General features: G+C 38.3%; 39 protein-coding genes and 1 riboswitch. Of the genes, 12 read left to right on the top strand and 27 right to left on the bottom strand.

The window, feature by feature from the left end; genetic code table 11:
- Window positions 1-164: 164 nt before the first annotated feature.
- Entirely contained in the window at window positions 165-773 is a 609-nt protein-coding gene (locus tag V7127_RS15450; RefSeq protein ID WP_335487428.1) for an SAM-dependent methyltransferase, read from the bottom strand.
- Between the two features lie 575 nt (window positions 774-1348).
- Between V7127_RS15450 and V7127_RS15445 the strand changes: the two genes are divergently transcribed.
- Window positions 1349-1930 (top strand): DUF7010 family protein, encoded by a 582-nt coding sequence (locus tag V7127_RS15445; RefSeq protein ID WP_335487426.1) that lies wholly within the window; start codon window positions 1349-1351, stop codon window positions 1928-1930.
- Window positions 1931-1998: 68 nt separating this feature from the next.
- Here V7127_RS15445 and V7127_RS15440 read toward each other — a convergent pair whose 3' ends face one another.
- From V7127_RS15440 to V7127_RS15410, 8 genes are all read right to left on the bottom strand, one after another.
- A complete protein-coding gene (locus V7127_RS15440) occupies window positions 1999-3342 on the bottom strand; it encodes a M20/M25/M40 family metallo-hydrolase (RefSeq protein ID WP_335487423.1) in 1344 nt (447 codons plus the stop codon).
- Window positions 3343-3597: 255 nt separating this feature from the next.
- Entirely contained in the window at window positions 3598-6657 is a 3060-nt protein-coding gene (locus tag V7127_RS15435) for an efflux RND transporter permease subunit (RefSeq protein WP_335487420.1), read from the bottom strand.
- Window positions 6658-7004: 347 nt separating this feature from the next.
- Complete coding sequence (locus V7127_RS15430) at window positions 7005-7316, bottom strand: hypothetical protein (RefSeq protein ID WP_335487416.1); 312 nt, start codon at window positions 7314-7316, stop codon at window positions 7005-7007.
- Window positions 7317-7443: 127 nt separating this feature from the next.
- Entirely contained in the window at window positions 7444-7557 is a 114-nt protein-coding gene (gene cydS, locus V7127_RS25920; RefSeq protein WP_438824013.1) for a cytochrome bd oxidase small subunit CydS, read from the bottom strand.
- A gap of 2 nt (window positions 7558-7559) precedes the next feature.
- Entirely contained in the window at window positions 7560-8588 is a 1029-nt protein-coding gene (locus tag V7127_RS15425) for a cytochrome d ubiquinol oxidase subunit II (RefSeq protein ID WP_335487413.1), read from the bottom strand.
- On the bottom strand, window positions 8585-9931 hold the full coding sequence (locus V7127_RS15420) for a cytochrome ubiquinol oxidase subunit I (RefSeq protein WP_335487410.1): 1347 nt from the start codon (window positions 9929-9931) through the stop codon (window positions 8585-8587). The genes V7127_RS15425 and V7127_RS15420 overlap by 4 nt, the downstream gene beginning before the upstream one ends.
- A 317-nt stretch (window positions 9932-10248) precedes the next feature.
- Window positions 10249-10683, bottom strand: coding sequence for a hypothetical protein (locus V7127_RS15415; RefSeq protein WP_335487407.1), 435 nt, complete (start codon window positions 10681-10683; stop codon window positions 10249-10251).
- 61 nt (window positions 10684-10744) lie between these two features.
- Window positions 10745-11722 (bottom strand): proline dehydrogenase family protein, encoded by a 978-nt coding sequence (locus V7127_RS15410; RefSeq protein ID WP_335347029.1) that lies wholly within the window; start codon window positions 11720-11722, stop codon window positions 10745-10747.
- Between the two features lie 429 nt (window positions 11723-12151).
- Between V7127_RS15410 and V7127_RS15405 the strand changes: the two genes are divergently transcribed.
- The 3 genes from V7127_RS15405 (at window position 12152) to V7127_RS15395 (ending at window position 15773) form a co-directional block, all read left to right on the top strand.
- A complete protein-coding gene (locus V7127_RS15405) occupies window positions 12152-13315 on the top strand; it encodes a pyridoxal phosphate-dependent aminotransferase (protein WP_335487405.1) in 1164 nt (387 codons plus the stop codon).
- A 182-nt stretch (window positions 13316-13497) separates the two neighbouring features.
- Entirely contained in the window at window positions 13498-13902 is a 405-nt protein-coding gene (locus tag V7127_RS15400) for an ATP-binding protein (RefSeq protein ID WP_335487402.1), read from the top strand.
- On the top strand, window positions 13899-15773 hold the full coding sequence (locus tag V7127_RS15395) for an ATP-binding protein (protein ID WP_335487399.1): 1875 nt from the start codon (window positions 13899-13901) through the stop codon (window positions 15771-15773). The genes V7127_RS15400 and V7127_RS15395 overlap by 4 nt, the downstream gene beginning before the upstream one ends.
- Window positions 15774-15818: 45 nt before the next feature.
- Here V7127_RS15395 and V7127_RS15390 read toward each other — a convergent pair whose 3' ends face one another.
- Entirely contained in the window at window positions 15819-17348 is a 1530-nt protein-coding gene (locus tag V7127_RS15390; protein ID WP_335487396.1) for a DHA2 family efflux MFS transporter permease subunit, read from the bottom strand.
- Between the two features lie 183 nt (window positions 17349-17531).
- Here V7127_RS15390 and V7127_RS15385 point away from each other — a divergent pair, with 183 nt between their 5' ends.
- The gene (locus V7127_RS15385) at window positions 17532-18431 is read left to right on the top strand and encodes a TetR/AcrR family transcriptional regulator (RefSeq protein ID WP_335487393.1); all 900 of its coding nucleotides are present in this window, start codon (window positions 17532-17534) and stop codon (window positions 18429-18431) included.
- Window positions 18432-18527: 96 nt separating this feature from the next.
- Here V7127_RS15385 and ribD read toward each other — a convergent pair whose 3' ends face one another.
- From ribD to V7127_RS15370, 3 genes are all read right to left on the bottom strand, one after another.
- Window positions 18528-19616, bottom strand: a complete 1089-nt coding sequence (gene ribD, locus V7127_RS15380) for a bifunctional diaminohydroxyphosphoribosylaminopyrimidine deaminase/5-amino-6-(5-phosphoribosylamino)uracil reductase RibD (RefSeq protein ID WP_335487390.1) — start codon at window positions 19614-19616, stop codon at window positions 18528-18530.
- A 130-nt stretch (window positions 19617-19746) separates the two neighbouring features.
- Window positions 19747-20514 (bottom strand): GTP cyclohydrolase II, encoded by a 768-nt coding sequence (locus tag V7127_RS15375; RefSeq protein WP_335487550.1) that lies wholly within the window; start codon window positions 20512-20514, stop codon window positions 19747-19749.
- Between the two features lie 41 nt (window positions 20515-20555).
- A complete protein-coding gene (locus tag V7127_RS15370) occupies window positions 20556-21656 on the bottom strand; it encodes an FAD-dependent monooxygenase (protein WP_335487387.1) in 1101 nt (366 codons plus the stop codon).
- A gap of 204 nt (window positions 21657-21860) precedes the next feature.
- Here V7127_RS15370 and V7127_RS15365 point away from each other — a divergent pair, with 204 nt between their 5' ends.
- Window positions 21861-22184: a winged helix-turn-helix transcriptional regulator gene (locus V7127_RS15365; protein ID WP_335347045.1), complete on the top strand. Its 324-nt coding sequence runs from the start codon at window positions 21861-21863 to the stop codon at window positions 22182-22184.
- Window positions 22185-22360: 176 nt separating this feature from the next.
- Here V7127_RS15365 and V7127_RS15360 read toward each other — a convergent pair whose 3' ends face one another.
- The 5 genes from V7127_RS15360 to V7127_RS15340 form a co-directional block, all read right to left on the bottom strand.
- Window positions 22361-23095 (bottom strand): amino acid ABC transporter ATP-binding protein, encoded by a 735-nt coding sequence (locus V7127_RS15360; protein ID WP_335487383.1) that lies wholly within the window; start codon window positions 23093-23095, stop codon window positions 22361-22363.
- A 144-nt stretch (window positions 23096-23239) separates the two neighbouring features.
- Window positions 23240-23965: an amino acid ABC transporter permease gene (locus V7127_RS15355; protein ID WP_335487380.1), complete on the bottom strand. Its 726-nt coding sequence runs from the start codon at window positions 23963-23965 to the stop codon at window positions 23240-23242.
- Between the two features lie 62 nt (window positions 23966-24027).
- Complete coding sequence (locus V7127_RS15350; RefSeq protein ID WP_335487377.1) at window positions 24028-24885, bottom strand: transporter substrate-binding domain-containing protein; 858 nt, start codon at window positions 24883-24885, stop codon at window positions 24028-24030.
- Window positions 24886-25063: 178 nt separating this feature from the next.
- Window positions 25064-25245, bottom strand: a riboswitch (Lysine riboswitch).
- Window positions 25246-25347: 102 nt separating this feature from the next.
- Window positions 25348-26163 carry a GNAT family N-acetyltransferase gene (locus V7127_RS15345; RefSeq protein ID WP_335487374.1) on the bottom strand — a complete coding sequence of 272 codons (816 nt, stop codon included), beginning with the start codon at window positions 26161-26163 and terminating at the stop codon, window positions 25348-25350.
- A 47-nt stretch (window positions 26164-26210) separates the two neighbouring features.
- A complete protein-coding gene (locus V7127_RS15340) occupies window positions 26211-27596 on the bottom strand; it encodes a leucyl aminopeptidase family protein (RefSeq protein ID WP_335487371.1) in 1386 nt (461 codons plus the stop codon).
- A gap of 265 nt (window positions 27597-27861) precedes the next feature.
- Here V7127_RS15340 and V7127_RS15335 point away from each other — a divergent pair, with 265 nt between their 5' ends.
- Window positions 27862-28731, top strand: coding sequence for an EAL domain-containing protein (locus V7127_RS15335; protein WP_335487368.1), 870 nt, complete (start codon window positions 27862-27864; stop codon window positions 28729-28731).
- Between the two features lie 72 nt (window positions 28732-28803).
- Here the strand turns inward: V7127_RS15335 and V7127_RS15330 are convergent, their stop codons facing one another.
- Window positions 28804-29781, bottom strand: a complete 978-nt coding sequence (locus V7127_RS15330; RefSeq protein ID WP_335487365.1) for a GGDEF domain-containing protein — start codon at window positions 29779-29781, stop codon at window positions 28804-28806.
- Window positions 29782-29989: 208 nt separating this feature from the next.
- On the opposite strand from V7127_RS15330, the gene V7127_RS15325 reads away from it, so the two are divergent.
- Together V7127_RS15325 and V7127_RS15320 are read left to right on the top strand one after the other, a co-directional pair.
- Complete coding sequence (locus V7127_RS15325; RefSeq protein ID WP_335487363.1) at window positions 29990-30508, top strand: sigma-70 family RNA polymerase sigma factor; 519 nt, start codon at window positions 29990-29992, stop codon at window positions 30506-30508.
- On the top strand, window positions 30501-31808 hold the full coding sequence (locus tag V7127_RS15320) for a DUF4179 domain-containing protein (protein WP_335487360.1): 1308 nt from the start codon (window positions 30501-30503) through the stop codon (window positions 31806-31808). The genes V7127_RS15325 and V7127_RS15320 overlap by 8 nt, the downstream gene beginning before the upstream one ends.
- 121 nt (window positions 31809-31929) lie before the next feature.
- Here the strand turns inward: V7127_RS15320 and V7127_RS15315 are convergent, their stop codons facing one another.
- The 4 genes from V7127_RS15315 to V7127_RS15300 form a co-directional block, all read right to left on the bottom strand.
- On the bottom strand, window positions 31930-32841 hold the full coding sequence (locus V7127_RS15315) for an endonuclease I family protein (protein WP_335487547.1): 912 nt from the start codon (window positions 32839-32841) through the stop codon (window positions 31930-31932).
- Between the two features lie 378 nt (window positions 32842-33219).
- Window positions 33220-34197 (bottom strand): beta-carotene 15,15'-monooxygenase, encoded by a 978-nt coding sequence (locus V7127_RS15310; RefSeq protein ID WP_335487358.1) that lies wholly within the window; start codon window positions 34195-34197, stop codon window positions 33220-33222.
- 197 nt (window positions 34198-34394) lie between these two features.
- Complete coding sequence (locus V7127_RS15305) at window positions 34395-35285, bottom strand: alpha/beta fold hydrolase (RefSeq protein WP_335487355.1); 891 nt, start codon at window positions 35283-35285, stop codon at window positions 34395-34397.
- Between the two features lie 37 nt (window positions 35286-35322).
- The gene (locus V7127_RS15300; RefSeq protein WP_335487352.1) at window positions 35323-36225 is read right to left on the bottom strand and encodes an alpha/beta fold hydrolase; all 903 of its coding nucleotides are present in this window, start codon (window positions 36223-36225) and stop codon (window positions 35323-35325) included.
- A gap of 590 nt (window positions 36226-36815) precedes the next feature.
- Between V7127_RS15300 and V7127_RS15295 the strand changes: the two genes are divergently transcribed.
- Together V7127_RS15295 and V7127_RS15290 are read left to right on the top strand one after the other, a co-directional pair.
- Window positions 36816-37055: a spore germination protein gene (locus V7127_RS15295; RefSeq protein WP_335487350.1), complete on the top strand. Its 240-nt coding sequence runs from the start codon at window positions 36816-36818 to the stop codon at window positions 37053-37055.
- Between the two features lie 134 nt (window positions 37056-37189).
- Entirely contained in the window at window positions 37190-37873 is a 684-nt protein-coding gene (locus tag V7127_RS15290) for a class I SAM-dependent methyltransferase (RefSeq protein WP_335487347.1), read from the top strand.
- A 66-nt stretch (window positions 37874-37939) separates the two neighbouring features.
- Here the strand turns inward: V7127_RS15290 and V7127_RS15285 are convergent, their stop codons facing one another.
- From V7127_RS15285 to V7127_RS15270, 4 genes are all read right to left on the bottom strand, one after another.
- The gene (locus V7127_RS15285) at window positions 37940-38260 is read right to left on the bottom strand and encodes a hypothetical protein (protein ID WP_335487344.1); all 321 of its coding nucleotides are present in this window, start codon (window positions 38258-38260) and stop codon (window positions 37940-37942) included.
- A 276-nt stretch (window positions 38261-38536) separates the two neighbouring features.
- Window positions 38537-40030 (bottom strand): sodium:solute symporter family protein, encoded by a 1494-nt coding sequence (locus tag V7127_RS15280; RefSeq protein ID WP_335487544.1) that lies wholly within the window; start codon window positions 40028-40030, stop codon window positions 38537-38539.
- Window positions 40030-40233: a DUF3311 domain-containing protein gene (locus V7127_RS15275; RefSeq protein WP_335487341.1), complete on the bottom strand. Its 204-nt coding sequence runs from the start codon at window positions 40231-40233 to the stop codon at window positions 40030-40032. Before V7127_RS15275 ends, V7127_RS15280 begins: the two co-directional genes overlap by 1 nt.
- Before the next feature lie 259 nt (window positions 40234-40492).
- The gene (locus tag V7127_RS15270; protein WP_335487338.1) at window positions 40493-42721 is read right to left on the bottom strand and encodes an AAA domain-containing protein; all 2229 of its coding nucleotides are present in this window, start codon (window positions 42719-42721) and stop codon (window positions 40493-40495) included.
- A gap of 224 nt (window positions 42722-42945) precedes the next feature.
- Between V7127_RS15270 and V7127_RS15265 the strand changes: the two genes are divergently transcribed.
- Window positions 42946-43110, top strand: a complete 165-nt coding sequence (locus tag V7127_RS15265; protein WP_335487334.1) for a hypothetical protein — start codon at window positions 42946-42948, stop codon at window positions 43108-43110.
- Window positions 43111-43366 lie beyond the last annotated feature (256 nt).

The raw sequence follows: 43366 nt of genomic DNA, 5'->3' as shown, positions 1-43366 counted from the left end.
ATGAATGATCTATGGCGCTTGTTTTCGTTGCTCTATCGAAAACGCTCACCATGAATGATCTATGGCGCTCGTTTTCGCGTTGCTCTACCTAAAACACTCACCATGAATGATCCATGGCTCTTGTTTTCGCGTTGCACTACCTAAAACACTCACCATGAACAAGCCTAGTCCATTGAATATCGATAAATCAAAAATCTTTCATTTGGATTATGTTTAGATTCCGGTAATAAGACCTCTCTCTTTAAATCGAAGGCAGTTTGATTTTCCAAAAAATAAGTATAATCCTCTGATGGATAATATAATATTAGCTCGATGTCACGTTTATATTTTTCCACAGACAACAAGATATTGTTGATAACCTTCATAAAGATTTGTATTGAAAACGGATTGAAAAAATAAAACCGATTGTCCGCAGGATCAATTTCGTATTCTTCAGCTAAACAGCAACGAAAGTGAATATCATCTTTTCTATTTTTAAATTTCTTTCCATACCTCTGAAGATTTTCAAGCGCTTCTGCATAATATCCTTCATTCATCTCCACCCCAACCGCTGTAGAATGGAATAAATAATTTGTAAAAAAGTTTAATCTACCTTTTCCACACCCAAAATCAACTAGCCTGTCACTGCTTTTCAGTTCATATTGGTTAAATAATAGGTCAAGTGCACTGTATGGAGTTGATTCATATCGATGGTAGTGAAAGGATTGATTGAAGCCCTTTTGATCCCCACTTGTCCTAATATTTAATAATCCGTCAAAATAACGTTCGTTCATAAATTAATCTCCATTCTAACAACATTACCTACTCACAGTAATTTACTTTTTATCCTTTTTTAGCTATAATTAAATAGTTATAAACTCCTACTTACAACTGCACTCTATAAAACTTCTAAGTAATTACCTTGGATTTCTATTTATAAACAATTACTTCATATACTCTCATTGCAACAGGAAAAGTATCCATCCAATGGCACTTACTACAAAAATCGCACCCTCTACATGCATGAATCAATTTCACCCTAATGATGACTAGTCAAAATGATCTATAAAACAATTTTCATTAAACGGAGTATACAATCATTCCTGCTATTTTATTTATCATATGATTCATTATAAAGTGAAACTTCAATCAGTGGGGGTTTTCCGACACACAGGACGTGCTAGCGTCGACAAAGACATTAGGACGTGGCGATCTTAGTCGGCCTTCATCCCCCACTGATTGTTAGTTGAACCAATCGGGCCTTTACGGGCTGTTGATCCCCCACTTAGAAATTTTTATTTTACGCAACTTCTTGAAGTGGGGGTCTTACAGCCCGTTAATCTGCGATAAAACAAAAGGGGATAGTGATATGGATTTTAAAAACATGACTGTAGGTGAACTAAAGGCAGATTTGATTAAAGATGCCAAAAAAGGATACCCTTTCTTACTCGCGGGAGCCTTCTATTGGTTAGTTATGGGAGGATTGGGCTTTTTCATAGAAAGCCAACAGCAGCTCGCTCTTTTCTACCTAATTGGTACATGTAGTATTTTCCCATTGGCTATTGCTATCGGCAAAATACGTAAGATCAATCTTTTAAGTAAAAATCCATTAGGGGCTTTAGGAGGAATTATAGGAGGCATTCAAGCATTTTACATACCAGTTTGGGTAATCATTTACATTGAACAATATGAATTAATCCCAATGGCTATAGGTATTTTAGGAGCCTCACACTTTCTGCCATATTTATGGATTTATCAAAGTAAAACGTACGGTATTTTTACCATTACAATGGCTGCAGTCTCTTTTATTTTCGGTTATGTCTTTATTAATCATGCATTTATGCTACTGCCATTTTTACTATGTATACTATATCTTCTATCCGTCATTGCCCTGTCGTTTGAGACAAAGGCATTTATCTCAATCGATGAAAGGAAGGGGATTGGAAAATAACGGTATATCTATATAAAACAAAAAGTGAAGCTGCATCTAATGGATATCAGCTTCACTTTTTCTATAAACTATTTTCCAATCAAACTATATACAGAAGCTCCAACTAAATCCCCAGCCTCCTTCAAACGCTCAACACTAATATATTCGATTTTATCTTGTGGTGTGTGGTAATAAGGCTCTAGGTTTGCAGTACCAGGCTCACGGCGAATGAAGTTAACAGCTGGAATCCCTGCATCGTGGAAGGATACGTGATCGGAAGCTCCGCGCTGATAGAGAACTAATTCAGACGGTGTTCCAATTCTTCCAGCTGTCGCCAGCGCTGTTTCCGTTACGATGTTTGCCTTGCCATCAACGGTATTCATATAGATGGCTGTTGCATTTTCCCAAGAGGTTCCGACCATATCCATGTTGAAGTTCGCAACGCTCCGCTCAACCTCATTCTGACTTAGCTGACTTACATAATAGGCGGATCCGACAAGGCCAATTTCCTCCGCGCCAACAAAAACAAACCTCAATTCTTTTTCAATCGGATAGCTTTTTAACACTCTTGCCAGCTCTAAAGCAGTAGCTGTACCAGACGCATTGTCACTGGCACCCGGTGCAAATGGAACACTATCAAAATGGGCAGACACGTGTACAATGTCGTGGTTTTTTCCTTTTTGAGGGGTTCTTGTCGCAATGATATTTTGTGATTTTGCATTGGCAATCCGCTTCACTTTTAATGTCACCGTTTTGTTTTGGGCAGCGATATCTTGAATTAATGCTTCGCCGCTTGCTTTTGAGATCCCTCCAACAGGAATTGTCGTATCTCCACCGATGGAAGGATTCAATGGTCCAGGGGAATCCACATTATTATAAATCAGCACTCCGATAGCTCCAGCAGCTATAGCGTTATCGATTTTTTCTTTAAATGTGATGTCGCCTCTTGAGATTAGAGCTATCTTTCCCACTGCCTCCTGTGTAAAATCGGTTAATTTCCCTAGCCCAGCATCGTAAAGACTTGCAGTGATCCCTGCTTCAGGAGTATCCGCTGAACCGGCAGGGATACTAACCATGACTTCATTTTGATCGCTAGTCTGTAAATGCCCTGTCATTTTATCAGGAATACTGAATTCTTGTGTCGTTACTTCATATCCGTAAGAAACCAAACGATCCTTAATAAACTTGGCGGCTCGCTGTTCACCTTCTGTACCCGTTACACGCGGGCCAATCGTTTCGGATAAATAATAGACATCTTCATACATACGCTCTGCACTAACTCTAGCAATGACCTTTTGATCAAATGCTTTTTCACTTGGATGAACAACGTGATTAGGTGCAGCCTCTGCTGTATTGGCGGAATTCATAGGAGCAAGATACAAACTTGAAGTGACTAAAAGAGTAGAAAGCAAAATAGAAGAGCCTTTTTTCAAAACAAATACCTCCTTGTGATATGATTTCACAAAAGGAATTCGCTTTTATTTCCTGCAAACCTTTTCAAAAACGAAAAACGAAACTTTCAACCTAGCAATATTTCAATTTATTAGGTCCTTAATAATGAATTATTTTAATAGGCATAAGTCTTAAGACCATGATTAATTTGAAGGGCTTCTTTGACTATTTTTCAACAAAAATAACCCAAAGCATATGCTCTGGGCTATTTCTTAAGCGATCTTCCTCTTTCATTCCTACTTCACTGTTTCTGGTACAGCTTGAACCTCGATCATCTCTTTGCGCCGCTGTTTCCTAGCCGCTCCAATACTCAGTGCCTTTACTGAAAATAAACGGTAAACGGCCGGTATAAGAAGTAATGTAATAAAAGTCGCGAACATTAAGCCGAAGATAATAACTGTGGCCATTGGCGCCTGATAATTACCCGATGTGCCTGAGGCAAGCGCTAATGGAAGCATTGCGCCAGCTGTTGTTAAGGTTGTCATGAATATTGGACGAATACGGTTTTTACCTGCTTCAAGAAGTGCGTCTTCAACAGAGAAGCCCTCTCTGCGAAGCTGTTTTGTACGATCAATTAACAGAATAGCGTTGTTTAAGACGATGCCAATTAACATGATGACACCCATTCCTGACATTAGATTTAGCTCCATCTGAGTGATAAATAAACCTAGAATGGCGCCTACAATCGTCATCGGAATCACTGACATGACAATGAGTGGGTGGCCTAAATGATTGAACTGAACCGCCATAACTAGATAGACCAGGAAAAGAGCAATTCCTATTACAAAGACCATTTCCATCATTAATTCCTGCTGTTGTTCCAGGTCCCCTGCAACTGATACTGATAAACCTGCTGGGGCCTTGAAATCTTCGATTAATTTCTGGATATCTCTATTGACCGCTCCAAGGTCCTTTCCTTCAATATCGGCAGAAATGGCGATAAACCGTTCCCCGTCTGAGTGGGAAATCTCATTTGGCGTATCCACGCTTTTCAATTCAATGAAAGCAGATAATTTTCTCTCCCCTTCTATGGTTGGTACCTTCATATCCAGCAAATCCTTTTTCGTTGCGGTCTTTTGATCCCATTTTACAAATAAAGGCATCTTCTCTTCGTTTATCGACATTTCACCAATAGGCATTTGTAAAAACGACTGCTCAATGAATTGTTTAATTTGAAGTTGGGAAAGTCCAGCCTTTTCAATTTCATCCGTTTTTAAAACAATGACTTCCTCTTGGGACATCCGCTCCATTGACGTTCTTACGCCAACAATGCCATCAATCCTTTGCAGCTCTTCCTTAAAGTCACCGGCTGTTTCTTGCAGCTGCCCAATGTCTTCTCCTTTTATTTTCACTTGAACAGGTGATCCACCGCCACTGGATAAGGCACTTTGAATACTTTCAATTGGATACGAATCCTGCATCTCCCGCAGTGTCTTCAAGATTTCTTCATTTACTTCCTTTTGTTCCTTTTTAATCTCATCGCCTTTTGTCATATTGATGATACTGTACAGCATTCCGCCATTATCAAGTACATAACTCGTATCTACATCCTCGATGGCACTCAGTTTTTCATTCATCGTTTGAACGATTTCGGCTTTTTCCTGATTTGTAATACCTGGTTCTAGATCAACCATTAGCTCCGAATATCGGTTAAACATATCAGGCATAATCGTCATTGGGATCTTTGTTACTAGTAATAATGACCCTGCAAACATTAGGAAAAAGAGAGTAATGACACCGAGACTGCGGCGCTTTTTCTTGATGGTCCAGGAAACAGCATGGCTATACCCCCGCATAAACATTCCTTCTTTAGCTGCTCCCTTTGTCTTTTTAAGCTTCATAAACTTATCGGATAATGAAGGAATTAATGTAAAGGCCACAATCATGGAGCTGATTAGTGTAATGGCAACAACTACTGAAAGCATGATCATAAATTGACCCATTTCGCCGCCGATCATTCCAATTGGAAGGAATACGACAATAGTCGTTAGAACCGATGCAATTACGGCCGAAGCGACTTCCTTTGTTCCCTCTAAAACCGCATCAAACTTGTTCAAACCTAGTTCTTTCTTTCGATAAATGGATTCTAGGATAACGATGGATGAATCAACCATCATCCCAATTCCCAATCCAAGTCCAATTAAGGTCAAAATATTAAAGCTATAGCCAAACATCCACATCGCTGCAAAGGTTAATAATACGGATGTTGGAATGGAAATACCGATAATGATAGTAGCCCTCAGATTTCTAAGGAAAATGAGAAGAATGACTGCAGAGATTAGCCCGCCAATAAGGATATTGTCTGTTACCCCATCAATCGATTCCTGTACATAGTCTGCCTGTGCAACCATTTCATTTAATTGAAAGCCTGTAACTAAACCTTCATCCCGAATTTTTTTAATTTCCGCCCGAACTGCTTTTGCCATCTCAATTTGCGTTACATCTGCTGCCCTGCCAACCTGGATAAAAATAAGATCCTTCGTTCCATCTTTCCATACAAATGATGAACTTTCCTTAGGCTGCAGGGAAATAGCTGCTACCTTGTTAAGCTCAATAAATCCTGATTGAGTAGGAACTTTTAATCCCTTTACATCAGCAATATTTTCTAATTTCGTATTCCATCGCAAAGAAGGTGAGTCCTTTTCATTATTAAGTACGCCCAAAGTAGCTTCATTATTGGACATCTGGATGGCACCAATTACCTGGCCTGCCTCTAACCCATGCATCAGCATTTCTGCACGATCAAATTCAATTGTCACTTCATGCTCCAACATTCCAGAAAGCATTACGTCACGTACCTCTGGAAGCTCTTCTAATCTAGGCTCCAATACGTTCTTTGCAAATCCTGTCATATCCCCCATGCTGCCGCCAGAAATATCCATGAAGAATTCATAGCTCTGACTTGCGCCGTACTGACCAGCATCCATTTCCTTAATTCCTGGATTTTCGGCCTTTGCAGCGTTAACAATTGACTCTACTTCCTTAAATACCTCTTCCCCTCGTCCCCGCTCAAAGGTCATCTGCAGGGAGCTCCTGCCTATCATAGTAGTCGATTGAATATCTTCGACACCGTCAATTCCTTTTATTTTATGCTCTAATGGGGTTGTGATTGTCCGTTCAACTTCAATTGCTGCCATTTCTCCCGCACCAACTTCAACATAGGCACCGTCCATACGGATGGCTGGCATTAATTCCTTATCTAATTCGAATAACGAGTAGCTTCCAATGGCTAAAACCATCACTGACAGTAAAGCAATTAACATTTTCCTTTGTACAATAAATTTCAATAATTTCAAGCCTGTTCTCCTCACTCTCTCCTTTACCTTATGGAGTTAAAATGGATTTGGAGATTTTAACACAATTAGGTAAAAGTTAACATTTTATTCTTTTACCATCTTACCTACATTTCCACCCTTTCATAACGAGCCTTAGACAGATATTTATCTAAGTCTACAGTCTTAGAGGGAGTAAACATTTAGTCTAATAATAAAAAAGAGAGCCTCTAAAAAGTCGAGTGCTCCCAGCAGAATGCTTGTCCTATTGAAAAATTTTCGTTAATTGTAGAAAATACACTTTTGGATATTGATCATTTAGATGGTTATATTCTTGAGGAACTTCAAATTCATGTAGGTAAATTATGAGGCTATCGATGCAGTTGTGCCTTCATCTTGACGATGTCTCTTTCGTTTTTAACAGCCTTTTCCCAGATTAGATCTTGGTCGGCTTGAATGACCATTAGCTTTTCCATTATTTCACTTCTCATCTGCTTTTGGTCCTCTTTAACCACACTTACTTCTTTTTTCAGATTATTCAATTCTTCTTCTACCTTATCCAAACTTTCTTCTACCTTACTCAATCGAGCTTCTACCATATCCAATCGACTGTTTGTACCGCCTACCATAGTGATTAACGTAGTAAGCATTTCCTCGATTTTATCAAGCCGGCTTTCATCCATTACATTCACCTCCATTTCAACATAGCTATATTATGTCATATTTTGATTTTTAATAGAAGCGATTTCAAAATGTAAAAAAAGGCCAAAGCACTCTTTCAAATAGGAACTTTGACCTTCTATATTCAGCTTATTTCCGCTCACTTCTATGAACCGCTCCGTCTTTAGGCCCTAGCCAAAAAGCTGCCACTATCGCCAAAGCTACAACAATAAATGGTGCATAAAAAATAAAAAAGTTCTCCATATTCACGAATCCTCCTTCATGACTCTTCCTCTAACATAATTTTTATCAAATAAAAACAGTCTTAATAGAAGCCATAAGGATGGAACGAGTAAACAAAGGCCAGCAATAAATGCAACTATTAGCGAAATCGCCATTGCTTCATTTGTAAAACTGTCATAAATAGTTAAGTGTGGATACAGAAGATATGGATAATGAGATATTCCGTATGCAAAAAAAGCCAAGGTAAATTGTCCTGCTAATAATCCGAAGGCAAGGCCATATTTCTTCCGCTTCCAAATTAGCCACACCGTTCCGATAAATAGGATAAATGACAGTCCAAGCAGCCACCAAACATCTAGCATTCGTGCATAATGCTCAGCATTATGGGCCCGCAGTTCTACAATAATTCCAGCTGCTGTAATCATTAATGGGGCTGCCCAGATTAATGCATACTTTCTTAATAACTCAGTTGCATTCTGATCCTGCGCTTTATTCGCATACCATGTTAAAAATACAGCAGATATATAAAGAACAGCTGCTAAACTAAGCACAACAATGCTCCATGTAAGGGGGCTAGTAAACAGCGCCCAGTAATCGAGCACAGGATGATCATTGACCATTGTAACGAAGCCGCCTTCTGAAATAGTTAGCACAATGGAAAGGGATGCTGGAATAAACAAGCCTGATAAGCCGTACATAAAGGTATATCCCCTATGGCCCCTTGACCCATATGTCTCAAAAGCATAATAGGATCCTCGAATCGCAATCAAAATAATGGAAATACTCGCTGGAACAAGTAGAATCGTGCCGTAGTAAAAAGCAGTTTTTGGAAAAAATCCAACCATACCAACAAAAAAGAAGACTAGAAACACATTTGTGACTTCCCAAACTGGCGATAAATATCGTTGAATGATATTTGTTAAAATATGCTTGCGCCCTGTATACAAGCTATATGCGTTAAATACACCAGCACCAAAGTCAATAGAAGCAACGAGCACATACCCAAACAGAAATAGCCAAAGAACAGAAATTCCAATTACCTCAAGTGTCACGAATGCTCACCGCCCATTTCTGTATGCCGATCTTCCAGCTCTTTTTCCACTGGATTTCTTCTAAACATTCTCGTTAACACAACAATGCTTCCAATCCCTAGAATCAGATATAAACCAGCGAATAACACAAGCATAAGGTCAATTTGACCACTAGTTGTCGCGGCGTCCTCTGTTCTCAAAATTCCTCGCAGGACCCATGGCTGTCTGCCTACCTCAGCAAACCACCATCCCGCTTCTATTGCAATAACAGAAAGCGGCCCTCCTGCCACAATAAAGCCTCGGATCCATGTCTTTCTTACAAAAGGCCAGTCCTTCCATGTTCCAATAACATATACAGCCGATAGTACCGTCAGCCATACTCCTATAGATACCATAATGTCAAATAAATAGTGAATATAAAGGGGAGGAATTTCGTCCTCTGGAAATTGATCTAATCCGATCACTTCCGCAGATAAACTACTATGTGCCAGAATACTTAATGCAAAGGGAATTTTAATGGCATACTTAACCTCTCCATCTTCTAGAACTCCGAATAAATATAGCGGCGCATTTTCTTCCGTTTCAAAATGCCATTCAGCTGCCGCTAATTTCTCCGGCTGGTACTCAGCTAAATATTTGCCTGAGAAATCACCAATAACTGCGGATGCAATGGAGAATATGAGGCTTAGCTTCATCGTTAAATAAAGCGCCTTTTTGTGATAGATATGGCTTGATCCTTTCAGTAGCCTGAATGCAGCTATCGCAGCTAGAACAAAAGCTGAAGTCATGTAAGCAGTTGCCAAAACGTGAGCAACCTTTGTTGGCATTGCAGGATTAAACATCGCAATAAGCGGGTTAATATTGATCAGTTGACCACCAACGATGTCAAACCCTTGCGGAGCATTCATAAACGCATTCACAATCGTGATAAAAACAGCTGAAAAGGACGCTCCGACAGCAACCGGTATTAATAACAGCAAATGCTTCTTCTGATTCTCAAATCGATCCCAAGTATACAAATAGATCCCTAAAAAGATGGCCTCAAAGAAAAACGCAAATGTTTCCATAAATAGTGGCAGAGCAATCACATTTCCTGCTAACACCATAAAGTTTGGCCATAAAAGCGAAAGCTGCAAGCCAATCGCAGTTCCAGTTACAACTCCAACAGCAACAGTAATGACAAACCCTCTAGCCCACCTTCTTGCCAGTAAAATATAATGTTCATCATTTTTCTTAATACCAATCCACTGGGCAATCATAATCATGAGCGGAATCCCTACACCGATTGTGGCGTAAATAATATGAAACGATAATGTCAGCTCTGTAAGTACCCGGCTAAAAAATACAGCCTCCTCTTTTCCCATTTCCTAATCGCCTCCTTAACTGCCAAATACTCTTCCTAATAGTGATAGCAGCATAATCCCAGCAGCTGAAAAAACTACCCACATCAATATTTTTTCTTGCTTTTTATACATGATCACCACTCCTTACCCTTCTCTTGCATGCAGACCCCTCTGCAAACTCGACAATTTTCCAATGCATTCATAATATAAATGTGAAACACGATAACATTTATGGAATAATTGCTCCTACCATAAGATTCCCCTTCATAGCCATGTATAAAACAATTGAATGAAAAATAAATAAGCCCCCACTGTTTGTGGAGGCTTCCATGTTACTGTTATTTCCTTTTTCGCCAGTAGTATGCACCTAATTGAGCAAAAACTCCTAACCCAATTCCCATAAACACCCACATAAATAAAGAGATAAGTCCCGCTAAATCTCCCCATCCAGAAGAGTCACTAAAGAAAAGGCGATACATTTCAATAAATCCAATGATGAGACCAGCCAGAAAGAAGATAAGTGCTATTTTGAAACCAAAGCGCACTAATAATAATGCGACCAGTCCAACCGCCAACGAAAACCCTAAATAAGCAGCCAGGTTTTTAACATTTAATTCGGAATCTAAAACCTGGCTAACCCCTACTATATGTAAAATAAAAGAAATAACTGACACCAATAATCCAATCTTCCAGTAATATTCTTTTTGAGCCTTGAACATTTGAATCTCCCCATCACTTATCATTGTTATTCTTATTTTACCATCAATTATCAAACAAAACAGGCCTGCCCCTTAAGAGACAGACCTTTCCATTCAAAACGTGAATGAACCCGTATTATTTTTTGTTTTTCTTCTTCGTCATTCTTCCTAATAAGAATGCTCCCGCTGCTACACCAAGTACAGTGTTCGTTTTCTTGTTAAATACTTGTTTCGCAACTAGGTTTAGGTTTTGTGGTCTTTCCGCAAGGCGGCGCATAAAGTATCCATACCAGTCATTGCCGAATGGCACATACGTACAGAAGTTATATCCCTCTTTTGCCAGTTGTAATTGCATATCTTTTCTAAAGCCATATAGCATTTGGAATTCATATTTATCATTTGGAATATCATTCTTTTTAACGAATTCCTTCACATGATTAATAATATTATGGTCATGTGTGGCAATGGATGTAAATTTTCCATTTAATAAATGATATTCGATCAGCTTAATAAAGTTTTTATCGATGTCTCCTTTATCTTGGTAGGCAACTTGCTCAGACTCTTTATAAGCGCCTTTTACGATACGAAGACGGTAGTTTTTGTACTTTTGGATATCTTCTTCTGCACGGAAGAAATAAGCTTGGATAACCGTTCCAATATTATTATATTCCTTGGAAAGTTCGTCCAATATGTCAAACGATGGCTGAAGATGTCCATAATCCTCCATATCAAAGTTGATATGCATATCATACTTACTTGCTAAGTCGACAATTTCTCTTAAATTATTTAAGCAAAAGTTATAATCAATATCTAAGCCTAATTGTGTAGGCTTTAATGAAATATGAGCATCTACTTGATTTTCATGTATCGCTTCAATTACCTTTAGAATTTGTTCCTTCGCTTCTGTTGCTTCTTCCTCTTTAAATACAAATTCACCTAAGTTATCTACCGTACACGAGATTCCGTGTGCATTGAGTTCTTTAATACTTTTGATCGTTTCTTCTATATTTGTTCCCGCTACAACAGTTTGCGCACCCAATTTTAAACCATACTTTTTTGCAGCACTATTAAGAAACTGGTTTTGAGAAAGGCTCATGAAGATATCTTTTAACATAGTGATTACTCCTCATTGTTATTTTTATAAAATAATTATATCATATCTTGTCGAAAATAATATTCACAAATCTAATTGAAACTTTTAAGTTTTTTCTCTTTTTCGAAGCTTAAACCTATTGTCAAGCAGATGACTAAGAAGATGATTTTAGTATGCCCTTTTTCGCATTTCTAACTTCATTCTCACACATCCCTTTTAGACCTATTTCACAAATAGGCCAGTTTCCTTCATAAGCATGCGGAAACTGACCCTCATGACCATATATTATTTTTCCGTTATGAATAAAGCATCTTGTTCGAAAATATTCTTATAATGCTCTAGACATTTTGACTGAAAAAATATAAAATTTGAAATTAAAATGCGAACATTTACAATAGTATTATAGCTAATTTTCAATTATTTCATTTTATGATAGAAAAGGTGAAGCACATGGAATATTCAAATCGCTTAAAAAAACTGCCTGTCCAATTTTTTGCTACCTTAGTTGAAAAGGTTAGTAAAGCTATAGCAGAAGGCCGGGACATTATTAATTTAGGACAGGGAAATCCCGATCAGCCAACACCCCCTCATATTGTAAAGGCACTGCAATCAGCAGCTGAGGATCCAAAAACGCATAAATATTCTCCGTTTCGCGGAATTCAAGAATTAAAAAATGCTGCCGCTGAATTTTATTTGAAACAATACGGTGTTGAAATTGACCCATCGACTGAAGTGGCGATCCTTTTTGGAACGAAGACAGGATTAGTCGAGTTGCCTATGTGTTTATTAAATGAAGGCGATTTAATGCTGCTTCCTGATCCGGGCTATCCTGATTATTTATCAGGCGTTGTCCTGGCTAATGTTCAATATGAGACTTTTCCTTTAAAAGCAAAAAATAAATTTCTGCCTGATTTTAACGCGATCCCGATTCAGCAAAGGGAAGCGGCCAAGCTCATGTATTTGAACTACCCTAATAATCCAACAGGAGCGACTGCTGACCGTTCCTTTTTTGAAGAAACCGTTGCATTTGCAAAAGAACATCATATTACTATTCTGCACGATTTTGCCTATGGCGCGATTGGCTTTGACGGCAAAAAACCAACTAGTTTCCTAGAAGTAGAAGGAGCTAAAGAAATTGGTGTAGAAATGTATACATTGTCCAAAACGTATAATATGGCAGGCTGGCGTGTTGGTTTCGCAGTTGGCAATCCGAAAATTATTGAAGCTCTTAATCTGATACAAGATCATTTATACTGCAGTCTTTTTCCAGCGGTACAAATGGCAGCTGCTGCAGCCTTAACAGAGGATCAAAGCTGTGTGGATGAACTGGTTTCACGCTATGAAAGCCGCCGTAACGTACTAATAGAGGAATGCAGAAAAATCGGCTGGAAAGCAGAAGCACCGAGCGGTTCCTTCTTTGCGTGGCTCCCTGTCCCAGCTGGATTTACAAGTGAATCGTTCGCCGATTATTTGCTTGAAAAGGCAGATGTGGCCGTTGCCGCTGGAAAAGGCTTTGGCGAATACGGAGAGGGCTATGTCCGGGTTGGGCTATTAGTAGACGAAGAGGTGCTTGTAGAGGCTGTAGAGCGGATTGGGAAGCTGAACCTTTTCTAATTAGGAATTTATTAAATAAAAAGCGTTTGAAAAGAACTCGTATGAAAGCGGGTTCTTTTTTTAATTATTATTCTAATATAATAGTAAAATTCTACTATACTTTTATAAGAATTGTGATAAAATTTAGCTAAAATACACCAAAATACTCTTAAAATTCTAATATTTCTACAAAAGGATTGGAGATGAATTTGTACAAAATTATTATTGAACGAGAAGACGATGTGTATGTGGCAAGCTCAATAGGAAAAAAGGTTGCAAAGGAGCTAGGCTTAAGTTGCAGCCAACAAACCAAAGTGGTTGTTTCTATCATGGAGCTAACTCGTAACATCGTCTTCTATGCTGGTAAAGGCGAGCTTCACATAAGGCCACTTCCTCACTGTATAGAAATCATAGCAATCGATAAAGGCCCAGGAATTAAGAACTTGGAGCAAATATTGACTCAGACTTATTCCTCAAAAACGGGTTTAGGCTTGGGGGTAACTGGAGTAAGGCGTCTTATGGATGAATTTGAAATTACCAGCAATATAAATCACGGAACTAAAGTCCGAGCTGTAAAGTGGCTCAGTAATGGGGGTACCAAATATTGAATAAATCGCCTGCCTCTAATGAAGCCTTATATGGATTGATAGAATTGACACCTGATGGGACAATCCAAAAAATGAACACCGTGGGAAAAAGACTACTAATTTCAGAGGACAGCAGCTCCAATTACCTTTTTCACCGAATAAAAAATAACGAACTTAAGGCAAAGCTGCATGAATGTTTTATGGGGAAATTAAATGAATTTATTCTGATTATCGATACACAGCCGCATTTTTTTCTATTTCATCGAACATGTAAAGATGAAAAATTAGAAAAGATTCATATATTTATCTTTAATGTTAATCAGCTTCAAAGCATGCATGAACATAACAATTGGAATAATCACCTGTTATCCTCCATCGGGGAAATGGCAGCGGGAATTGCCCATGAAGTACGAAATCCCTTGACTGCCGTGAAAGGCTTTCTTCAGCTAATGGAGCAAAATTATAATCAAGAATATACTCAAATTGCGCAAAGTGAATTAGACCGTGCGATTCAAACCTTAAATGATTTAATGAGTGTATCAAAGCCTGAGTTTTTCCAGGAACAGCATACAACCTTTAATCTATGCTCTGTGATTGACGCGATATTGCTTTTATTTCAAAACCAGCTTTATCATATCCATTTAATAAGGAAATTCAACCACGATCAAGCCATGGTAACCGGCAGGAAGGATCAGATTAAGAAAGCGCTTTTCAACTTAATTAAAAATGCCATCGAAGCGATGAATGAAGGCGGCACGTTACTGATTGAGCAATACGAAGATGCTCTCGGAGTCCATCTAAGCATCTCTGATACAGGCATCGGCATCCCAAAGGACAAGCTTCGTCTGCTTGGCACTCCTTTTTTTACATTAAAACAGGATGGCAAAGGCATGGGTCTTGCCCAAGTATTTAATGCCATCCAAAGCAATAATGGCAGCATTCGTGTCAATAGCGAAACAGGACAAGGAACCACCTTCTTTCTTACATTTGCTAAAGCAAATCACCCATCCAATACATTTATAGGGGGCCATCCCATGATCAATTCGGTGCATTCAAAGGAAGAATTAGCACAATTTCTAAGAGACAATTTAGACTTTTATACGAAAGAATGGATTCAATATTTACAGAAAAATAAAAGCTATCTAACTTCTTTTATGAAAGAAAATCATCTTCTTGATGAGTATGAAGCGGAAGGAAATCCAATTATCAAGGTCGTGACAGAAAATATCCTTGAATTGAAAACGGAAGAAATTATGGAGAGGGCGAAGGAAAGAGGCGGCCAAAGTGCAAGAACTGACTTCCCAATCCATTTATCCTTGGAGCTATTTCAGTCCGCGCGAGGAATAATTTGGAATGCTATTAAGGTATTTTATCTTGAATCCAAGCATTCCCTAAGCATGGAAGAATTCTTCGCCCTAGAGCGATATGTTAATGACATTATTGATCTATACATAGATTCCCATACAGCTTATTATGTGAGCTATAAAGATGAATTATTAAAGATTCATCGTGAAACTGTCGATGAATTGTCTGTTCCGATCATCCCACTTGCCGAGAGGGTCTGTATTCTTCCTGTAGTGGGAAATGTCGATACGTATCGGGCAAAGAAAATTCGTGAAAAAACACTCATAAAGGTAAAGGAATTAAAAGCGGAGCAATTAATTATTGATCTTTCAGGTGTTCCTTATATCGATACATCGGTTGTTAACCACCTATTTAAGATTGTGAAAGGCATTAAACTACTAGGCTGCTCTACGATCTTAACTGGAATCAGCCCTGATACTGCAGACACAATGATTGAACTCGGAATTGAAATTGACAATGGCGTAAAAACGATGTCAGATCTTCAGCAGGCTTTACAGGAAATACGACAATTTGCCATAGGAAAATAAAAAATATGCACGAGCCCTAGTTAAGTGGGCTTCGTGCATTTTTTATTAATTCTCAGCTAATTTTGTTATTTTTGTACCTTCTGTTTTACTTTCCATTGGATCTTCCGCTTGTTTCGCTCGTTTAATAAAGAAGGCAAGTATAAGGGATACCGCAGCAATAAAGGTTGCGACAAAGAATGCATCATTAATCCCCTCAAGCATAGCCATCATCTCAATTTGCTGTTTCATGGCTGCCATTGCTGCTTCTGTAGGCGCTTGCCCAGCAGCATTTTTCATTGCTTCCGCAGCTAAGTTAGCTGCATGTGTTTCCGTACGATTGGACATGAGTGTAACAAGTATTGCCGTTCCAATCGCTCCGGAAATTTGATTTAGTGTATTATTCATCGCTGTACCGTGCGGATAAAAGCGTGCAGGAAGTTGATTTAAACCATTTGTTGATACAGGCATCATAACCATAGACATTCCTAGCATCCGTACAGTGTATAGCACCATTAAATGGCCATAAGTTGTATCCAGTGTTAATTTACTTAAATAATAAGTTGTTATCGTAGTAATGGCTAGGCCGATTATCGCTAGTATTCGTCCACCAATCTTATCAAATAATTTTCCTGTTATTGGAGACATAATCGCCATAACAATGGCTCCAGGCAGCATGAGTATGCCAGCATCCATGGGAGAAATGCCACGAAGATTTTGCACATAAATCGGAAGTAATAACATTCCCGAAAATAAAGCCATATTTAAAACCATCGATATAGACGCAGATAATGCAAACATCGGAAACTTAAATACTCCGAAATTAAGCATCGGGCGTTCCATCTTCGATTGGCGCAAAATAAACCATATTAATGAAATAACGCCAAGAATCAACGTGATATATACCAAGGGACTATCCCATCCCTTAGTACCAGCAGAGCTAAATCCATAAAGCATCCCGCCAAAGCCTACGCTGGATAATATAACGGAAAGGAAATCTAGGCGGATATCCACTTTATCTTTTTTATCCTTAAGCATGAAGAACCCAAGCAGTAATACAATGACAGAAATTGGTGTGATAAAATGAAATAGCATTCTCCAGTCATATTGTTCAATAATCCAGCCTGATAATGTCGGACCGATTGCTGGTGCTGCCATCATAATTAACCCGAAGAACCCCATAGCCGTTCCTCTTTTTTCAATTGGGAATGAGACTAACATAACATTCATTAATAACGGCATCATAATGGCCGAACCAGAAGCTTGAAACATTCTTCCTGCTAATAACAATGGAAAGGCATGTGCAAAGCCAGCTAGAACAGTTCCGATTGTAAATAAACCAATAGCCGCTATAAATAAATAACGAACAGAATATTTCTGAATTAAAAAGGCGGTTGTTGGAATTAACACACCATTTACAAGCATAAAACCAGTTGTCAGCCACTGTACGGTCGCTGGGCCAACATTTAGATCCTCCATAATAGAAGGAAGCGCGATATTTAATAATGTATTATTCAAAAAGGTAATAAAAGCCCCAATCATGAGAATCGCAAGAATCCCATATGGTGCACCGTTTGACTTTTTAGTGGCTTCACCCATTATTTCTCCTCCTATACCTTAAGTACATTAATTTGTACTCGTGTTACACAGAACAATATCATATACCATGTGTTCAATTTTTGCAACAAAAAAATTCCATTGTTAAACGGGTTTGTCTAAACATTAAAATTAATGTACTATGAATTTTATACAGGGAGTCCAATTCATATAAAAGGTGATATTATGAACGAAAGAAAGAAACATGTTATTAAAATGGCCCATCAATTATTTATTGAAAAAGGGTTCCAGGCAACATCGATTCAAGATATTTTAACTTATAGCGGTATCTCTAAAGGGACATTTTATAATTACTTTTCGTCAAAAAGTGAATTATTAATCGCCCTCTTTAGGACCATATACAAACAACTGGAAAAAGAGCGAAATGATTTGCTTATTGGTCAGGACCCTTCGAATATTGAGATATTCATTAAACAACTAGAATTGCAATTGGAGACCAACCGGGCAAACAAACTCATTTCCCTTTTTGAAGAAGTCATTTTTTCGAATGATGAAGAGCTTAAACAATATATTAAACGAGGTCACCTGCGAATACTCCAGTGGAAGTATCACCGTTTTATCGATATATTTGGGGAAGACAAGGAACCGTATTTATTGGACTGTGCCGTTATGTTTATGGGGATTCTGCACAATAATCTTAAATACAATAATTTGGCACACGGATCAAATGCGAGCCTTAGCAAAATTGTCCGATATTGTGTTAGTAGAATAGTGAAGATTGTGGATGAGGTGGCTGAAGCTGAGGATCAGCTGCTTAAGCCAGAGCTATTGGAAAACTGGCTGCCGAACTGTAAGGGAAACGATCATGCCTTCAAAAACAGTTTATACCATTCGATTTTAGAATTAAAAAAGGCATTAATCCATCATGAAGAGAAGTCCAAATACATCGAATTACTGGATTTTATTCAAGAAGAAATCGTAGATTCCAAAAAGCCCCGTAAGTTTCTAATTGAGTTAACGATCCAAACTTTAAAACAAGAAAAAGTATTGTTTGCACATAAAGAACTTCTTCAAATAGAACAATTAATTTCTGCCTACTTCACTCAAATAGAGGAAATAGACTAAGATTTATTGCTAATCGATTGAAAAAATGAAAAGGTGCCAGCCTCTATCCCATTCGTTGGATAGAACTGGCACCTTTTGTTATGATGACTCAAAGGTTTAATAAGAAGGATACCCCATAAACTTAAAATCTTTCCCAATCGGAGTCACGGTTACATCTGATAATTCGATAGCATCGCTCATCATCTCGATTCCTGTCCCCTCCAAAAAGGTAGGTGCATGCTTTCCGCCTACTAATTTAGGAGCGATATAGAGGACGACTTTATCGATTAATTTATTTTCTAAAAAGGAAGCATTGATCGTTCCGCCGCCTTCAATTAATACGGATGAAACAAGCTTATCCCCCAATATTTCTACTACTTTATTCAGGTCAACAGTCTTCGAACCAGTCGTAACGAATACGGGAATCCCTAAGTCCTCTAGTGTTTTCCGCTTGTCTTTATCGTAGTTTTCACTAGTAAAAATCCATGTTTCCGCTTTCTTGTCTGTAATTACCTTGGATTCCAAAGGGATTTTCAAAGAAGAATCCAAAATAATCCGGATCGGATGGCGTCCATTCGGAATTCTTGAAGTCAGTTCTGGATCATCATGAATAACGGTATTGACCCCAACGAGAATGCCCATATTTTCACTCCTAAGCTGATGGACATCGTGTCTCGCATCTTCGGAGGTGATCCATTTGCTGCTGGAAGTATGGGTTGCGATTTTCCCATCTAGGGTGATTCCTGATTTCAAAGTGATAAACGGCTTTTTCTCTACAATGAACTTATTAAAAACTTCATTCATCTTTCGAGCTTCAGCTTCACAAATCCCCGTGATGACCTCAATGCCGGCATCTTCGAGAATTTTCACCCCATTTCCTGATACAACCGGATTCGGGTCGAGCGTTGCAATTACTACATGTTTAATACCAGCCTTCACAATGGCTTCTGCACAGGGGCCTGTTCTTCCATAATGGGAGCAAGGCTCAAGCGTCACATAGATGGTTCCGCCTCTTGCTTGCTCTCCAGCCATTCGAATGGCATGGATTTCCGCATGCGGCTCACCCGCTTTTAAATGGGCTCCAATCCCTACAACACGGTTATCGTTTACAATGACCGCACCAACCAATGGATTTGGATCAGTCTGGCCTTTCATCGCTTGTGCATTTTTCAAGGCTAATTCCATATAAAATTCATGATTCGTCATTCGGACAGTCCCTTCCTTCTTGCAGCAATTTTTCGGGTGTTGTCTATTCACCTGAATAATCTGTTTCGACAGATTTCAACGCGGGGCAGTCACCGAGATTCAGACGCTGCTTTGCACCTGAATCCAGTTGTTACATAACTCGAGGCTTAGCCGGCAACGTACCTTCCACTTCCATATGCCCGGATTTCTTTATTTTTGTCCGCAAATACTGTTCATTGTATTCGGAGATATCTCCCCATAATGGTGTTCTCCCTGAGACAGGCAACCCTGAAGCTCTTAATGCTTCAAGTTTTTTAGGATTATTCGTTATAAGCGTTACTGGTTTCGTTCTTAGAGCTTTAAGTACTTGAATAGCATCATCGTAGTTTCTTGTGTCATCAGCAAAGCCAAGAGCTTCATTGGCTTCCACTGTATCGTGTCCATTTTCTTGAAGGATATAAGCCATGGCCTTACTAAATAATCCAATTCCCCGGCCTTCATGGTTTGCCAAATAAAATAAGGCTCCCACACCATGCTCCGCGATCATTTTCATCGACTGCTTTAACTGAAACCCGCAATCGCATCGCTTGCTTCCAAAAATATCTCCTGTATGACAGATGGAGTGCATTCTTATCAAAGCCTCCTCCTCATACTCAAAGTCACCATAAACAAGAACACTTGATTGTTGATATTCTGCTAGGTTCGCAGATGATAATTTAGAAATTACCTGTTGATAATCTTCCATTACTTCATCGCTTTTTAGCCAGCTGTACCATTTAAAAACAATTGTTTCCCCATTTAAATTGACCGGTAGGCGGATCGGTCCCACTAAGTAAATCGCACCTTCACCTGATTTTATGATTTGGATTTTATCCTCTAAAACCGAAAGTCTATTCGAATTCAGCTTAATTTCTCCCATCATGATTTCCCCCCATACCTTTTTTCAACTTCATACCGTCATCAAGCCAAGGCTGGGACGGTAAAATTATCTTTATAGGATGCTTCTTTTATTAACTGCTGCTCTTGCAGCTGTACGATCTCATTCCGGCGGTCATTTTCATATTTTTTTAATTGAGACGCACTCGTATCATTGGTGGCAAGTGCTTCCATGATCACTTCCGATAAAACACTCGCATCAACTAAGGCACAATTAATGCCAAATGCTCCCGTTGGACTCATCGTATGGGCAGAATCCCCCATAATGACGAGGCCATCCTTTACCCATGTTGGACAATGGCAGCTTTGAACTTTTAATAAAATAAAATCATTCCATGATTGAATGTGCTGCTGAACCGTTTCCGTCAAGTCTGGAAAAGCATCGGTCACTTGCTTGATAAACGGTTCAAACGACTGCTTTTTCAAGTAAGGATACGAACCCTCTTCTATATTCCAGCCGATTTGTATAAATCCGCCTGCCTGGGTAAATAAAGCTAGCTGACTTTCCCCAACCAATGTCTGTTTAATCGTTGGCTCCCATCCTGCCGGGCTTGGTATTTTGGCCCAAAGAAGGTCATAACCATGTTTGATCGTCTGAAACGGCATTTCCGCCAATTTTCTTACTGTAGAAAACCGCCCATCCGCACCTACAACGATGGAGCTATTAATGGTCACTTCCTGATCGTCTTTTCTTGCTTTCACTCCAGTAATATGGCCATCTTCATCTTTGATTAATTCTGTAACCTTCGTGCCCATCATGAGCTTGTAATTTGGATACGGTTCGGATTCTCCGATCAACACGCTTAATAAATTTCGCTGCGGGACATGGATTCCTACATGTTGATCTCCTTCAGCAGGTGTTACCGTCTTAATCACTTGCCCATGATGCCAATATTCGATTCGTTCCATTAAAAGTAAACCTTCATTTTCGACCTTTTCATATAGGCCATATTTTTTTAAGATGGCTTCTCCATCCTTATTTAAATGTTCGCCACGGAATTCTTTATCAATCCCGTCATGACGCTCGACAACAATCGTTGATATATTATTCTTCGCTAGCAAATAGCCTAATAAAGCGCCGCCAGGGCCAGCACCAACAATGCAAACATCCGCTTCAAGATTCATGCTAACCCCCCATTCTTCAAAATAAATCCTCATCTGTAATCCATTTATTTGGTATAATGATCTTATATTCAATTTCAATTAGTTAGTTACTTTATGTAAGTAATTATATTTTTAAAAGGTACTTGTGTCAAGTGTATTTATGATGTATGGTAATTATATTGATGATTGTAAAATGGTATTTTATAAATAGAGGGGTGATGGATGATGAATAAATCTCTACTTTGTCCTCGATTCGAGAATGCTATGAATATTTTGAGTCAGCGCTGGACTGGCCTCGTGATTTACCAGCTACTGTCAGGTACAAAACGTTTCTGTACGTTAGAATCCTCAATTGGCATTAGCGGAAGAGTCCTTTCAGAACGACTAAAGGATCTTGAAAACCAAGGAATCGTCAAACGTGAAGTCTTCCCGGAAACACCAGTCCGAATTGAGTATTCCTTGACTGAAAAAGGTCTAGCCTTGGAGCCAATTATGAGAGAAATAGAAGAGTGGTCAAAATTGTGGGTAGAAGTGGAATCTGAAGAATAAAGCCCATTCACATGCACACATACGACTAAATCAACAACAAGCTTTCATAGAAAAGAATTTTTTTATTGAAGTAAAAAACAGGCGTTCACAAAGTTGAAACTTTATGAACGCCTTTCTTTTATTGAGCATCTGTGTACCATTGGATCCCTGCTTGCACCAGGATCGGTCCACTAAAATTATTTCAATGTCCGTTTTAGGAATTCTCTAGTACGCTCTTGTGTTGGTTGATTAAAGATTTGCTCTGGCGTTCCTTCCTCGGCAATAACCCCTTTGTCCATAAATACAACACGGTCTGAAACTTCCCGTGCAAATTCCATTTCATGCGTAACAATTAACATAGTAAGACCTGTTTCAGCAAGCTCCTTCATAACTTTAAGAACCTCTCCAACCATCTCAGGATCAAGGGCTGAAGTCGGTTCATCAAATAACATAACATCCGGCTCCATGGAAAGGGCTCTGGCGATCGCCACACGCTGTTTTTGCCCGCCTGATAGCTGCTTAGACTTTGCATTTACATATTGGTCCATGCCTACAACCTTTAAATATTTCATGGCGATTTTTTCCGCTTCTTCTTTTGAGCGTTTTAATACCTTCACCTGGCCAACAACACAATTGCTGAGGACAGTGTGATTATTAAATAGGTTAAATTGCTGGAACACCATTCCAAGCTTTGTACGGTAAGCATGAATATCATGTTTATCATCTAATATATTTTCACCATGATAAATGATTTGACCGCCGCTCGGCTTTTCTAAAAGGTTTATACAACGAAGAAGTGTTGATTTACCGGAACCGGAGGAACCAATAATACAAACAACTTCCCCTTTATTTACGGAAAAATCGATATCTTTTAATACTTCATGAGATCCAAAGGATTTGCTTAAATGCTGTACTTCAATAACTTTTTCCAAAAGTGCTCCTCCTTCGTTTTTGTCTAGCTCCAGCGCCTAGCCCCTCGAGTCACAAGCCAATCCGACAAGAAGGTTAAAGTACAACCTTCCTGCCGGCTTGTCTTGTGCTTGTCGGGGCTGAACAAGGCGCTTGCACTTTTCTTATTAATTAGCTTTTGTTTCAATCATACTGTAATTTTCCGGTCCGTCTAATTTTCTTTCCCAGTAGCGTAAAATGAGTGTTACCGTAAAAGTCATGACGAAATACAGAACACACGCAACAAAGAATGGTTCAAAATATTTAAAGCTGATTCCAGCCACAGTTTTTGTTTGGAAATACAATTCCGTTACGCCAATAACGTTCAGTACGGACGTATCTTTAATATTAATGATAAATTGATTGCCGGTAGCCGGTAAGATATTTCGAATAACTTGCGGCAGTACGACATTAAGCATCGTTTGCACATGATTCATCCCAACCGCTTGAGCAGCTTCAAACTGTCCTCGATCGATAGAAATAACACCACCACGAACAATTTCCGCCATATAGGCTCCCGTATTGATTGATACGATTACGATTGCTGCAACTGTTACATTCATATCTATCCCAAATGCTAAAGCAGAACCATAAAAAATAACCATGGCCTGTACAATCATCGGTGTTCCTCGGAAAAATTCTATATACATAGAAAGAATGGCATTTACCACTTTTAAGAATATTCTTTTGAATTTATTTTCAGGCACAGGAATTGTACGTATGACCCCTGCCAATAAACCTATAATTCCGCCAATGACCGTACCAATAATGGAAACAAAGAGTGTCATCCCTGCTCCACGAAGGAACATCGGCCAGTTGTTTGAAATCATTGTTAAAATCCACTCTAAGCTCATAGTTTACCCCCTTAAATCTAAATACCGGCTGCAATTGGATGCAGCCGGTATTCACTTCTATATTATTCTGCTGCTGGTTGATTTTTGATCGCAGTATCCATAATATTTTGGCGCTCTTCTTCAGAGATGCCTGCTAAAACTTCATTTATTTTCGCTGTTAATTCGCTGCCTTTTTTAAGACCAACTGCTACAGCTGTATCTGCCTCATCTGCCTTAAATCCATCTGTAAATTCCACCATTGCAAAGTTAGCATTAGCTGAAGAAGCACTGATTCCTTCAGGACGTTCTGATACATATCCATCAATGATTCCTGACTCTAAAGCGACACGCATCGCAGGAAAATTGTCCATAGCCGGCTTTTTCTGTACGCCTTCAATTTGATCAATTACAGCGTAGTGAGACGTATTTAACTGGCCAGTAATCTTTGCACCTTTGAAATCTTTAATAGAAGTTGCCCCTTCGAAAGGCCCACCCTTTTTAACAACCATAATAAAATGTGATGTATAGTAGTTTTCTGAGAAATCAATTGTTTGTTTACGTTCTTCTGTCGGGGACATCCCAGCAATAATCGCATCTAGTTTGCCTGATTGTAAGGCTGGTACAAGGCCGTCCCATTCCGTTTTCACAATGACTAATTCTTTTCCTAAGCCTTCAGCAATCTTTTTGGCAATTTCAACATCGTATCCGCCTGCATACTCAGCATTGCCATCGATTTTCACTCCGCCATTGGCATCATCCATTTGAGTCCAGTTGAAAGGAGCATACCCAGCTTCCATACCGACCTTAAAGGTTTCCTTTGAGCCATTGCCTGCGCTGCCTGACTCTTTTGTTTTTTCACTATCGCCGCTCGTACCGCATCCTGCTAAAAGCAAAATCATAGATAAAGACATTACAAAAAATAATGATAATTTTTTCCTCATGATCATACTCCCCTTTGCTATAATAGTTTAGTATATTTTTTCACTTAACTACGTATGACTGCCACATCTTAATAATGGCAATATTCCATTTATTTTGGAAATTCACAAAATAAAAAGAGACCTAAGATTCACTCAGGTCTCGTTACATACATATCCCTAAAGTCCTCTTCTTTTCCCTTGATGAGATAGCACCCCTCAATAAACCGGGAAGTTTATTGAGACAGTCCTGCAGCTCTTAACTGCAGACCCAACCAGTAATACTGAGAATATTACAAGCTTCGGCGATATTTCCTTCTCTCTAGCATCATTGCTTCTCAAGCTCCACTAAAGACTGTTAAACATCGCGCCTCTACCTCACTCTAGTAAAAGTGAGGTCTTATTAAATTGTTACATGTAGTCTACAATAAACGATAAAATATGTCAAGTTGCCTAGATTCACATGGAAGGAAAACCCAATGTTTGTTATACGATCTCATAATAATCCTGTGAGTGATAGGCTCTAAACCCGCATGATTCATACAATCGCAGTGCATGTGCGTTTTTCGCTTCTACCTCTAGGAAAATAGGAAAACCTGCTTTATGTTCCTTTATGACAATATTTGTTAAGGCTTTTCGCCCAATACCATTTCCTTGAAACTCTGGAAGAACGGCAAATCCATAAATCCCAGCTTCACCATCAAGATGAGAAACTCGAATTTTTCCTACTGCCTTTCCGTTAAACAAAATGATTAAATATTGATCATCATCAAATCTTTGAGTATTGAAGGCTCTGGCTTCCTCTTCTTCAAACCCGAAGCATTGAACCTCTAATTGAACTTCTAGTTCAAAATCGTCAGGAGCAGATAGTTTAAGAGTCACATCCTCGGATATGTTCAGCTCTGTTTCTTCCCACTTCATTTGATATTCTGAAAGAGAATATTTACATGGGATGGTTTCTAGAAATCCTTTTGCAGACTTTGAATTAGTAGGAGCATTCAAAAGAACCTTTCGATAGCCTTTTTCTTTTACTTCATGAAGGGCTTCATGATAAAGCCCAGTAAAGATTCCTTTTCGGCGGAAATCTGGATGAACCATTCCACATATTTCAACCTTATTTCCAAAGCCATATAGTCCGATAAAACCTACTAATTTTTCATCCTCGTAATAGAAAAAGTCCTCTTTATCTTTTCCTGTCCGAGTTTTCAGCATATCCCAATTTAGCTTTAATTCAAATGATTCTGAAGCCTCGCATGCTTGCTGAAGTTCTTTAATGTCAGTTAATTGTTTACTAGTTAACACACAGGTTCCTCCCCAAAAAATTCGTGTCTCTTACAAACATGTTATATTCACTTTGAAACATGCACTGTAAAGTCTGCTAGCAGTCTTGCACCGAATCCCGTTGCGGTTTTCGGATAGTAACCGGTTTCTTCACTTTCCATCACGCCTGCCATATCCACATGAAGCCATTTGCATGATTCAGGCACAAAACGGCGGAGGAATAAACCTGCTGTTATGGACCCAGCCTCCCCTTTAGAAGATATATTGCTAAAATCAGCATAATCGCTTTTTAAATAGCTGTCGTATTCATCAACTAATGGCATCGGCCAAACGAAGTCGCCATTTTCTTTGCCCAGCAGCCTCATTTCATTAGAAAGCTGCTCATCTCCAAAGACCCCTGCTATTTTTGTCCCAAGTGCGTTCACAATAGCCCCTGTTAAGGTTGCGATATTTACAACATGGTCAGCTCCCCATTCACCTGCGCGAATGAGACCGTCAGCTAAGATGAGGCGTCCTTCTGCATCCGTGTTCCCTACTTGAACCGTATGACCGTTTTTATAACGGATAATTTCCCCAGGAAGCACGGACGTATTATCCGGTGAATTTTCAACGATTGGAATCAATGCCACCACATTGACCTTGGCCTTTGATGCTGCTAATAGCTTCACGGCTCCTGCAACAGCAGCGGCACCACCCATGTCCATTCTCATATCACTTAAATCTCTGCCACTCTTCAGGCTAATTCCCCCTGTATCAAACGTAACTCCCTTTCCAACAAGAGCGACAAGCGGCTTTGACTCATCCCCCTTATATACGAGCTCTACAAAGGAGGGCTTGTATTTACTTCCTCGTCCAACGGTTAAAACGCCGTTCATTTCCATTTCCTCAAGTTTTTCTTTATTGAATACATTCAACTGAACAACCGTTTCAGCAAACTCATCCTGTAAGATCAAAGGAAATGTTTCCGGGTTCAACACATTTGGAACCTCATTCATTAAATCACGAGAAAAGTTTGTTGCCGCCGCACGAATTTTTCCTGTTTCCATAAATGGCTCTAGTTCTGCTGCTCCATCTATTACTAATTCAGTTTGGAATCGATCTTCCTTAGACTTGTATATAACAAATTTATATGCTCCTAAATGCCAGCCTTCCACAAAGGCAGTGATTAACTCATCTAGCTGCAGGCCAGGCAATGACTCTTTCATTGAATTTGCTTGAATAACTGCCTTTAATACTTGGCGGCTGCCTAGTTCACGTGCAATAGCTCCTGCAACCATCCGAATTTTTTCAAGAGACTGCTTCTCTCGCTCAATTTCTTTTATAACAACTGTCAACTCTTCCCCAAGAAACAATGCTGTGAATGCAGCCTTACTATTTTCAACATAGTGCTTAATTTGACCATTTTCTTGAATGCGCGCATCATTGGAAAATAAAATGCTAGCTTGTAATGACATGGTTAGTTTCTCCCCTTTTCTTAAATCTCCTTACTTTATTTCGTTATTCGAAAGGAAAATTCCTTTGTTTTAATAACCCATTTTATTTAATCTGATGATTTCCTATTCGATTTTTCGACAGATTTCGATTGGACTGACGAGCCATAAATTTACAAGGGAATATAATCCGCATTTACACTAATTTTACAAAGCCTTATCATTCTTTTAAGATAGACCATTTATAATGAAGGTAGATTTCACGACAAATTTCTACAAAAGGTGGCCTATGAAAAATAACCGATTGACCCATATTATTAATTTCCTTGCCTTTTTAAATGCTAAGAAGGGAAGTCTTTATCAAGAATATAGAAAGAGTATAGAGCTTCATGAGCTCATGCAAAAAGGGAAGGTTGATACGGTTTTTCAGCCTATTCTCTGCCTGAAGGAAGGTACGACATTAGGATTTGAGATTTTAAATCGTCCTCAACCGACAAAATTGTTTCCGACAACCGAAAAGTTTTATGAATATGTCGGCAAAAGCAATGATGTTTTTATGATAGAACGGTTTCTCCGGAACCTTTCTCTTGAACGATTCTCGGATCAGGTCAAGGGGTTTCAACCCACTTCGACCCCACTCGTATTTCTCAATATCCAGCCACAAGTATTAGCTGATCCCGCCTATCGAAGTGGAATAACGCTGGAATTATTGGAAAGATATAATCTTTGCCCTGAGCAAATCGTTTTAGAGCTTACCGAAAAAGAGGCAGTAACCAACTATAGCCAGTTCGAACGAATCATAGACCATTATCGGCAACAGGGGTTTCGTATTGCAGTTGACGATGCTGGAACCGGCTATAATAGCTTACAAACCCTCATTTACATAAAACCCGAATTTATTAAAGTGGATAAATCCCTTATTCGTAAAATTGATGAGCATCCCGAGAAGCAACATTTAGTAGAGCTCCTTCTTGATTTTGCTTTACAGTCAAATACTCAAATCGTTGCAGAAGGAATAGAATCACTTTCGGAGCTAAACTACTTACGAAAAGTAGGCGTCCATATGGGGCAGGGTTTTGCTCTCGGGAAACCAAATCCCGAATTAATAAATGGAAAATTACCACACTCCAATCCTATTTTACGAACTCAATTCGGCTAGACTGATATACAAACGTGTTAATGTAAAACTTAAAGCCATGTAGTTTATCAAAACTACATGGCTTTTCTACCACTATTGAGGCAAAACTTCTTCACTGACATCCTCTAACGATAGAAATGAACTTTCTTTAATCGCTTTACATCTGCTTTTTAATCTAGCAGCCACTTTACTTATTTCCTCTACTGATGTAAATACACAGTTTTTATTTTGTACAATCGCTATGGATATCGTTACTAACGGAATATATTCAATCTGCCCCTGTCTTGTTCTTGCTTGAATTCTCCCACTTTTCCATTCATCTTCAGAGTAATAACGCTTCGTAGCATACTGGAAGAGTGAAATAATTTGTCGTGATAACGGCTCATGGTTGAAATGAGGGATAACGGCAATAAAATCATCGCCGCCAATATGTCCAACAAAGGAGGGAGCGTTCTCCTCGACGTCAATTACCTTCTTAATAATCTTGGCAGTCTCATTAATTAATTCATCGCCCTTACTAAATCCAAATGTATCATTGAAGGATTTGAACAAATCAATATCTATGTAAAACACACTAAATCTTTTATATGACAACACTTCGTTCAGTGTTTCTTCGATTACATTATTTCCAGGAAGTCCGCTGAGAGGATTTGAAAAACGGGCAATATTTATTTGAATCTCTGATAATTTAATAATTAATTCTCTAATACTTACAATTCCATGGATACGGTCATGCTTCGTGATAATGACATAATCATAAAGATGCTCCTGCATTCTGCCCATCGCTAGCGCACTGACCTCAGTAATGGGGACTGAATATTCAACCATTAGGAACTCTTGGTCCATCACGAGTTCAATCGTCCGCTTCATAAAAAGGTCAAATCCGTATTTTGTTGATAGTTTTTGAAAAAAGTGAGTTCTCATTACTAACCCAATTGGCCGTTCTTCTTTACACACGACAATCCCTTCCAAGGATGGGTCTTCAGTAAATATTGAATAAACAACCTCACATAAGGTTGAAGGTGTTACAATGACATTGTCTTTTGATATTTCTCCAATTTCGATGTGCACATACTCACCCCCATTTTCCAATAATTAATCACATTTAACTATAATTTACTGTAGGAATGTTAATTGTTCGTAAAATACATGTTAATTTTTAGATTATTTTATGAATTTTTACCTATTACCAAATGATCACTATCAAAATGTAAATTTTTAAGTCTTTTTACGCGATTTCCATGTCTAACGTATAGAAAAGAAAAAGGGGAGGATCTTCTTGGAAGTAATTAAACTTCTACAGAAAGCAAAAAAGGGAGATGACGAAGCATTTTACGAGCTTATGCAAATTCATAAAGTTCGTCTGTTAAAAGTTGCCTACTCCTATTTGCGTAATGAAGCGGATGCACTGGAAGCATTGCAGGAGGTAACTTTTCGTGCCTATCGTTCTATTAAAAAAGTAAAAGAACCGGAATATTTCTCCACATGGCTCATTCGAATTATGCTGAATTACTGCCATGATCAAAGCCGAAGGAAAAAGAGAATAGCCGATACGGACCTGTTAGATAGCCTTGCGGAAACAATTGATCACAGCCAATCTATAGAAATCCAAGAAGCCCTGCAGAAAATCGACTCTCGCTGCCGTGAAGTGATTATTCTCAAGTATTACCACGATCTTCGGATAAAAGATATTGCTGAAATTCTGGAACATCCAGAAAGCACGATAAAAACATGGTTATACAAAGGACTCAAAGCGCTGAGAAATCAAATGGAGGATAGGAGTGGGCTGAATGTTTGAAAAAGAAGAAAAAGAATTGGAGAAATCAAGAGATTTTTATAATGAGATTGTTTTTTCTGATGATCGGGCTAATGCCGCAATCTTAGAAGGCATGAAACGCGGAAAAGAATTAAAGATAAAAAAGAGAAAATTAATCCCGTTGAAAATTCTTTTAACGGCAAGCATTATCATTATTTCCTTTTTCACAACAGTGAATGTTTCAGAAACAATGGCTACTTATATGAAAAATATTCCGGGAATGGACAAGGTTATAGAATTTGTCCGCTATGACAAAGGGCTGTTGGCAGCGGCAGAAAATGATTACATACAAAAAGTGAATGCTAATGTCGAACATGCGGGTATACAACTAACAATAGATTCTGTTATCCATGATGAAAAAAGTTTAACTTTGTTTTATAACTATCATGCTGAAAATGAAGATCTTCATGTCATAGGTGATTTTAAACTCTTAAATCAAAAAGGCGAAGAACTTTCTACTCAAAAACACGGGGAAGTTTGGTCAATAGATAAAAATAAGCTATTAGAATTAAGATTCACTCTTAATGAGCAAAAACAGCTTCCGAAGGATCTAATTTTTTCATTTCAATTTAGTATTGATGGGCAAGTCCAGAAAGATGTTTGGGAAATTCCGCTGCATTTAGACGAAAGCAAGTTTGCAGAAAAGAAAGTGTTTAAGCTGAATGAAACAGTAGTAATTGAAGGACAGGAGATCACAATTAAAGAGGTCGTAGTATACCCTTCGCAAACAGATGTACATGTATCATTTAATTCACAAAATAGTAAACAAATTTTTGGCTTTAATGATCTTCGGCTAGTAGACGAAACGGGAGAGGTTTGGGATGCAAGAGTTAAAGGTAATTATCCTATTAATGATGACGAATACATCATACATTTGCAAAGTAACTACTTCTCCAATCCGAAAAAATTAAAGTTGCAATTTAGTTCTCTTCGGGCACTTAACAAGGATGAACTATGGCTCGAAATCGATCCAGCAAACAAAGAAATCCTTAAGGCACCTAAAGACGGGAAATTTACAGAGATCGAAGCGTGGGGAGATATAATTCAATTAAAGTTAGAAACCAAAGATGACTTCAATGACAATTTAATATTCGAAAACACTATCGATAAGAATGGTAATATTATTGGTGGAAGCGGAGGAATAACAGTAGGATCTGATAAAAATTTTACTATATATCAAATTCCTTACCCTTCTGAAAATGCACCAAATGGACCAATTAAATTAAAACTGCTAGACTATCCGTCAACCATTGAAAAGGAAGTGAATATAAAAATCAAATAACAAAAAGGGCTCCCCAAAGTCAGGATAACTGACTTTGGGAAGATTCTCTCATTTTTATACAAAAGTACTAAAAAATCATATGACAAAAATAGCCTCGAAATATGAACTTAATTCTATTTATTCACAATGATAAACCTAACGTAAAATCGATTTTGTCGGCATATTGAGGAAAATCAATTAGAGGATTTCTGTTCTTTTGAATATTGAAGATCTCTTTGTTGCGATGTTTTTCATAAATGGATATTTTATATTCACGATGCCATTTTAGCAGCATCTCAATGTCCTTACTGCTATATCGGCTAATTTCTCCTGGATATCTTAACAAAAAATACAATGTCGACCTGGCAGCCTCACCTTTTCCACTTTCAGGTTCAAACTTACCCTCTTGATATTTCCCGCACTGTGCTCTGATCGCTTCCGTTTCCATTTGAGGAGAATAGTCCACAAAATCAAAATAAGGATGATTGGACCTTAATGAATTGCAATCTATTTCACACGTAAAAAGATGATGTAAATCTCCTCTCATCGGATTATCCTTATCAAACCATGACTGAGGAACGACATGTTCACAATTATACATATTTTCACTTTCAATGGACGCCATCGCCATCTGTATTTCATATTCGGTTTTCGAGCCACTTTTTTGTAACTTGGCATAGGCTTCTATTCTTTTTCTTTCTGCTTCATAATCATCTTTTATGACTTGTTCAGGATCTCTTTCTTTTCCGGAATAGATGCTCTTCAACTTCCCGTCTATATGGAGGTCAATTCTTGAATAGAGATAATTCCGGGTTTTAGAGTTATAAGGGAGCTGATTTCCATGTGTACTCGTAATTAACTGATTAAGTTTCTTATATAACTCTTTTTTGTCCACTTCATTAAAATCAATTTGATGATAATAATCTTTGATTGCCATTTGATCCTGTTCTTCATCATAATACTCTTTTCCATTTTTAAACCTCTTTTTGTTAAGCTCCAGCTCCAACAATGTAGCATTAAAATCTGCATTTTTATGTGATTCTATATTTTTCATGTTCAATATTTTGTTCCTCCTTTCTAATTTTATTCCTGCTTAAATTCTCTCAAGCTAGCAGTAATTGATTATTCCACTCTCACACAATTATATAACCTAAATATTAATTTAATTTTTCATTTATATTAAATTTCCCAGTATTTGTATCAATTTCTGCATTACAATACCTTCACCTTGGCTGATATCATCCCATATGGCAGGTGTCTAAACCGTATTAACTCCTCTGGCATTTCATTTATGTTTTCTACAGCACCACCTGGACCAATTAAATTAATACTACTAGACTATCCGGCAACCATTGAAAAAGAATTGACTATTAAAATGAAATAAAAGAAATACGATTCTCTGATTAGGGAATCGCATTTTTTTATCTAAGCTTCACATATTGATTCGCTTTTTCAACTCTTGGTGAAATTTTATCGGATCGTCCAAGCGGATAGCTACCCTTGTATATGTTTTTTCCAATCCAAAGAAAAGAGTCGCACGGCATGGGTTCTTTAATTCTAGAATCATATGAGGATGAACCTCTTCAAAATCCCTTGCAATAAAATCAAGCGTGGTTTTACTATTTATTTTTTGATCTAATACTTGTTGGTCCGTTGTAATAGCAGCAATATCTTCGAGTGAAACGACCATTTTCTTTGCTGAGCCAAGGGATAAGTATATGTTATTGTCTGTTAACTTGACTGGGTTTAGGCGGACAGCCTGAATATCACCAAGAAAAAATATAACGGAATATACATTTAAGATCAGAAGAACAATCGACAAAACGATGGACTTATCGTGGAGCCACCAATGAAGCCCCAGTGTTTCAATTACAATCGCATGAATCAACATAATATGAAATGCCAGTAAACTAGATTTTGTGTGCAGAGTGAAAAATCCCTTTCCTTTCGGGGGACTTTTCCTCCATGACGCAAAGGCATAGTAAAAAATAAGAAATTCAGAGGAAAAAACTTTTACAATGGGATGATTTCGTACTTTTTCCCTTACGGCAGCTGGAAAGGAAAATAATAATGTTTCATCACTGCTGCGCACTTTTTGAATGATGGCAGGCATATATCGAACTAGCAAGAAAAGCACTGACAACTCTATCAAAATCAATAGTCCCTCAACCCCAAAACCAATATAGGAGATCCAGATAAATGGTTCAAAATATTTCATGGGTATTAAGAATTTTGCTAGTATTAGCCCACCTGCCATTAAAATAATAAAACGCTTAACGAAAGAGCCCTTTTTCTTATTTATGGCTAATACTAATAATGGTGAAATAATTGCTAAATCAAGCAGAGACCCAAGAACAACCCATTTCGTTTCATCCGTTAGAACCAATGGTGAAAGGGGCGTTCGATACAATATGAAATTTGAACTAAGTATCAATATCAACAACAGCATCCATACATAGCTTTTCCTAAGAATCTGCTTAACTAGCATAAAATCACCTTTTTTTACTTTAATTGTAACTTATGCGAGGTGATTCAAGCACCTATTTTTTGGCATTTTTCTAAATCCCTTGGGATCCTCCGCGAATATGATGGTTCTTAGACTTCATCTTATCGTTGAACATCCACTTTATTTAAAAACTTAATTATACATTCATTCACTTCTTCTGCTTTCTCAATAGAAAGGGCATGCCCAGCATTTGAAATAACTTTATATTCAATATGAGGGATTAACTGCTGCGCATTTTTTAACATTTCCTGATAATTATAGATGACTTCCTTATCCCCAACCATAATCAATGACGGCATACTAATTTTCTTAAAATCATCATTGCTGAAAACAGAGGGAACAATTGTTTTTGTAAGTTTATAATGTTTTAAGCCTAAGTAAAACTGGTCAAATAAACCCGGCTCCACCTGATTCCCTTTGGCAACAAACCAGCTGCAGAATGAGTTAATTACAAAAGATCGTTTAGGAATAATCATGATACTGAATAGCCTTAAAAAGAATTGTTTATAAAAAGGAATAAATGAAGCCGCTGGAGCTAACAGGATAAGCTTATTCACTTTTTCAGGATAAAGAATCGAGAAATTAATGGCCTGCCAGCCGCCAGCTGAGTGCCCGCATATTGCTGCTTGCTCTATTCCTAATTCGTGAAGAACGTCTGAAAGCCATTGGGCACAGTCCCTTTTTTCCTTATAAGGCTTTGCTACTACACTTAAATTAAAATCTGCCAAAATGTCGATCGCATATGTTCGGTAATATTGGCTAAGCTCTTGGATATTGGGATACCACATAGTCGCTCCAAAGCCAAAGCCATGCAAGAGAATTAATGGTGGAGCATCCTTAGGGCCTGTTGCAATAATATGTGTTTCACCGAAACGTGTTGAAACGTAAAAACTCTCGTAATCTACCTTCCATAATGAAAGATTGGCATCATACACTTGTTTAAACTTTCCGGCACCCTCCATACTTCTAAATGCCAAGGAATAATTGGACAACCTAAACTCCTCCTATTAATTCAATTTTATTTGATTTCTATACATGTTCCTTGACCGCTTTAATAACATCTAACGGTGTTTCAAAAGGAACAAAGTGGCCAATGTTATTTAGAATGGTAATGGTTGCATCAGAAAAGTAGTCAGGGATTCTGTCCGCCCATTCGTACCGGATAACAGGGTCAGCGTTCCCCCACAAAATGGTTGTCTTATGGCTGATCTTTTCTATGATTTGTGAGGACAAGGCACTTGATGTCTTTGCCCCTGACCTTGCCCTGTAATAAGCAATGCTTGCTTTAAACGCACCCGGCTTTAAAAATTCTTCTATTATATAGTGGAGTTCTTTTTCCCTAAGCTTTTCACGTTTACCAATCCAATGATTATAAAAATACGTAAGATACACTCTTAATGAAGCATCGTTCATACCAATAATCTCTTCAGCAATAGGAAGGTTATGAAAATGCTGATACCAAAACTCACTTTGAATGTTTGGATCAAACCTTCTTTCTCCTATCCCGCCATAAGGAGGATTTAATAGTACAAAAGATTTAACTCTCTTTGGAAACTTTTTCGCAAGTGTTTGGGCAATGGTTGCACCAATATCGTGAGCAACGACCACTACTTTATCCAAAGAAAGACTATGAATTAATCCAATAAGATCGTCTACATGATTTTCAGGAGTATAAGCGACAACAGGTAATTCATCTGGTTTCCCCGACTTCCCGAATCCCCTTAGATCAGGAGCGATCACATCGCAGGATTTTGATAACTCTGGCAATACATGGCGCCAATCATACCAAAAACCTGGCCAGCCATGCAAAAACAGAACAGGCTCTCCAGCCCCCATCCTCACATAATGAATATGGACTCCTGTTTTGCCTATATGATATGAATGATTCCAGCTCCTATCGTGAGGTGATAAATCTAAGTATTCATTCATCATAAAAATCCCCTCTTCGTCTACGACTTTGCCAGCGCAGCATTATTTAAGTTCTCAACCGCATACTACCGATTTGAATAAATTTAGTCGTCATGAAATGATGTGATATGCCTTTATGATAATGAGGATTGAAACAAAAAAGGTTACAAATCGGTAACAGTAAAAGATGAACTTTTGCTAACAATTTTTAGCCTCTACGATTGTATCTATAAACGTCCCATCAATCCCTTATTAAATATTGGTTGAATTAACTGTATAAATTTCTTAAATATACTATATCAGGCTTACACTGAAGTCCTCTTCCGAATTAAGGCTGAATATTCCTACATCAATAGTCGTAAAAAGTGCCTGCCCCCGCGTATTAAGTATTCATATGGCGGGGGCAAGCACTTCAATTATTTTTATTTAGGAGCTAAGGAAGCTGACAAACAATCTTGCCATTTATTTAATAAGACAAGATTGTTTAACTTATTGGCATTCCGGAACTTATGCTAACAATCCTGCATTTTCCTTTCACTAACCCAAGTTTCATTCTGATGAAGACTACATATACTGCAATAAAATTATTTTTTTCAAAAGGATGATTTAATAAGATGGCATCCATTTTCGGACAAATTCAAGTAGACAAAGTGACAGGAGGCATAGTAAATTTTGGTAATACGAAGTCTATTTCACCTATATCTGCTTTAAAAGATCCGACTGGGAGTGGATCAAATAATGCTGGAGGCTGGATCAGTACATCAACTGGTATTTCAGTCACAAATTTTTTTGACCCTGATGTCAGTGATCAAAAATTAGATAAGGACCTTGAAAACGAGGACTTGATTAAATAATATATTAACGAATTTGTTTTGGCTTTTTTATCATTATTCTTCCACATTTGTGGTACCCACTTACTTATTCTTTCATATCATGCAAAAAAGGATATCTGAAGAGGGTGATTCAAATTGGGAAGTATTTAGATTTTTTGTCTAAATTCGGTGTTGGCGGTGCGCACCCCGGGGGGATTCAATTAACAAAGGAAATATTCATGCTAGAGGAACTTAACAACACTTCTCACATATTAGATGTTGGATGTGGTACTGGCCAAACAGCTGCCTACCTTGCTTCTAAATACGGTGTAAAAGTAACGGGAATAGATATTAATCCAATCATGGTAAAAAAGGCAAAAATAAGAATGAAAAAACACCAATTGCCTGTAGAAATTATTCAAGGTTCAATAGAGAAATGTCCATTAAAGAGTAATCATTTTGATTTTATTATTTCCGAATCTGTTCTTGCTTTTGTAAATAAACCTAGATCACTTAAGGAAATATTTCGTTTATTAAAGAATGAGGGGCGGTTCATTGCAAATGAGCTTACCATTAACCATCCGCTCAACATAAATGAAAAAGAGGAAATTAAACAATTTTATGGATTTGATCACATCCTTTCGGAGAAGGACTGGATTACTTTAATGAAATATACAGGATTCAAAAACATAAAAATATCCAGGAATCAACATTCGATCCTTCAAGACAATCCGGATGTTGAATTTCAGTACTCAAATTATATTGATCCTGAACTCCAGTCGGTCTTCCTTCAGCATTTTAATCTAATGGCAAAGTATCATGGCACTCTAGACTACAGAATATATTCATGCACAAAATAAGGGCGCTGTAATTTAGAAAAGGCTTGCTGTACATTTGTACCGCAAGCCTTTTCATTGAGTTGAGGTTTAGATAAAGAACGGGAAAAACGGACCAAATCCTCTTATTCCAAAGAAAGGGAAGCCAAATAGGCCAAAGGGTCCGAAAAATAAACGACTTTCATCATCCATATGAACATTCATGGTCATATGGGTGGACTGATGTGCTCTGGGCATGATCAGATACATTTTGTCATGATCATAGCTGTGAAGTAACCCCTGAAAAACAGAGCCATCGTTTAATTCTACTTGAATAAATTGATACAAATGTTTTTTACACTTTTCATGATGATGATGATGATGGTGATGGTGATGATCGGTATCCCTAAGCGGATGAACAAGATATTGCAAGACAATCTACCGCCTCTTTTTCAATACAGTAATAAAATATTCTTAAATTGGGTTTTGTGTTACCCAATTTAACCATTATAGAGGAGGCATATTTATAGAAAAGTCAAGAACATTGTTCAACCGATCACTACCAGATAAGTGTTTAAAGTCGAACTCTTTTTAAATAACAAAGGGGTGGATCTCATGTCTATTCAGATTGTAAACAGAGAACCACCCCAAGCTTTTTATCAATACAAAAAATTTGAGCTTAACTTCAAGTGTGAATAGATCGGTGCTTTAGGCATTTTTTCTTAATTCCACTTCTAAATTTTGTTGTTCAGTAAATAACTGATCCATTACTTGATTAGATTTGATCCTCTTAACAAAAATCGGATTTAATATAACAAGGGCTAGGACGTTTGCCAGCAATCCCCAAAAGCCTTCATAAATACCGAATGTCATTCCTGTTCCAGACACCGTAAACGTTACAGCTAGTCCAACAATTAATCCAATAGTAGTAGCCTCTTTTGTTTGCTTTTTCCAGAACAAGCTAAAGACAATCGCTGGAAAGATTTGCACCATTCCGGATACTCCCATAAGCTGAAGGGATACAAGTGCTGTCGGGAAAAGCATTCCAAAGATTAAAGCTAGGCCAATGACGACAAATACCATTGAGCGAGTAATCATCGTTAATTTTGCAGGTGAAACCTTTGGATTAATAAAATCTCGATAAATATTATTGGCAAAAAGATTTGAAGCACCAATCGCCATGATTGAACAAGGAATAAGTGATGCTAGTGCAATAGTAGCATAGGCTAGTCCTTGAACAACTCCACCGTAAGAAACTTGTATTAAATTTAGCAGCGCAAAACGCGGGTCGCTGCCTTCTGGCAATACATGAAATGCAGCAAATCCTAGGAAAACAACAAGAATCAACACAATATTGTAAAGTGGTAAATAGATTGCATTTTTCCGAAGGGCATCAGTACTTTTAGCCGTAAATACCCCAGTTATACCGTGAGCCCACATAAATAATGCCAATCCAGATACTAATGAAGCTGTGAGAAACCAAGGAATCCCTCTTGGCCCTGTTGTAGGGATGGTTAACAATTCAGGGGTCTCAGTCACAATTTTATCCATCATGGATCCCCACCCTCCAAAGTGGATGATCGGAATAGTCACAACGAGGAATAACATGATGACCCAGATTAAAATGTCTTTAATAATAGCTGTATAGGTTGGTCCTTTTATTCCGCTAAAGAATGTATAAAGGGCAACTAAAAAGAATGATAGAATAACAACCACATTAATATTAATAAACCCTGTACCTGCTACTTTCAGTGTATCTTGAATACCAGCTAGCTGCAGATCAATATAAGGAATAAGCATTAACACTCCAACTATGGCTATTAGAAAGGATAAAAACTTACTATCAAATCTCAATTTTGCATAATCTGCGAGAGTTGTAAGTTTGTATTTTTTGGAAACTTTCCATAGCTTCGGCAGAAAGAAATAGGAAATAAAAAAAGCAATAATCGTATACGGAATCGCAAAGAAGGCAATGCTTCCACTTGAATAGGCTTGACTTGTTAACCCTAAAAAAGTATAGGCTGTATATAAATCCGCACCTACTAAGAGCCAAACTAACAATGGGCCAAAACGTCTCCCGCCGACAGACCATTCCTCTACGGAGCTTCTACTCGCTTTATCCCGTCCTGCTATAAATCCAATTAAAATAACTGATAGAACAATAAAACTTGTGATCAACAAAGCTGTTAAATTTCCTTGCATCATTTAAATTTCCCTTCCGACTTATCTAATTGATAAATCATATATGTACATAATGGAGTAAGTATCATCCCTAAAAGCAGCCAAAAATGAAAAAATGGCAATCCGATTATGAAAGGATGAATCCGATTAACAAAAGGTATTGCGCCGAGCATAAGGATAAATGGTATGACGATTAAAATGATCCTTAAGTTTTTTTTGCTCATATTTCCCCTCCTAAATTCGTTATTTATTTTATTGGAATAATATTATTTTAATAATATTAACATAATTTTTAAATATTGGTATAAGAATTAGTAGATTTTTTAGACTAATTACTTCATAACTTTCGATAAATAGTTATATTAAAAAAAGAAAAACCGCCTAATAAAGGCAGCTTGGTAAATTTTTCGTTTATCAATCATAATTTAAAAAGGTATAAGTCGCCTATCTAAAATAGGTCGATCATCTCGGCAAACAGTTTAACTAAATCTGTTTTAACAAATATTCACACACATTACTCGAACGAAGCTTAGCCGCTACATAAGGAGGCTGGACTCCTCTGGCGCCTTCAAGCGGAAGTCCGAGCCACAAAACTTTCCCGTCAATGATCACAAATGGAAAGGGAAAGCTCTCGTCCTGCCAGACATCGGAATTGCTCCACTTTCGTTTCGAAATAATCGTCAATTTTACTCGTTTTTCTCTATTTAATAACTGCTTAGTCCATTCTTCAGATAACTTGCTTCCCTCAGGCAAGGAGATGGTAATCGAAGACTTTGCCGATCTCAGGTCTTGAAAGACAGCTTCCAGTTTTCGCGCATGCATCCAGCTTAATTTTGGGTGTTGGTTGCGAATCCAGGAGCCAATTTCTTTCGTTGTAACGGTTTGTTTGTTCCTTACTTGATGGTCAACGAGTTGCCGCAGTGTTTTTCTTGGATAAACATGCTTTTCGATAAAATCTCTGTTGCTAACGTGAAGAAATTTTCCTTTCGTTCTCGTAATGGCTACGTTAATCAAACGTTCACTTTCCTTGCCAGTCAGCAGCATACCAGCCCGATCTTGCGGGGCACTATCAACCGTATCAAATATCATCACATCCCGTTCACTCCCCTGGAATCGGTGGACAGTAGCTGCAATGATATCCGCTTGGCCGCGCTCATTCTCATAAATCTCTTCCAACAACTGCTCCATAAGATTAGCCTGAGCACGGTATGGAGTTACATACCCGATCGATCTAGCTCCACCCAAGTACGCTTCATGAATCAATTGAAAAGACTGCAGCAGCTGCCATAGATTGAACCTGGAATTGGTTGCTTTATCACTAATACAATGCAGGCCCGTGAAACTCGTATCTATAAGCACGGCAGCTCGCTCTTTAAAAGGAGCAAGGCTTGTGATCTTATTTCTGCTTTTAGAGACACTTTCGTGATCGACAACCAGTGATTGATAGATGTACCGATTCGTAAAAGCCGAAATATCAGGGTGCATCCTCCGCTGTTCTTTTAATAAAAAAAGCTGCGGATGAAGCTTCTCTTCATTCAACCAATCCACCACTCCCGCCTTATGAAACACATCCTCTTTCAGCCATGTGGCCACAAGCGGATCCCGGCTTGCGGCAATCGGAGGCAACTGCTTGAAGTCGCCACAAATAATGACTCGCTTGCCCAAGGATGCGGCAAAAGCTGCCTGTGGAACATAGGCCATACTTGCTTCATCGAGGATGACTAGGTCATAATCCTGTTCATAAATAGCGCTGTCACTAGCCGCTTTTGCCAGTGTTGTGCCGACAATGAACGCCTCTTTGACTAACTGAACTTCTTCCTTCCGGACCTTTTCCAGCAGCCTGGCAATCTTCGTTTCTAGTTCCAGCAGATGATCCGAGTCTCGTTTACTGAAAGAATGGGCTAAATCTTGCTTTAAATGGCGCCTTTCTTCAATTAGTCTCTCTCTATACTGGGCAAGGAGCGGGTCCTGCTTTTCGATCATCAAATTTGTCGTAATGTCGAGATGGGCTGAAAGAGTATCCCCTATGTTCCCACCGTAGCGGAGCACATCCCCTTCTCGAAATCTTTTTTTCTTTTTAATAAAATCAGTCAGTTCCCCCATTAAGACATCAACAGCTTGATTGCTATGCGACAAAATCAATACTTTTTTCTTCTGAAAATATTTATTAGCTGCTGTTCTGGCCAAGGTGTATGTTTTACCGGTACCCGGGGGCCCCCAGACGAACGTAGCCGGATTGTATTTGGACCGCAAAACCAATTCATGGACATTACTCTGAATCTTTTCCTCAGGGTGTTTCGTTTCCATGGAAGGATTCATCAATCTCTTCACTCTCAGCCGCTTTTGTTTGTTTTTTTTGATTTCATCCAAGCGCTCGATTAATTGTTCAAGCAATTCCCAAGGATCATGTAGCAAATACGCATCCGGAATGAGGTCGCCAAAGTTCTGCTCTAAAGCAAGAATAATTCCCCTGCCCTCAGAGGAAAGTACCTTTCCACTAGTTTTCATCGTTCCCCATTCCAATTTTATGAAGGAACCAACGGGTATTCTTAATGAGATGGCTGTATCAAAATAGTAGCTATACGGGCCGTCATTTGATAATAGCCTTCCGTTTATGACAGAATAGCGGCTTCCGCCGAACTTCTTTAAGTGATTAATCTCTTGTTGGAGAGCTTGCTGCCATTCTTTGATGTGTGTTTTGGTTGTTGTCATTTGTTTCCCCTTGTTATTTACTACTCGTAGATAATTTCCAATTAAATCGTACTGGTTATTATACATTAAAATGATTGCCTCGAATGGTGAATCGCATGCGTATTTCGTATTGTAATCATTGGAAAAAAGCAGCTGTAACTTGAGCGAGGGTGTAAATCCTTGGGATATATGAGGTGTAGTTGTAAATAATATGAAGGTTAAGACATCAATTGAGGAGGAATTGTATGCAAACGAATCAACAAGCTAATAAGAATTTGGGGTCTGGTTCTAATATGCAATCAGGAGTTGCTGGAACGGATCCGCAGAAAGTAAAACAGGAAATTAGGAAAGATGTCAGTGAAGGGCAAGGGGCGATGACTTCACAGGAAGCTGGGGCGATGCGGGATTGAAAAACCACTCAATTTGAACTGCACCCCAATTGTGAACTGCACCCTAATTGTTAGACAAAAATCTAACTTCTGGGGTGCTTCTTTATGTCAAAATACTCAACCGAGTTTAAATTAAAAATAGTTAATCATTATTTTCAAACGAAATGTAGTAAACAAGCCTTTCTAAGATGTTTAATGTCGTTCGTAGTGATGTACAAAAGTGGATTGAATTACATTTACTACTATAATCACAAACGGATTAAGGCAAAACTAAAGG

Origin of the sequence: Bacillus sp. JJ1773, from assembly GCF_036962035.1 — a bacterium.
Classification (GTDB): Bacteria; Bacillota; Bacilli; order Bacillales; family Cytobacillaceae; genus Cytobacillus.
Note: the sequence above shows the minus strand (reverse complement) of the source record. Positions and strands in the feature narration are given on the sequence as shown.

Coding starts and splice junctions, on each gene's coding strand:
- V7127_RS15365 (WP_335347045.1), top strand. CDS start 21,861: ATGAATAAATCTCTACTTTGTCCTCGATTCGAGAATGCTATGAATATT.
- cydS (WP_438824013.1), bottom strand. CDS start 7,557: ATGGAGAACTTTTTTATTTTTTATGCACCATTTATTGTTGTAGCTTTG.
- V7127_RS15420 (WP_335487410.1), bottom strand. CDS start 9,931: ATGGGAAAAGAGGAGGCTGTATTTTTTAGCCGGGTACTTACAGAGCTG.
- V7127_RS15430 (WP_335487416.1), bottom strand. CDS start 7,316: ATGGATGAAAGCCGGCTTGATAAAATCGAGGAAATGCTTACTACGTTA.
- V7127_RS15370 (WP_335487387.1), bottom strand. CDS start 21,656: ATGAATCTTGAAGCGGATGTTTGCATTGTTGGTGCTGGCCCTGGCGGC.
- V7127_RS15265 (WP_335487334.1), top strand. CDS start 42,946: ATGCAAACGAATCAACAAGCTAATAAGAATTTGGGGTCTGGTTCTAAT.
- V7127_RS15405 (WP_335487405.1), top strand. CDS start 12,152: ATGGAATATTCAAATCGCTTAAAAAAACTGCCTGTCCAATTTTTTGCT.
- V7127_RS15340 (WP_335487371.1), bottom strand. CDS start 27,596: ATGTCATTACAAGCTAGCATTTTATTTTCCAATGATGCGCGCATTCAA.
- V7127_RS15400 (WP_335487402.1), top strand. CDS start 13,498: ATGAATTTGTACAAAATTATTATTGAACGAGAAGACGATGTGTATGTG.
- V7127_RS15355 (WP_335487380.1), bottom strand. CDS start 23,965: ATGAGCTTAGAGTGGATTTTAACAATGATTTCAAACAACTGGCCGATG.
- V7127_RS15270 (WP_335487338.1), bottom strand. CDS start 42,721: ATGACAACAACCAAAACACACATCAAAGAATGGCAGCAAGCTCTCCAA.
- V7127_RS15280 (WP_335487544.1), bottom strand. CDS start 40,030: ATGCAAGGAAATTTAACAGCTTTGTTGATCACAAGTTTTATTGTTCTA.
- V7127_RS15410 (WP_335347029.1), bottom strand. CDS start 11,722: ATGTTAAAAGATATCTTCATGAGCCTTTCTCAAAACCAGTTTCTTAAT.
- V7127_RS15390 (WP_335487396.1), bottom strand. CDS start 17,348: ATGGGTGAAGCCACTAAAAAGTCAAACGGTGCACCATATGGGATTCTT.
- V7127_RS15300 (WP_335487352.1), bottom strand. CDS start 36,225: ATGATGAATGAATACTTAGATTTATCACCTCACGATAGGAGCTGGAAT.
- V7127_RS15450 (WP_335487428.1), bottom strand. CDS start 773: ATGAACGAACGTTATTTTGACGGATTATTAAATATTAGGACAAGTGGG.
- V7127_RS15320 (WP_335487360.1), top strand. CDS start 30,501: ATGTTTGAAAAAGAAGAAAAAGAATTGGAGAAATCAAGAGATTTTTAT.
- V7127_RS15295 (WP_335487350.1), top strand. CDS start 36,816: ATGGCATCCATTTTCGGACAAATTCAAGTAGACAAAGTGACAGGAGGC.
- V7127_RS15335 (WP_335487368.1), top strand. CDS start 27,862: ATGAAAAATAACCGATTGACCCATATTATTAATTTCCTTGCCTTTTTA.
- V7127_RS15275 (WP_335487341.1), bottom strand. CDS start 40,233: ATGAGCAAAAAAAACTTAAGGATCATTTTAATCGTCATACCATTTATC.
- ribD (WP_335487390.1), bottom strand. CDS start 19,616: ATGACGAATCATGAATTTTATATGGAATTAGCCTTGAAAAATGCACAA.
- V7127_RS15315 (WP_335487547.1), bottom strand. CDS start 32,841: ATGAAAAATATAGAATCACATAAAAATGCAGATTTTAATGCTACATTG.
- V7127_RS15385 (WP_335487393.1), top strand. CDS start 17,532: ATGAACGAAAGAAAGAAACATGTTATTAAAATGGCCCATCAATTATTT.
- V7127_RS15375 (WP_335487550.1), bottom strand. CDS start 20,514: ATGGGAGAAATTAAGCTGAATTCGAATAGACTTTCGGTTTTAGAGGAT.
- V7127_RS15445 (WP_335487426.1), top strand. CDS start 1,349: ATGGATTTTAAAAACATGACTGTAGGTGAACTAAAGGCAGATTTGATT.
- V7127_RS15350 (WP_335487377.1), bottom strand. CDS start 24,885: ATGAGGAAAAAATTATCATTATTTTTTGTAATGTCTTTATCTATGATT.